The sequence below is a fragment of the Acetobacter cerevisiae genome (assembly GCF_001580535.1).
Lineage (GTDB): Bacteria > Pseudomonadota > Alphaproteobacteria > Acetobacterales > Acetobacteraceae > Acetobacter > Acetobacter cerevisiae.
Genome location: NZ_LHZA01000149.1, coordinates 1 through 57,671, shown reverse-complemented (window position 1 = coordinate 57,671; position 57,671 = coordinate 1). Strand labels below are relative to the sequence as shown.

General features: G+C 55.5%; 40 protein-coding genes, 1 tRNA gene and 1 pseudogene (1 of these 42 running past the window's edge). 17 read left to right on the top strand and 25 right to left on the bottom strand.

What is annotated here, in order from left to right:
* The 5 genes from cydD to AD928_RS09365 all read right to left on the bottom strand — a co-directional run.
* A protein-coding gene (gene cydD / locus AD928_RS09385; RefSeq protein ID WP_062140376.1) for a thiol reductant ABC exporter subunit CydD crosses the window boundary here: on the bottom strand, nt 1–583 show its start. The gene continues 1,139 nt to the left of window position 1, outside the view; the window shows 583 of its 1,722 coding nt (coding positions 1–583); the start codon lies at nt 581–583; its stop codon lies beyond the left edge, outside the window.
* Between the two features lie 132 nt (nt 584–715).
* Nucleotides 716–2,386 (bottom strand): sensor histidine kinase, encoded by a 1,671-nt coding sequence (locus AD928_RS09380; protein ID WP_062250086.1) that lies wholly within the window; start codon nt 2,384–2,386, stop codon nt 716–718.
* A 106-nt stretch (nt 2,387–2,492) separates the two neighbouring features.
* Nucleotides 2,493–2,648, bottom strand: a complete 156-nt coding sequence (locus tag AD928_RS09375; protein ID WP_233420032.1) for a NepR family anti-sigma factor — start codon at nt 2,646–2,648, stop codon at nt 2,493–2,495.
* Between the two features lie 143 nt (nt 2,649–2,791).
* Nucleotides 2,792–3,364: a sigma-70 family RNA polymerase sigma factor gene (locus AD928_RS09370; RefSeq protein WP_062140479.1), complete on the bottom strand. Its 573-nt coding sequence runs from the start codon at nt 3,362–3,364 to the stop codon at nt 2,792–2,794.
* A gap of 99 nt (nt 3,365–3,463) precedes the next feature.
* Nucleotides 3,464–3,955, bottom strand: a complete 492-nt coding sequence (locus tag AD928_RS09365) for a sigma-70 family RNA polymerase sigma factor (RefSeq protein ID WP_373320592.1) — start codon at nt 3,953–3,955, stop codon at nt 3,464–3,466.
* A gap of 149 nt (nt 3,956–4,104) precedes the next feature.
* Between AD928_RS09365 and AD928_RS09360 the strand changes: the two genes are divergently transcribed.
* The 4 genes from AD928_RS09360 (at nt 4,105) to AD928_RS09345 (ending at nt 8,079) form a co-directional block, all read left to right on the top strand.
* On the top strand, nt 4,105–4,866 hold the full coding sequence (locus tag AD928_RS09360; protein ID WP_062250044.1) for a response regulator: 762 nt from the start codon (nt 4,105–4,107) through the stop codon (nt 4,864–4,866).
* Between the two features lie 44 nt (nt 4,867–4,910).
* Nucleotides 4,911–6,734, top strand: coding sequence for an ABC-F family ATP-binding cassette domain-containing protein (locus tag AD928_RS09355; protein ID WP_062250041.1), 1,824 nt, complete (start codon nt 4,911–4,913; stop codon nt 6,732–6,734).
* 57 nt (nt 6,735–6,791) lie between these two features.
* Nucleotides 6,792–6,866 (top strand) — tRNA-Val (locus AD928_RS09350).
* 604 nt (nt 6,867–7,470) lie between these two features.
* Nucleotides 7,471–8,079 carry a glutathione S-transferase N-terminal domain-containing protein gene (locus AD928_RS09345; protein WP_062250039.1) on the top strand — a complete coding sequence of 203 codons (609 nt, stop codon included), beginning with the start codon at nt 7,471–7,473 and terminating at the stop codon, nt 8,077–8,079.
* An 82-nt stretch (nt 8,080–8,161) separates the two neighbouring features.
* On the opposite strand, the gene AD928_RS09340 is transcribed toward AD928_RS09345, so the two are convergent.
* Nucleotides 8,162–8,881, bottom strand: coding sequence for a response regulator transcription factor (locus AD928_RS09340; protein WP_062140383.1), 720 nt, complete (start codon nt 8,879–8,881; stop codon nt 8,162–8,164).
* 149 nt (nt 8,882–9,030) lie between these two features.
* On the opposite strand from AD928_RS09340, the gene AD928_RS09335 reads away from it, so the two are divergent.
* Nucleotides 9,031–9,546, top strand: a complete 516-nt coding sequence (locus tag AD928_RS09335; RefSeq protein WP_156470169.1) for a L,D-transpeptidase family protein — start codon at nt 9,031–9,033, stop codon at nt 9,544–9,546.
* Nucleotides 9,547–9,552: 6 nt separating this feature from the next.
* On the opposite strand, the gene AD928_RS09330 is transcribed toward AD928_RS09335, so the two are convergent.
* The 4 genes from AD928_RS09330 to mntR all read right to left on the bottom strand — a co-directional run bounded on the left by AD928_RS09330 (nt 9,553) and on the right by mntR (nt 14,914).
* Nucleotides 9,553–11,379 carry a cation:proton antiporter gene (locus AD928_RS09330; protein ID WP_062250037.1) on the bottom strand — a complete coding sequence of 609 codons (1,827 nt, stop codon included), beginning with the start codon at nt 11,377–11,379 and terminating at the stop codon, nt 9,553–9,555.
* Nucleotides 11,380–11,491: 112 nt separating this feature from the next.
* Entirely contained in the window at nt 11,492–12,808 is a 1,317-nt protein-coding gene (locus AD928_RS09325) for an RsmB/NOP family class I SAM-dependent RNA methyltransferase (RefSeq protein WP_062250035.1), read from the bottom strand.
* Between the two features lie 9 nt (nt 12,809–12,817).
* Complete coding sequence (guaB, locus tag AD928_RS09320) at nt 12,818–14,296, bottom strand: IMP dehydrogenase (RefSeq protein ID WP_062140389.1); 1,479 nt, start codon at nt 14,294–14,296, stop codon at nt 12,818–12,820.
* A 138-nt stretch (nt 14,297–14,434) separates the two neighbouring features.
* Entirely contained in the window at nt 14,435–14,914 is a 480-nt protein-coding gene (mntR, locus tag AD928_RS09315; protein WP_062250033.1) for a manganese-binding transcriptional regulator MntR, read from the bottom strand.
* A gap of 171 nt (nt 14,915–15,085) precedes the next feature.
* Here mntR and AD928_RS09310 point away from each other — a divergent pair, with 171 nt between their 5' ends.
* From AD928_RS09310 to AD928_RS09285, 6 genes are all read left to right on the top strand, one after another.
* Nucleotides 15,086–16,441 (top strand): Nramp family divalent metal transporter, encoded by a 1,356-nt coding sequence (locus AD928_RS09310; protein WP_082779843.1) that lies wholly within the window; start codon nt 15,086–15,088, stop codon nt 16,439–16,441.
* A 105-nt stretch (nt 16,442–16,546) separates the two neighbouring features.
* Nucleotides 16,547–18,835 (top strand): TonB-dependent receptor, encoded by a 2,289-nt coding sequence (locus AD928_RS09305; RefSeq protein ID WP_156470168.1) that lies wholly within the window; start codon nt 16,547–16,549, stop codon nt 18,833–18,835.
* Nucleotides 18,836–19,012: 177 nt separating this feature from the next.
* Nucleotides 19,013–25,078, top strand: a complete 6,066-nt coding sequence (locus AD928_RS09300; RefSeq protein ID WP_062250029.1) for a DUF3320 domain-containing protein — start codon at nt 19,013–19,015, stop codon at nt 25,076–25,078.
* A gap of 101 nt (nt 25,079–25,179) precedes the next feature.
* Entirely contained in the window at nt 25,180–26,976 is a 1,797-nt protein-coding gene (locus AD928_RS09295; protein ID WP_062250027.1) for a glycoside hydrolase family 15 protein, read from the top strand.
* Nucleotides 26,977–27,198: 222 nt separating this feature from the next.
* A complete protein-coding gene (locus AD928_RS09290) occupies nt 27,199–27,768 on the top strand; it encodes a biliverdin-producing heme oxygenase (RefSeq protein ID WP_062250025.1) in 570 nt (189 codons plus the stop codon).
* Entirely contained in the window at nt 27,761–30,307 is a 2,547-nt protein-coding gene (locus tag AD928_RS09285; RefSeq protein ID WP_082779842.1) for an HWE histidine kinase domain-containing protein, read from the top strand. The genes AD928_RS09290 and AD928_RS09285 overlap by 8 nt, the downstream gene beginning before the upstream one ends.
* A gap of 11 nt (nt 30,308–30,318) precedes the next feature.
* Here AD928_RS09285 and AD928_RS09280 read toward each other — a convergent pair whose 3' ends face one another.
* From AD928_RS09280 to AD928_RS09235, 10 genes are all read right to left on the bottom strand, one after another.
* The gene (locus tag AD928_RS09280; protein ID WP_062250024.1) at nt 30,319–31,080 is read right to left on the bottom strand and encodes an ABC transporter ATP-binding protein; all 762 of its coding nucleotides are present in this window, start codon (nt 31,078–31,080) and stop codon (nt 30,319–30,321) included.
* Nucleotides 31,077–32,084 (bottom strand): FecCD family ABC transporter permease, encoded by a 1,008-nt coding sequence (locus AD928_RS09275; RefSeq protein WP_062250022.1) that lies wholly within the window; start codon nt 32,082–32,084, stop codon nt 31,077–31,079. The genes AD928_RS09280 and AD928_RS09275 overlap by 4 nt, the downstream gene beginning before the upstream one ends.
* Nucleotides 32,081–32,911, bottom strand: coding sequence for an ABC transporter substrate-binding protein (locus tag AD928_RS09270; protein WP_062250020.1), 831 nt, complete (start codon nt 32,909–32,911; stop codon nt 32,081–32,083). Before AD928_RS09270 ends, AD928_RS09275 begins: the two co-directional genes overlap by 4 nt.
* Nucleotides 32,912–33,123: 212 nt before the next feature.
* Nucleotides 33,124–33,504, bottom strand: coding sequence for an alpha/beta hydrolase family protein (locus AD928_RS09265; RefSeq protein ID WP_062250018.1), 381 nt, complete (start codon nt 33,502–33,504; stop codon nt 33,124–33,126).
* A 203-nt stretch (nt 33,505–33,707) separates the two neighbouring features.
* The gene (locus AD928_RS09260; protein WP_062250016.1) at nt 33,708–34,769 is read right to left on the bottom strand and encodes a glycosyltransferase family 4 protein; all 1,062 of its coding nucleotides are present in this window, start codon (nt 34,767–34,769) and stop codon (nt 33,708–33,710) included.
* A gap of 48 nt (nt 34,770–34,817) precedes the next feature.
* Nucleotides 34,818–35,945, bottom strand: coding sequence for a glycosyltransferase (locus AD928_RS09255; RefSeq protein WP_062250015.1), 1,128 nt, complete (start codon nt 35,943–35,945; stop codon nt 34,818–34,820).
* Nucleotides 35,939–36,847, bottom strand: a complete 909-nt coding sequence (locus AD928_RS09250; RefSeq protein WP_082779841.1) for a glucosamine inositolphosphorylceramide transferase family protein — start codon at nt 36,845–36,847, stop codon at nt 35,939–35,941. Before AD928_RS09250 ends, AD928_RS09255 begins: the two co-directional genes overlap by 7 nt.
* 124 nt (nt 36,848–36,971) lie before the next feature.
* Nucleotides 36,972–38,357 (bottom strand): cytochrome-c peroxidase, encoded by a 1,386-nt coding sequence (locus AD928_RS09245; RefSeq protein ID WP_306308886.1) that lies wholly within the window; start codon nt 38,355–38,357, stop codon nt 36,972–36,974.
* Between the two features lie 94 nt (nt 38,358–38,451).
* Nucleotides 38,452–40,950, bottom strand: a complete 2,499-nt coding sequence (locus AD928_RS09240; RefSeq protein ID WP_062250070.1) for a phosphocholine-specific phospholipase C — start codon at nt 40,948–40,950, stop codon at nt 38,452–38,454.
* A 74-nt stretch (nt 40,951–41,024) separates the two neighbouring features.
* The gene (locus AD928_RS09235) at nt 41,025–43,580 is read right to left on the bottom strand and encodes a TonB-dependent receptor (protein ID WP_233420026.1); all 2,556 of its coding nucleotides are present in this window, start codon (nt 43,578–43,580) and stop codon (nt 41,025–41,027) included.
* Nucleotides 43,581–43,848: 268 nt separating this feature from the next.
* Between AD928_RS09235 and AD928_RS09230 the strand changes: the two genes are divergently transcribed.
* Both AD928_RS09230 and AD928_RS09225 read left to right on the top strand, forming a co-directional pair.
* On the top strand, nt 43,849–44,442 hold the full coding sequence (locus AD928_RS09230; RefSeq protein ID WP_167347359.1) for an RNA polymerase sigma factor: 594 nt from the start codon (nt 43,849–43,851) through the stop codon (nt 44,440–44,442).
* 46 nt (nt 44,443–44,488) lie between these two features.
* Nucleotides 44,489–45,442 (top strand): FecR/PupR family sigma factor regulator, encoded by a 954-nt coding sequence (locus AD928_RS09225; RefSeq protein ID WP_082779840.1) that lies wholly within the window; start codon nt 44,489–44,491, stop codon nt 45,440–45,442.
* A gap of 85 nt (nt 45,443–45,527) precedes the next feature.
* Here the strand turns inward: AD928_RS09225 and AD928_RS09220 are convergent, their stop codons facing one another.
* A complete protein-coding gene (locus AD928_RS09220; protein ID WP_062250011.1) occupies nt 45,528–46,991 on the bottom strand; it encodes an NAD(P)-binding domain-containing protein in 1,464 nt (487 codons plus the stop codon).
* The gene (locus AD928_RS09215; protein WP_062250009.1) at nt 46,988–47,995 is read right to left on the bottom strand and encodes a LysR family transcriptional regulator; all 1,008 of its coding nucleotides are present in this window, start codon (nt 47,993–47,995) and stop codon (nt 46,988–46,990) included. Before AD928_RS09215 ends, AD928_RS09220 begins: the two co-directional genes overlap by 4 nt.
* A gap of 130 nt (nt 47,996–48,125) precedes the next feature.
* Here AD928_RS09215 and AD928_RS15220 point away from each other — a divergent pair, with 130 nt between their 5' ends.
* The 3 genes from AD928_RS15220 (at nt 48,126) to AD928_RS09200 (ending at nt 53,190) form a co-directional block, all read left to right on the top strand.
* Complete coding sequence (locus AD928_RS15220) at nt 48,126–49,247, top strand: CMD domain-containing protein (protein WP_233420025.1); 1,122 nt, start codon at nt 48,126–48,128, stop codon at nt 49,245–49,247.
* 41 nt (nt 49,248–49,288) lie between these two features.
* Complete coding sequence (locus AD928_RS09205) at nt 49,289–50,581, top strand: MFS transporter (protein ID WP_062250065.1); 1,293 nt, start codon at nt 49,289–49,291, stop codon at nt 50,579–50,581.
* A gap of 149 nt (nt 50,582–50,730) precedes the next feature.
* Nucleotides 50,731–53,190: a TonB-dependent receptor plug domain-containing protein gene (locus tag AD928_RS09200; RefSeq protein ID WP_062250007.1), complete on the top strand. Its 2,460-nt coding sequence runs from the start codon at nt 50,731–50,733 to the stop codon at nt 53,188–53,190.
* Nucleotides 53,191–53,296: 106 nt separating this feature from the next.
* Here AD928_RS09200 and AD928_RS09195 read toward each other — a convergent pair whose 3' ends face one another.
* Both AD928_RS09195 and AD928_RS14805 read right to left on the bottom strand, forming a co-directional pair.
* The gene (locus AD928_RS09195; protein ID WP_233420024.1) at nt 53,297–54,712 is read right to left on the bottom strand and encodes an efflux transporter outer membrane subunit; all 1,416 of its coding nucleotides are present in this window, start codon (nt 54,710–54,712) and stop codon (nt 53,297–53,299) included.
* 28 nt (nt 54,713–54,740) lie between these two features.
* A pseudogene (locus tag AD928_RS14805) lies at nt 54,741–54,953 on the bottom strand (efflux RND transporter permease subunit); the annotation flags it as partial.
* Nucleotides 54,954–54,991: 38 nt separating this feature from the next.
* Between AD928_RS14805 and AD928_RS14490 the strand changes: the two are divergent.
* Nucleotides 54,992–55,789, top strand: a complete 798-nt coding sequence (locus AD928_RS14490) for an IS5 family transposase (protein ID WP_082779839.1) — start codon at nt 54,992–54,994, stop codon at nt 55,787–55,789.
* Here AD928_RS14490 and AD928_RS09180 read toward each other — a convergent pair.
* The coding region (locus AD928_RS09180; protein ID WP_233420023.1) for an efflux RND transporter permease subunit at nt 55,779–57,671 on the bottom strand (1,893 nt) is incomplete at its 5' end. The two genes, AD928_RS14490 and AD928_RS09180, sit on opposite strands and share 11 nt — an antisense overlap.

Sequence of the window (57,671 nt, the reverse complement as noted above, 5' to 3'; positions counted from 1 at the left end):
GGGATGCTACGGCGGCGCCAATGCCAAACAGAGCCTGCCCAAATGGCACAGCTGCGCCGCACAGGCCAAGCACCAAAGCAGCATGTGGCTGAATGAAGGCTACGGGCAGTAAAATCAGCAGGGGTGCAGCAATCCACAGAACTGAAGCAGGCACCCAGCGGCCAAAAAAGCCGTCCAGAGCTTCCACCCGATCGACCGCAATTGTTGCCAGCTCGCCACTATGGGTTTTGCGGAGCAATGCCGGACCGCCGGTCAGGATGGAGGCCAGCACCTCCCCGCGCAGCCTGCGTCGGGCATCAATCCCAGCCTTGGCAGATGCTGTATCGCTCAATGCCATAATAAGGGCACGAAGGAGCGCTAACCCCGCAAAAGCCAAAATGGGCCACAAGACAAGGGTTTGTGCGCCACCACCCGAGACAAGGCCGACGAGGGCATGCCCGAGAACAGTTGCTACACACCACGCCTGCCCAACACCCAGTAGACTGGACAGTAGCCCGAAAACTACAACCGGTCGCGCTGCCTGACGCCCCAGACGCGACTGTGTCCGCGTCCAGCCACGTATCGCTGCTTTGTCACCACTCATAAACTAGGCATTTATACCGGACAGCGAAGGACGCAAACACCTAAGGACGCCGCTCCCTACTGCGGGCAGAGCATAACGCCTATGCCCCGGCGTATGAGTGGCAGGTCTTTTATGCATCAAAAGACACTTTTTTCACTCGCTGATCAGCGGAAATACAAATTTATAGACAGTCCCATTTTCCCCGTTTCGGAAAAGTTGGGCATTGAGCTGCCGGGCAAAGCCGCGGATCAGTTTTCGGCCAATACCGTGTCGTTCGCCAGGTGTGTCGTCATCAAAGCTGCACCCGATTCCATCATCTGCAATCGTCAGGGTGACAATCTGATCTACCAGACGCAGTGCGACGGAGATGGTGCCGTGTCGCCCATCAGGGAAAGCGTATTTGATAGAGTTGGTGACAATTTCGGTCATAATCAGCGCCAGAGGCACGGCCTGATCGGGGTTCATCCGGAAGTCATCAGATTCAACCTTGAGCGTAATCCGCCCGGTCTCCCCCTCCCCCGCAACATGCAAAGTCTGCTCGCACAACTCGCGCAGGAAGCTGGCCATATCCAGACTATCCAGTCGGTCTTCCGCATAAAGCGTTTTGTGCAGAGTGGCCAAAGCCCGCACCCGGTCTCGCGCAAGCGCAAACTCTGCCCGGACCTCAGGGTGAGAGATCCGGCTGGCCTGCAAATTCAGCAGCGAGGCCACAATCTGAAGATTATTTTTCACCCGATGGTGAATTTCACGCATCAGAAGCTCCTGATGCGCCATCGCCTTGTTCAGCCGCGCCTCGTGCCGACTCAGTCTGCGCGTGGCACGGGTAAAGGCTTGCCCGAGACGTTGAAGTTCCAACGGCATAGCGCGGGTAATGCGAGCATCAAAAACCCCTTCCATTTGCCATTTTTGCACAGAATAAGTCAGGCGGCGCAGCGGCCAGACAAGAACAATGTTGGCAGCCAGAGTCACGCCAATCAGGCCCGCCACCAGAAGAATCATTAGCGCCGAGATTTCCAGCACCATCGTGCGCAGCGCATCGGCTTCTCGCGGAGTTCTCTGGGTGGCCACCAGAATATCGGCCCCACCGGCAATAGCTCCCAGTGCATAGCCTCCTTCAGCCGTTGGCATGGAGACCACCGAGCCCTCGCTCGCCTCCAGCCTTTGCTGTAACTGATGCACCACCGCCTCTGCCGGGGGCACCCAACGACAGTCTGTACAGACGGAAGACAGCGTTCCATCCTGATTGATCAGCCAGGCCTGGAGGGGATTGCTCTCATCAGAAAACGCCTGCCAGCCGGCACTATTGGCCAGATAGGCCGCTTTTCTGGAAAGTTGCAGGATGCCGACCAGATAGCCGCGTGTTTCCGGAATGGAGAGGAAAATCGCCGGAACTGTAATCCGCAGAAAAGTCCCTTTAGAGTCCAGATTTCCATCTTCCTGCACGGCTTCCAGCAAGGTTCCCTGGAAGGAAGGCGCGGGGTCTGTAACACCGATATTCTGACACTCGCTCCCCGGCGGTGAGATCGTCTGGATAACCTGTCCATCACTATCCAGAATACCAAGGAAACAGTAGCGCTGCCCGCTCATGGTCTCAGCCAAGCGCAGGGCATGGCCAATCTGCTCCGGGGTCAGCCCCATCCCGCCAATAGTTTCCAGCGCACTCCGCAGGCGATCTGTATCGTGCCGGAACTGCAGGTCCAGCCGGGCAATGGCTGTGGCAGCACGTTGAGCGCTGCCAACCATCAGTTCATTATAATTATGGAGGGCCAGAACGGTGCTGATTGCCAGAACGGGAATACCCGAAAGGCAGATCAGCAACCGCATCCGCGCGCTGGTGGTTGCGAAAATATGGCCCAATCCGGATAGCAGGGAGAGAAGGACATAGCGCACCGAGCGCCATTGCCGCTTCCCCTTCCTCTGCTGATCAGGATTATTCTCCGCGATCTTCTTCAATGAGCTTCAGCAATTTTTCAGGGATAGGCTCGTTCGCCACGTCGTCAAAAAGCTGATGCAGTCCTCGTTTTAACCAGAGATCAAAAGCCTGATCAGACGTTGTCTCTGGTTTTTTTCGTGGCTTTTTATCCATCGTCTTGCCCATCTGGCGGCATTGCTGCACCCGGCCTGATGGAAAGGTCACATCGTCCGCGTAAATCGTCATCTGACATGCCCAAGCCGGCTCAGTCTCTTCCTGCTTCTTCGGTGGGCTTTCAGGCCCACACAGTTCTCTTATCAAACAGCCTTAGAAGCGTTCTGGCTGTCCTGCTGGCTGAGCTTGCGGCGGAGAGCCGCTGCCTGTGCTTTCAGCCGTTCATTCCCAACATGCTCTTCACCCGTCATCCAGGCTTCAAGCTGTCGTCTTGCACGGAATACACGACTTTTGGCGGTACCAACAGCACACCCAGCAATATCAGCAAGTTCCTGATAGCTCATTCCTTCCAGCACACCCAGCACCAAAGCTTCCCGCTGGTCGTCTGGCAGACGTGCAAGGGCTGCATCAAGGTCTTTCAGGACAATCCGGTCTTCATGCGGGGCATTGGTCGCCAGGAAGGAGGCGGGCATATCATCAATGTCAGTCGTGTCGCGCTTCTTACGCAGATCAGAGATAAAGCGGTTACGCAGAATGCGATGCATCCAGGCTGCAAAATTTGTGCCCGGTGCAAAACTGTTCTGGGCAGAAAGCGCATTGCAAACGGCGTCCTGCACCAGATCTTCCGCTGCCGCGCGATTGCGGGTGAGAGCGAGAGCCTGAACGCGCAGTTTAGGGAGAATGCCGATAACCTGATCGTGGAATGAAACTGTCATGATCTTTTTCTCCGCCTTTTGCATTGTCTTGCTAGATGAATGAATGGCGGCGAGGAAAGGTTACACGGTTTTTCAAAAAAAATTTCTGAGAGCTCCCTCTCATGCAGACGGCTCATTCTCTCCGTCCGGATTTTCCAGCAAGGTTTGCAGCTGTGTCCGGGCGCGTGAGACCCGGGTTTTCATGGTGCCAACCGTTACACCGCAGACCATGGCGGCATCCTCATACGTCATTTCCTGCGCGCCAATCAGCACCAGTGCTTCCCTCAGGAGGGGGGAAAGCTGCCACAGAAAATGGTCCAGCTCCCGGATGGTTTCCCGCTCCTGCAAGGAGGAACGGCTTTGCGTCACTCTGTCAGGGCTGGCGGCGTAATCGCTCAGGACTTCTCTCTCCCGGTTGCGATGCCGGGTCTGCTCCAGAAAAAAATTTCGCAAGATGGAAAAAAGCCACGCTTTAAGGTTGGTGCCCGGCGCAAACTGTTCGGACTTGCTGAGAGCCCGCAAAACAGTTTCCTGTACCAGATCATCCGCCAAAGCGGCGTCTCTTGCCAGAAAACGGGAAAATGCGCGCAGCGACGGAACTAACGCTAACAGCTCTGTGCGAGAGAACGATGTAGTGGCAACATTGTCAGAATGTTGTCGATCCCGAATCAGAACACTTCCCCTTTTCTGCAAACGATGACACATGTCGTCGTTACGGTCGTGCTTAATCTAAGCCCTACTCCACGCGAAGGAGCCTTGTCATGCCAGAGTCGCTGCGCAGCGCTTTAATTCAGGCGTTACCCTACGGCAGGCGCTATGCCCGCGCACTGACAGGGAGCCAGCCCCGAGGAGATCTTCTTGTGGCGGAAAGTCTGCGGACACTCACTACGAGCCGCCCAACAGATGATCTGCCCTCTCTTTGCAGGCTTTATCAGGCCATTTCCAGACATTTTGCGACGCAGCCAGAGAATGATGGTCCGGAGCATGGTCTGTCCATCGTGCAGCGCCAGCTGCTTCTGCTGACGACGCTGGAAGAAGTCTCGCTGGACATGGCCGCCCGAATTCTGGGGCTTTCCACCCAGGAAGCGTCTGAAGATCTTGAAACAGCCCACGCCTACCTCAAGACCGGTATTCAGACATCCGTCCTGATTATTGAGGACGAACCGATTATCGCCATGGATATTGAAGATCTTGTGCTGCAATGCGGGCATAAAATCGCAGGGGTTGCCCACACACAGACCGACGCCATTCGTCTGGCGCAGGAAACCCGGCCCGGCCTGATTTTGGCAGATATTAATCTCGGCGCTGGAGGTGATGGCATGCGCGCCGTGGCGGAAATTACCAAAAGCCATTCCGCTCCGGTCATTTACGTTACCGCCTATCCTGAGCGCCTGCTAACAGGCGAAACGTCCGAGCCCAGCTTTGTTATCACCAAGCCATTTGAACCGCTGACACTGGCTGTCGCCACGTATCAGGCTGTTAGTAATTGGGCTGTGGCTCATTCAACAGGGACCGTTTCATAAGATAGCCTCTTGCGTCCGCAGGCGCTCTGCCACAGAAACAGGGAATGGCTCCCCCTCTCCTTCTCCTTCAGGACATTACTCTCACGCTTGGCGGAAATCCTCTGCTTGATAAGGCAGGTTTTTCTGTTTCAGCGGGTGAGAGGCTTTGTCTGGTCGGCCGCAATGGTTCCGGCAAATCCACACTCCTGAAAATTGCGGCAGGCGTCATTCAACCTGACTCCGGCACGCTGTTCCTGCAGCCCGGCGCAACCCTGCGCTATCTGCCGCAGGAACCTGACCTGTCCGGTTACGCCACAACAGCCGATTACGTGCTGGCACAAATTACTGACCCAGCCTCGGAATGGCGGGCTGCGGCCATGCTGGACGCACTGGGTCTGACCGGAAAGGAAAACCCGGCCAACGTATCCGGCGGTGAAGCCCGGCGCTGTGCGATTGCCGGCGCGCTGGCCTCTGCCCCCGATATTCTGCTGCTGGATGAGCCCACCAACCATCTGGACATGCCCACCATTGAATGGCTGGAGCGCGAACTTCTCAGCCTGAACTGCGCCATGGTCATCATCAGCCATGATAGGCGGTTGCTCTCCACCCTCTCCCGTTCGGTTGTCTGGCTGGATCGCGGTATGACCCGACGCCTGGATCAGGGGTTCAGCCGATTTGAAGCCTGGCGCGAAGAAGTGCTGGAGCAGGAAGAGCGCGACGCGCACAAGCTGGACCGGCAGATTGCGCGGGAAGAAGACTGGATGCGGTATGGCGTAACAGCCCGCCGCAAACGGAATGTGCGCCGGGTGGGTGAACTGGCGGCTCTTCGGGCGGCCCGCTGTGATGCTGTTCGCGCACAAGGCACAGTGACCCTAAACGTTCAAAGTGCGTCCACATCCAGCCGTCTGGTTGCTATAGCGGAAAATATTAGCAAATCGTGGGGCGAGCGCTGCGTTGTTCGCAATCTGGATTTGCGCGTGCTGCGTGGAGACCGACTGGCGATTGTCGGGGCTAATGGTGCCGGTAAAACAACCTTGCTGCGGCTTCTTGTCGGGCAGGATCAGCCTGATAGCGGCACGATTACTCTGGGTCCATCACTTTCCATGGTCACGCTGGACCAGCAGCGCCGCACGCTGGACCCGGATAAAACCCTTACCGATACGCTGACGGGCGGCGGCGGTGACATGGTGCAGGTTGGCACCGAAAAGCGCCACGTTATTGGCTATATGAAGGACTTTCTCTTCAAACCCGAGCAGGCACGCACACCTGTGGGCGTTCTTTCTGGTGGGGAAAGAGGTCGCCTGATGCTGGCCTGCGCGCTGGCCCAGTCCTCCAACCTGCTGGTGCTGGACGAACCGACGAACGATCTGGATCTGGAAACTCTCGACCTGCTGCAAGACATGCTGGCCGCTTATGATGGCACTGTCCTGCTGGTAAGCCATGATCGTGATTTTCTGGACCGTGTTGCAACCTCTGTTCTGACCACAGAGAGCGATGGTATCTGGACGGATTACGCCGGTGGATACAGTGACATGCTGGTTCAGAAAAAAGGCGGAGTAGAAGAAGAGATTGCGTCCGAAAAACCTGTTGTTCGCTCAGTTCCGTCTTCCAAAGAGACATCCGGCGTATCCCGCGCTCCAGCTAAAAAGCTGAGCTACAAGGACCAGTTTGCGCTGGATAATCTACCAAAGGAAATGGAAAAGCTGGAGCGGGATGCAGAAGCCCTGCGCACCAAGCTGGCAGATGCGGGCCTGTATAGCCGCGACCCGAAACTCTTCCAGAAATACAGTGCCGACCTTGAGAAGATTGAAGCGAAACTCGCTGAATCTGAAGAAAAATGGCTTGATCTGGAGATGAAGCGGGAAAGTCTGGCTGCCGGGGAAAATTAATTACGTTTCCCCGCTTGCCAAGCCTCTGCTGCTCGGCTAATAGGATCTCCACAAACCGGGTGCGTAGCTCAGCGGTAGAGCATCGCCTTCACACGGCGGGGGTCACAGGTTCAATCCCTGTCGCACCCACCACGATAAACTGCAGTTTTTTGCAGGTCTTGCGTGGTTTCCGGTTGCTTCCGAAAAATACATTGGTCCGATTTGGTACAGAGTGTTGGCCTTTGGCACGAGTAAATCCGTGCCAGGCGCCCACGGCTTTTTAGCTATACTAGTATCTAGAGCGCCCACAAATCGAAGGACCAAGCTTCCATTTATTTTCCACGCCGGACCGTTTGCGAAGGTGCTTATAATCCTTGGCGGTGTGGCGGCTGCTACGCTGTCTTTGCGGCCTGCTTTCGGGTCTGTGGCGCTATAGAGTTCCGCAGTCAGCTCTGTATATTCTGTAATGGTTTCGGCCCGGTGCAACGCATACAGCGCCTCAGCCTAACGATACCTCTTCGGCTGCGGATGTCTCTTCTGCTTTTCAATGTTAAATTTCCATTATCTCGTCTTGGGTATTCCATTTTTTTCTAGTCGCAAGTTTTGTCTGCCCACCCTATAAACTAGCAGCCAAGAATATAGTGCAACGCTCATATTCTTCTCACTCTTGCCAATTCATGCGACGCTTTTTGTAAGCAGGGTGAATTTTCCTGTGCAATCTGCTTTCTTCACAAACGTGAAAACAAAAGGTGTCATAATGAAGCTGTATTACGCGCCAGGCGCATGTTCGCTTGCGGCCCATATCATGCTGAACGAGACGGGCTTGCCGCATGAACTTGTGCAGGTGAACCTAAAAGAGAAGAAAACGGCCGATGGTCGGGACTACACAGCCATCAACCCTCGTGGAGCAGTTCCGGCTCTCGAAGTTTCACCGGGCGTTATTCTGACGCAAAATGTTGCCGTCCTGACCTATATTGGTCAGCAATCTGACAACAAGGCTTTCCACCCCACTCCAGACACCATCGAATTTTACCGTCTGCTTGAGGCAGTGGGCTTCTGTGAGGATGTGCATAGCGCTATTGGTGCGCTCTTCGCGCCGGATGTGCCTGACGTCACGCGGGAGAAGCTGCTGCTCCTCATCAAACGGCGTCTAACGCAGGTCGAAGCGCAACTGGCAAGCGGCACAAATAGCTATCTGCTCCCTGTCGGGTTCACGCAGGCTGATGCCCTTATGGCCGTTATCCTGAACTGGACCGGACCGCTTAAAATAGACATTTCCGCTTACCCCAAAGCCGTGGCGTTGCGAGATAGCGTTTTTGGCCGGCCAGCAGCCCAGAAAGCCCTGAAAGAAGAAGGGTTGATCTGAAAAATTTCAGATCATTTAGACAAAAAAATACGGATCAGACAGAACAGTCTGATCCGTATTAGCGTTCTTATGCCTTAGCTTTTCAGTGCGCAGGAACTGCCGCCACTTCCGGGTTCAGGCGGTAGCCACCCCCTTCTGTAATCAGCAGCGTTGCATTGGCCGGATCGGGTTCGATTTTCTGGCGCAGGCGATAGATGTGCGTTTCCAGCGTATGCGTGGTGACTGCAGCATTGTAGCCCCAGACCTCATTCAGCAGCACCTGGCGCGGCACCGGGCGTGTGCCGGCGCGGTAGAGGAACTTCAGAATGGCCGTTTCTTTTTCCGTCAGACGGATACGGCGGTTCTTCAGCGGTTCCTGAAGCAGCTTGGCAGACGGGCGGAATGTGTATGGCCCGATGCTGAACACTGCGTCTTCACTGTTTTCAAACAGACGCATCTGAGCGCGCAGGCGGGCGAGCAGTTCTGCAATCCGGAAAGGCTTGGCTACGTAATCATTGGCGCCAGCATCCAGTCCGCGCACAATATCCGCTTCATCGTCTGAACCCGTCAGCATGATGATAGGCATGCGCAGACCGTCTTTCCGCAGCTCAGCACAGAAGTCACGTCCATCGCCATCGGGCAGACTGACATCCAGCAGAAGTGCATCAAACCGGCTATCCGGCGCCTTCAGTTTTTCGCGCGCCTCAGCCAGAGACGCTGCTTCCTGAACGGTGAATTCTCCCTCAAGCTGCAGTTGCTCAACAAGGGTCTGGCGAAGTATCCGGTCGTCATCAACAACCAATATTGGACGTGCACCCGTCATTGGGTTTTCATCTCCTCAGTGTCAGCCTTCTGGTCGGGCTGTCTCGTCTGTTCGTCTTCTCATAAACTTGTCACGATTCCGCTCAGACCTCTAGTGTGAGCGTGCTATGCGACCTTCATGAAAAATCTGCGAACGGGCAATCTTTGACTATGATGATACACCTCTTGTCCGCTTCATACAGCGGTTCTGACGCACAACTGCATTGCGGACACAAAGTCATGAGCGCCGTAATTGGAAAGAATGGTCTGACAGAGCAAAAGCAGGAGGGCGATCACGCCACCCCCATTGGTATTTTCGCTCTCAGAAAAGTGTATTACCGGGAAGATCGGCTGTTAAAGCCGAAAACAATACTTCCGGTTGAACCCCTTAGCCCCCAAGATGGGTGGTGTGATGACCCACAAAGTCCTGATTACAATCGCTTTGTCAGGCTCCCTCACCCGGCCCGGCATGAGCAGTTATGGCGTGAAGATCGCGTTTATGATCTCATAGTCGTGATGGGATACAACGATAATCCCGCCGTCTCAGGGCGCGGTTCGGCCATTTTTATGCATTTGCAACGTCCAGATCGCACCCCGACTGAAGGCTGTCTTGCCCTCAGCGAATCAGATTTACGCACCGTTCTGGCTGCCGGAGCGGATGCCGTGCAGGTCCACGCTCCGGGCTAAAGAAGGCTAACCGGCCTTCTCTTCCGGCTCCTCGTGTATGGGCGGAACCAGAGCGATGACGCATTGACCAACTTCAGGCGGAGACAGGGCTTCATCTTCTTCCGAGACAATCGTCATCGAAACCCCCTTCTGCAACACGAGGACCACCAGAAGGTTGCTGCTTTCCTGCAGGAGAGTTTCCTGATTGTCCGCTGTGACCTCAACGCTTCTAAACTGCCAGCCTTCCCGAATGAGTGTGTCCAGAAGCGTGAAATTCCACGAAGGTTCCCCCAGCACCTTGCCACGAGCATCCCGGCTCAAGCCCCGATACAAGTCCAGACGCGCAATACCCGGACTGACCTGATAGACGCGCTGACGGCCAAAATGGGGGGCAAGATGGGCGCAGACCAGTCCATTATAAATAGCGTCAGGTGTTGCCGCGATCAGATAATCACCGGGACGCTCTTCCAGACTTTCCGCCCCTTCTTCTGATAGCACTTCTGCTCTCAGCACAGGAACGCCAGCCTTTTCAGCCCTCTGCAGATCCTGCCGGGAATTATCGACCAGCAGAACAGGAGCCCCTGCCCGATGGACGGCGATGGCGAGACCGGTTGACCAGTCATTCGCCCCCACAATCGCCAGAGCCTGTTCATCCGACAAGGTCAGCTTCAGTTTACGACCAAGCGGACGCAGGGAGAAACCATGCAGGATCATGGTGGAGGCAATCACGGCGAACACGGCGGGCATGACCAGATCGGCCCCCGGATACCCGGCATCCTGCAACCGCAGCCCGGCAATCCCGGCTACAGCAGCCGCAACAATTCCGCGTGGAGCAATCCAGCCTACAAAAATACGTTCTGCCCAGCTCAGGCTGGACCCCATGGTGGCAAGGAAAATACCCAGCGGCCGCACCAGAAACAGAACGGCTAGTGTCAGCGCACCAATGGACCATGAGAGGTTGGAGAGCTGTGTCCGCTGGAGGTCTGCCGTCAGCAGTACAAACAGCACCGAGACAATCAGAACAACCAGAGATTCTTTCATCCGCTGGATTTCGGCCATGCCCGGAATACGTAGATTAACCAGCGCCATGCCGAAGACTGTGGAGGCAATCAGCCCGGCCCCATCCATTGTAAGGGTGCCGAGGGCAAAAAGGACAAGTGCAATGGTGATCAGGATAGAGCTTTTCAGCACTTCCGGCATCAGGTCCCGCACCAGAAGCCAGCGCACGCCCATTGCCGCCCCAATACCCAGTGCGATGGTCAGCCCGGCACTGGCCAGCATATGCGGCAGAATGAAGCCGAAGAAGGTGCCGGACCCCTCACCCGGGCGCATCAGCAGCACTTCCAGCACCAGCGTTGCCAGAATAGCCCCGACCGGATCATTCACAATGGCTTCCCATCGTAGAAAAGCCGCTATTTTAGGCTGGAGCTTGGCACTGCGCAGCAAGGGCAGAACAACTGTTGGCCCGGTGACGACAATTATGGAGCCAAACAGAAACGCCGGGCCCCAGCCCATCCCGCCAATATAATGGGCCGCCAAACTGCCCAGAATGAGATTGAGCGGGAGAGCTACGAGGGTGAGGCGCAGAACCCCTTCCCCGGCTTCTTTCAGTTGCCTGAAGTCCAGTATCAGGCCGCCCTCAAACACGATCAGAGCAACGGCAAGCGAGACCAGGGGATGAAAGGCCGCCCCCATCATCTCAGACGGATGCAGAATTTCCAGTACAGGCCCATAAAGCAGGCCAAGACTAAACAGCAGCACAATGGCTGGCAGGCGGAAGCGCCATGCCGTCCACTGCGCAAGCATGCTGCCGCCCAGAACACAAAAGAGGAAGATCAGTACACTTTCACTCATGGGTATCCATCTTAATAAACCCTGCTTCACGCCTGTGCGTGACACAACGGCAATGAATTATGCACAGGCCTAATAAGTTAGATACTCAATTTTTTGTCGAGCAGATCTACTCTTAAAGCTCTGTTGTCTCAGCGCCCTGTTCCGACTTGCGCTCTAACACGGCAGCAAAAAAACCATCGGTTTCATTCTGATACGGCGTCAGTGAAAACATGGACGTGCCGCGCAAGGATTCAGGCAGCGCCGTGCTATCTGACGGCACAAGCTGGAAATCCGGATGGCGTTTCAGGAAGGCTTCCACCTGACTGGCATTTTCTGCCCGCAACACGGAACAGGTCGCATAAACCATCCGACCGCCCGGTTTGACGAGAGATGAGGCTCTGTCCAGAATTTCGGCCTGCTTGACCAGCAATTCTTCCAGATCCTGTTCCGTCATCCGCAACCGGGCATCAGGATTGCGCCGCCATGTGCCTGTGCCACTGCATGGTGCATCGACCAGCACGCGGTCAAACGACTTCGCGCGACGCTTGGCCCATTTGTCCCCGGTTTTCAGCAGGTGACGTTCTACATTATGCACACCGGCGCGACGCAGGCGGCGCACCGCGCCATCCAGACGGACTTCAGACACATCGCACGCAGCAATATGTCCTTTGTTTTCCATCATCATGGCCATAGCCAGCGTCTTGCCACCGGCCCCGGCGCAATAATCCAGAACGCGCATTTCCGGGGTCACCCCCATGATGGCGGCAACCAGCTGGCTGCCTTCGTCCTGAATTTCGATCCGACCATCCTTGAAGGGCGTGGTGGACGTAACAGGCAGACGCCCGTTCAATCGCAGGCCCCAGGGAGAAAGCGGTGTTAAGATAGCATGTAGCCCTTCACGCCCCAGCGCATTTTGCGCATCTCGCCGGTTTGTGCGGAGGATGTTAACGCGCAGATCCAGCGTTGCAGGCTCAGAAAGGGCTGCCAGTTCGGCATCCAGCTTATCGCCAAACGTTTCTTCCAGACGCGGCAAAAGCCAGTCTGGCAATTCCAGCCGAACCGCACGCGGCATATCCGCGTTATCCAGCGTGCCGCCAGCCAGAGCGGATACAACATCCTGCTCTGCATAGGTCAGCGCACCCGGAGCAAAGCGGCCCTCAGCAAAGAGGTCTGCAATTTCCCGCGCAGGCCAGCCCTTGAGCACAAGGTTGGCGGCGGCAAGAGTGCGCGGGGTAATATCGGCCCCGCACTTGGTCAGCCACCAGCCGAGCCGACGCCAGGCCCGCATGATTTCCCAGACCATGCCGGAAACTGCCCGACGGTCTCCCCCACCGATATAACGCCGTTCACGAAAAAAGCTGTTGGCAACGGCGTCAGCCGGTTTTCTGGGAGCAGCCTCCATAGCTGTCAGAAGATCAATAGAGGCACCCAGCCGAGCAGAAGGAGTCATAGGTAAGGTTCAGTCCCGACGATAGTTAGGGGCTTCACGCGTGATGGACACGTCATGAACATGGCTTTCACGCAGACCCGCACCAGTAATGCGACGGAAACGCGCATTCTGCTGAAGGTCTTTGAGTTCCGGAGACCCGGTATAGCCCATACCGGCTTTCAGGCCACCCACCAGCTGGTGGATAACGGCAGCCATCCCGCCTTTATAAGCAACGCGGCCTTCAATCCCCTCCGGCACCAGCTTCAGAGAGTCCCGCACTTCCTGCTGGAAGTAACGGTCTGCCGAGCCACGCGCCATGGCGCCAAGGCTGCCCATGCCGCGGTAGGATTTGTAGGAACGGCCCTGATACAGGAACACTTCACCCGGAGCTTCTTCCGTGCCTGCCAGCAGAGAGCCCACCATCACGACATTAGCGCCAGCGCCAATCGCCTTTACAATGTCACCCGATGTGCGGATGCCACCATCTGCAATGCAGGGAATGTTCAGCTCACGGCAGGCAACAGACGTTTCCAGCACAGCGGAGAACTGCGGCACGCCCACACCGGCCACGATACGTGTGGTGCAGATGGACCCCGGACCAATGCCGATTTTCACGCAGTCAGCGCCGGATGCAACCAGTGCCTGTGCGGCTTCCGGCGTGGCCACGTTACCGGCAACAATCTGAATGTTGCTATCAAGCGCTTTCAGGCGTTCGACAGCCCGCAGCACGCCAGAGGAATGCCCGTGGGCGGTATCCACCACCAGCACGTCCACCCCGGCTTCCACCAGCAGTTTTGCACGGTTAAACCCGTCATCACCCACACCGGTCGCCGCGGCGCAGCGCAGGCGGCCAAGACTGTCCTTGATAGCCAGCGGGTAAGCAACGGCTTTATCCATGTCCTTGACGGTGATGATCCCGACGCAACGGTCGGCCTCATCCACCACCAGCAGCTTTTCAATGCGGTGTTTGTGCAGGAGCTGGCGGGCTGTATCCGGGTCTGCCCCGTCACGCACCGTTACCAGTCCGTCATGCGTCATCAGCTCGGAAACGCGCTGGTTGGGGTCAACCGCAAAGCGCACGTCACGGTTGGTGATGATGCCGATCAGCTTTTGCGTGCCCGGCTCAACCACCGGCAGACCGCTGATGCCGTTGCGCTGCATGATTTCGCGCACCTCAGCCAGCGTCTGATCCGGGCCGACGGTTACAGGATTAACCACCATGCCCGATTCGAAGCGCTTGACGCGGCGAACATGCTCAGCCTGTTCTTCCGGCGTCAGGTTCTTGTGAATTACGCCAAGGCCGCCCTGCTGCGCCATGGCGATGGCCATCTGATCTTCCGTCACCGTGTCCATGGCGGCAGAAACCAGCGGAATATTGAGCTCAATGGAGCGTGTCAGACGTGTGCGAACGGACGTCTGGTTGGGGACAACCTCAGAAGCAGCGGGAACGACGAGAACGTCATCAAACGCCAAGGCTTCGGTAACACGGCTGTAGGGAGAAGAAGTCATACAACGGGAACCCTTGACCAGATTGCGATTGGGGGCACCCGACAGCAGAGTATCGCCGCAGGTCACCGACCATTGGCGCTTCCTCTTATGGTCTTGCCCGCTTAAAGGCAAGAGAAGAGACACAAAATTGACAGCTTTTTAAAATTGCTTCGGCTTCAGCGTTCCGGTTTTTAACGCCCTGCGGAACGCTTCCAGCGTGGCATCACTCACAAAATGCTCCATGCCCTCGGCATCCAGACGGGCTGTGACGGCATCCACCCCAAGGGCAAGCAGAAACTCTTCCACCAGCTGATGCCGCGCCCGGACAGTTTCCGCCAGCGCAACGCCAGTCTCAGTCAAAAATACGCCGCGATAGGGTTTGCGGGTGACAAACCCCTCCGCTTCCAGACGGACCAGCATTTTGGCGACTGTCGGCTGAGAGACCCCGAGCCGGTCAGCAATATCGACCTGCCGGGCCTCCTGCCCTTCTGTCAGCAGGTCATCAATCAGTTCGACATAGTCCTCAATCAGAACATTGCGTCGTGCCTCCCGTGCATGCCGAAAGCCCTCACTCTGGCTTTCAACATCCGGCATGACGGGCTGGCGTTCTTTCACCTGAGGATCTCCGCGTAACAGCATGGTGAGGGAGCTATAGCGAATTCGGTCCCTCAGCAAAAGCATCTTCACGCCGAGGTGGTTTGGGTTCTGGCGCGCCACAAAAACGCAAAGACTTTACCTTATAACCTATTGCATATTTCTGGAATCCGTTTGTAATGTTCGAAATCACTTTTCGATAAAGCCCTTCATCGCATGCCCGTATCTCCCGCCTCACACCTCCGTACAGCCCTGAGTTCTGTTTTTTCTGCACAGGAGAGCAGGCTAAGTCTGCCCGAAGCACACGCCTCCATTGCGGTGCCGGAAGGTGCGTCCAGACTGCGGCGCTTTCTGGCGTTTGTGGGGCCGGGTTACATGGTGTCCGTCGGCTATATGGATCCTGGCAACTGGGCGACCGACCTGGCCGGTGGGGCGCAGTTTGGCTTTACGCTGCTGTCCGTCATCATGCTGTCCAACCTGATGGCCATTTTGCTGCAATCCCTCGCCGCCCGATTGGGGATTGCGACAGGGCATGATCTTGCGCAGGCTTGCCGGGCTTATTTTCCGCGGAATGTGAACATTCTGCTCTGGCTGGCTTGTGAGGTTGCGATTATCGCATGCGATCTGGCCGAAGTGATTGGGACCGCCATAGCGCTTCAACTGCTCTTCGGCATGCCGCTCCTGCTGGGAGCTTGTCTTTCTGCGCTCGATGCCATTGTGCTGTTGCTGTTGATGCGTCTGGGTTTCCGGTGGCTGGAGGCATTTGTCATGGCGTTGCTCAGCCTGATTGCCGTGTGTTTTGCGTTCCAGATTGCTGCCGCCGCTCCGCCAGTTGCGGCCATTATGAAGGGCTTCATCCCCTCCCCGGTTATTCTGACCAACCCACAAATGCTCTATGTCGCCATCGGCATCGTCGGCGCTACGGTCATGCCGCACAATCTCTATCTGCACTCCGCACTGGTGCAGACCCGTACCTATGCTCGGACATCTGCTGGCAGGCGGGAAGCTATTCGCTGGGCCACGCTGGACAGCACCATCGCCCTGATGCTCGCTCTGTTTGTGAACGCAGGCATCCTGATTGTTGCGGCTGCGGCCTTCCATACTACCGGACATCAGGATGTTGCGGAGATTGATCAGGCTTACAAGCTGATCTCCCCCCTTCTCGGACTTGGTATTGCATCTACGCTATTTGCCGTAGCCCTTCTGGCGGCGGGCACCAATTCGACCGTGACCGGCACGCTGGCCGGGCAGATTGTCATGGAAGGGTTTCTGCACCTCCGCATGGCGCCGTGGGCACGACGGTTGCTGACGCGTGGACTGGCTATTCTGCCGGTTATTCTGGTCACGCTGTTATGGGGCTCTAAAGGGACCGGAGATCTGCTGGTATTCAGTCAGATCGTCCTCTCCATGCAGCTTCCCTTTGCGGTAATCCCGCTCGTCTGGTTTGTGTCGGATCGCCAGAAAATGGGGGAGTTTGCGCTCTCTCGCCCTGCCTCGTTTCTTTCATGGGGTGTGGCAGGTCTGATCCTGATCCTGAATTTCAAACTACTTTATGACACGGTGTGCGGGTAACGCGCTCCCTCTTCTTTCTGTCTGCTTCCTTCTGACTTTTTGCCTGCGAAAGAGACGCACAAGGTGCTTCAGTTTAGCTCTCAATATAGCAAATGCTATGATAAAATGGATCTTGTTAGTTATAACGCAAACGGTAAATCATGTCCGATTTTGCCGCGTGCCGTAAAATCAGTCCCCTATGCTGCGCTGGCGTTATGGTGCGCACTTCCGGTTGCGCAGAGCTATGCGGAAACCCTGCCCGCTCTCCACGTCGGGCATAGTAAAACATCGGAGCATCTGAAAGCTGGCACCCCTCCTCCCGGCGTTCTGCCTGTGTCAGAGCAGCATAAAACGGCACAGGCCAAGCATACGCAGCAGCAAAGGATGGATGTCGCGACAGGTAAAACAGAAGCTGTCACAGTCCATGCAGCGTTCAATTCTGCACGCGCGCGCATTGCGCCGAATCTGGGGGCCGTCGCCTATCGTATGGGGCAGGCGCAGATTAATACGACACCGGGGGGAGAGAACGCAGCCTTTAATCAGGTGCTGCTCCGCATGCCCGGCGTGGTGATGGATTCATTTGGGGAAGAGCATGTTCGGGGCGAGCATGGCGGTCTGACCTACCGGATTAACGGCGTTCTGTTGCCGGAGGGTCTGAACGGGTTTGGGCAGGAGCTGGATACCCGGATTATTGACTCTGTCACACTAATGACCGGCACCCTGCCCGCTCAGTTCGGCTTTCGGACTGCGGGAATTGTGGATGTTACGGCCAAATCAGGCAGTTCTCTGAAGAACCGGGAAATCTCTCTGTATGGCGGTAGCTATAACAGCTTCAACCCGTCTTTTCAGGTTGGCGGCAGCAAGGGGCAATGGGAGTATTTCGTCTCAGGGTCATTCAACCGGAATAACATTGGGATTGAAAACCCTACCCCGGCTTTTCGCGCCACACATGATGTGACTGAGCAGGGAAAAGCCTTTGGCTACGCGTCCTACCATTTTGATGACACAAGCCGCCTCAGTCTGCTAACCAGCGTTTCCGATGCAAATTTTGAAATCCCCAATGCAGCCGGCCTTCCCAAGCTATACGCCATTCAGAATGTAGCCGATGTGCACTCTCAGGACGTGAATGACCGGCAGAATGAACAGAATTACTATGTCGTTCTCTCTTACCAGAAAACCGGGAACAGGCTGAATTACCAGATCTCTCCCTATTTCCGTTACGGCGGCATTCATTACACGCCGGACCCGGTGCGGGATATGGTGTTTCAGGGCGTGGCGGAAAAGGAAAACAATACCTTCACCACAGGCGGCCTTCAGTTTGATGCCTCTTATGAAGCCCTCAAGACGCACACCATCCGTTTTGGCGTGCTGGGCCAATATACGTCTGAAAAATTGTGGACGCGCACGGATGTCCTGCCGGTTGATGAGGCTGGCTTCCAGACCTCCTCGCATCCCACATCCATTCAGGATAATAGCGGCAACTGGGCCGCAGAGGCTGGCGCTTATCTTCAGGATGAATGGAAACTTCTGAAAGGCGTGACACTTAATTATGGCGTGCGTTATGACCGGTTTGAAGCCTCTTTCGACCATGAAGGACAAGCCAGTCCCCGCGCTAATCTGGTCTGGGAGGTTGACCGGTCCACCACCGTGCATTTTGGCTATTCACGCTACTTCGCGCCACCCACAGCCCAGTATATTGGCCAGTCCACTCTGCTGAAATTTGCGGGCACCACCAATTCCCCGGAAAATTTCAACGCGACAGCCACGAAGGTCGAGCGGTCAAATTATTTCGATATTGGTCTGTCTCATCGTTTTGCGCAGGGGCTCTCCATCACAGTAGACGGCTTTTACAAACAGGCCAGAAATCTTGGAGACCTCGGGCAGTTTGGGCGTGCGGTTATTCTCACCCCCTTCAGCTACAGAACAGGCAAGGTTTACGGCGCGGAATTTGGGGGAAATTACCATTACAAAGGCTTGACGGTTTTCGGAAATTTTTCCTTTGTGAATACTGCGGCCAAAGACGTGAACTCCGCGCAGTATCAGTTTCCGGCTGATGAGCTGGCCTATATCAGGACCCACGCCATCAAGCTGGACCATGAAGGCGAATTTACATCCAGCGCAGGCGCCTCTTATGGCTGGACAGGCAACAAAGCCTATGTGGACTTCCTGTATGGCTATGGTCTGCGCTCAGGCTTTGCCAATACTGAAAAGCAGCCCAGCTATCACATCATCAATATCGGGTATGAGCACACCTTCAAAAACATCCGCCCCCTCAAAGGGCTGAAACTGCGCGTGGATGTCATGAACCTGTTTGATGAACGCTACCAGATCCGGAATGGCAGTGGTCTGGGGGTTTTTATGTCGCAATACGGGCAAAGACGGGCTGGATACCTGACTGCTGTGATCCAGTTCTGATCCCACTCAGCGCCGGGGGATGACGTTCCAAGCGCTTGATAATGAGGCTATTTTATTCACCAGACAAAATTTGTTCTGCAAATGTCCCTTACATTTTGTCCCGTCAGGCCCCATAACAACGCCAGAGATTTTTGCGTGGCTTCCGGCCCTGCAAACTGAGTTCTGGAGAGATGACACATGGATTTAGAGCATACGGAAGAGGTTTCCATCGCAACGGAAACACCGCAGCCAGAACCTGTTCCGGCTCCTCCCCCGTCGCCTGTCCTCAAAGTCTCCCTGCAGGATGCCCTGAACGCCTCGTTTTGGGAAAATAGCGTGCCCGTTCTGCTGGAACTGGCTTTGCGGAACGAAACGGACCGTAGCTTTTCCCAGATTGACGTGACAGTCAGCAGTGAACCGCCGGTTATTCGCCCTCGTGTCTGGCATCTTCAACAGGTCGAGCCGGGGCAGTTTCGTACCCTGAAAGACCTTGATCTAAAGCTGGACGGGGCGTTTCTCAGCAGCCAGACCGAAGCCTCTCGCGCCTCTGTCACCTTTGTGGCGACGAATAAGGAAACCGGAGAGGAGCTGACCCGCCACACAGCCGATGTGCGTGTTCTGGCCCGCAATGAATGGGGTGGTCTGTCCGGTATTCCAGATATTCTGGCCGCATTCGTACTGCCGAATGACCCGGCTATTGCCCGTATCCTGCGCAGCGCGACAGATATCCTGAAAAAGGAAGGCCTCTCCCCCTCTCTGGAAGGATATCAGGGCACCAAGGAACGGGTCTGGCAGCAGGCACAGGCGATCTGGTGCGCCGTCTGCCAGCTTGATCTGGCCTATATCAACCCGCCCGCGTCCTTTATCGACCACGGGCAGCGCGTTCGGCTGCCCAGCCAGATTGGGGAAGAACGTCTGGCGACTTGTCTGGATACCACAGTGCTGTTCGCGGCCTGTCTGGAAGCTGTCGGTATTCGCCCGGTTATTGTGCTGACGCAAGGCCACGCTTTTACCGGCTTCTGGCTGGCAAAACTGGATGCCGGGGTTTCCGTCATGCAGGATCTGCCTGCCGTGCGGAACCGCCTGAAATTGCAGGATCTGGCGGTGTTTGAAACAACGCTGGTCACGGCAGGTCGCAAGCCAAGCTTCTCTGTCGCATGTGAAAAAGGAGAAGCCAACCTGCGCCACGCGGGCGAGGACGAGGACAATACCTTCCGCGAGATTATTGACATCCACCGCGCCAGATTGCGCCGCATCCATCCGCTGTCCTGCACTCTGCCCACAGCGCCGACGGAAGACCAGCCCGACGCAGAAGAGCCGGAAGCCGCCCTGCCCGTGTTTGAAGCGGCCCCCGCTCTGCGGGAAGACCCACTGGACGCGGAAGAAGACAAGCCCGCCACGCCAGCGGACCGGCTACAGCGCTGGTGTAACCGCCTGCTGGATATGTCGGGCCGCAATCGCCTGCTTAATCTGCCCCGCTCAGACAAGCAGCTGATTGTTATTGATTGCCCGAACGCGTCCGAGCTTGAAAATCATCTGGCCGCCATGCGGGCGGGCCGGCTGACAAAGCCTCTGCGGTTCTGCCCCCGGCCGGACATGATGGACGAGGACGACCCGCGTCAGGCCAGCCTGCATCATGAACGCTACCATGAAGATGCGGCCCGCGCTTACGCTGAGGAGGCTCTGGAGCGGAATGAACTGCTGGTCTCTCGTAAGGAAAACCAGCTTCAGGCAGCCCTGACAGAGCTTTACCGTCGTGCCCGTGCGGCCGAGCATGAGGGCGGGTCTAACGTGCTGTTCCTGACCATCGGCGCTCTGGCGTGGACGGCAGAAGGACGGGACAAGCCTTTCCTCGCCCCATTGATCCTGATTCCGGTTATTCTGGAACGGCCCAGCATCAAATCCGGCTTTGTTCTGCGTGCGCATCCGGATGAAAGCCGGATTAACGCAACATTGCTGGAAATGCTTCAGGCTGATTACGATCTGCGTTTCCCGGCTTTGGAAGGCCAAACGCTTCCGGAAGATGAGTCCGGTCTGGATGTTGAGCGTATTCTGGAACTCTTCCGTGTTGGCCTGCGCGCCGTGCCCGGCTGGGAAGTGCGGGATTACGTCACACTTACCACGCTCTCCTTCGCCAAGTTCCTGATGTGGAAAGACCTGCAGGAACGCAGTGACAAACTACGGACCAGCGAAGTCGCCACACGCCTGCTGGATGGCATTACCGCAGAAGATACCGAGGCAGCGCCCCTGTCCCGTTTTTTTGAAGTTGATGGCTCTCTTGACGAGGCACTCATCAAGGCGGACCTTATCTGCCCGATGGAAGCAGATTCCTCACAGCTTAAAGCAGTTGCCCGTGCGGCATCCGGGGAAAGCTTTGTGCTGATCGGGCCGCCGGGCACCGGGAAAAGCCAGACCATTGCCAATATTATTGCCAACACACTGGCGCAAAACCGCACCATTCTGTTTGTCGCGGAAAAACGGACGGCGCTGGAAGTGGTGCGCAACCGCCTGAAGCAGATCGGGCTGGCGGAATTCTGTCTGGACCTGTTCTCGCCCAAAGCCAGCAAACTCGCTGTGCTTGGCCAGTTGGAAGCGGCTCAGACCGTGCTGGAAAATTTCAGCCCGGATGAGTGGGCTCACAATCGCCAGCAACTTGACCAGATCCGTGCCGAACTGAACAACTACGTTGTTGTGCTGCATCAGAAATGGCGCAACGGCTGGACGGCCTATCGCGCCATTGGCGTGACGCTCCGCGCGGATGATGCGCAAACGCTCGTCATTCCCCTGTCATGGCCTGATTGTAATGCCCATACCGCGCAGGATTATCAGACGCTGGCCGATACGGCGGAAAATATCGCCAGCCTCTATGAGCGCATTGGCGATGTTGTGCAGTCGCCCAAACTGGCCGGGCTTGAGCATGTTGAATGGTCGCCTATCTGGGAAGGCCGTTTGCTGGATGCCGTCACCGCAGCACTTGCCAGCCTGAGCCGCCTGCGCACCACCGCAGAGGAGGCCGCGCACGCTCTGGGACTGGAGGCGTCAGACTTGTCTCTGCGCCGCCTCCGACAGATGAGCATTCTGTGCACCCGGCTCCTGAAACCGGAAGCCTGTGCATGGGCTTTTCCGGATACCTCTCAACAAACTCTGAATACTCTTCTGGCCGAAAAAACGCCCATTGCACGGCACGCCCAGCTCAAAGGCGAACTCCGTACAGACTGGAAGCCGGAAGTGCTCACCCTGCCGCTGGAAAGCATGGTGCAGGAATGGCAGGAGTCCAAGGAGAAGTGGATTTTTGCCCGGTCTAAAATTCAGAAGACCCTGCGCAAAAAGCTGGAAAACCATACAAGCACCCTGCCAGACGAGTGTGAGGATGATCTGGTCCGTCTGGCGGAAATACAGGCTCTGGAAAAGCGGCTAAAGGACGCGCCGCATCACGCTGTTGTTGGCCCGGTCTGGCAAGGTCTGGATACAGACTTCAGCACCATTGAGGCCATGCATGCATGGGGCGCGGAAACACGCTCGGCACTGGCCGCCTGCGCGGGCGATACGGCTGCCTTGCTCAGCGCCCGGACGCATCTGAACGCTCTTCTGCGCGATGGAATGGATCTGTTGCGCACTGGTGGGCCGGTCAATCATACCCTGAAGGCATTTCAGGACGCTCTGACCGAGTGCCTGACGAGCCTTGAAGCCCTCGGCACCCTGAGTGGGTCAGACGGACTGGCGCTGGTCGAAAGCAGCCAGAAAACTTGGCCGGACGCCATGACAGAAACCCTGCAGGCCTGGAAACAGTCAGCGCGGGATCTGCGCGACTGGTGTTCCTGGAAACATGCCTGTCAGGATGCGGTCCGGCTTGGCCTGACCCCGCTGATTGCCGCCATTGAGCATGGGCTGGTGGCATCACATGATGTCACACGGGTGTTTGAAGCCAATTACGCTCGCTGGTGGGTCCGCTTTGCGATTGATCAGTCGCCCCTGCTACGTGGCTTTGTGGCGGCAACGCACGAAAAGCAGATTGAACGGTTCCGCACACTGGACCGCAACTTGATGGAAATGTCTGTCAAACTAATCCGCTCACAACTGGCCGGGCAGATCCCGGATGCCAGAAGCCGCCAGACAGACCCGGAATATAAGGTTCTGACACGGGAACTGGCCAAGAAAATGCAGCACCTCCCCATCAGGCAGCTGGCAGAAAAAATGCCCACGGCCCTGCGCCGTCTGACACCCTGCCTGATGATGAGCCCGCTCTCCGTCGCGCAATATCTGCCTGCCGATGCCACCGCGTTTGATCTGGTGATTTTCGATGAGGCCTCGCAGATCCCCACATGGGATGCCATCGGGGCGATTGGCCGCGGCAAGCAGGTTATTGTGGTGGGTGACCCCAAACAGCTGCCACCCACAGATTTCTTCAACCGGACAGCCTCCGATACGGATGAGGTGATGGAAACCCAGACCTGTGATCTGGAATCCATTCTGGATGAATGTCTTGGCGCAGGTGTGCCGCCCGTTAATCTCTCGTGGCATTATCGCAGCCGGCATGAGAGCCTGATTGCGTTCTCTAATCAGGCCTATTATGGCGGCCAGCTCATTACTTTCCCGTCGCCCGTCACCAAAGATCAGGCGGTATCCTTTCGCTTTGTACCGGGCGGCGTCTATATGCGCGGCGCTGGCCGCACTAACCCGGTAGAAGCCCGCGCTGTTGTGGCGGAAGCCCTGCGCCTGTTGCAGGATGGCTCCGAGCGTTCTTTGGGCATTGTCACCTTCAATAGTGATCAGCAAACTCTGATTACGGATCTGATGGACAAGGCCCGGAGTGAAGACCCGGCTCTTGAACGGTTCTTCAGTGATGAAGCCGCGGAACCCGTGCTGATCCGCAATCTGGAAAATGTACAGGGTGAGGAGCGTGATATCATGCTGTTTTCCCTGACCTACGGGCCGGATCAGGCTGGCAAGATTACTCTGAATTTTGGTCCGCTGAACCGCGATGGGGGTGAGCGCCGCCTGAACGTCGCCATCACCCGTGCCCGTGAGCGTCTGATCGTGTTCGGCTCCCTACATGGGGATCAGATTGATATTGCCCGCACGCAGGCCGTCGGGGTGCATGATCTGCGCAAATTCCTCACTTTTGCCGAACATGGTGCCACTGCTCTGGCCGGATTGCATGAAGGCTCTGTGGGCGACTTTGATAGTGATTTTGAAAAGGAAGTCGCGGCCCTGCTCCGCCTGAAAGGCTGGCAGGTCGTGCCGCAGATTGGCGTTTCCGGCTTCCGGGTTGATCTGGGTGTTGTGGACCCGGATCGGCCGACCACTTTCCTTGCCGGCGTGGAATGTGATGGCGCAACCTATCATCGCAGCGCCACGGCGCGCGACCGTGACCGGCTGCGGCAGGCTGTTCTGGAAAATCTGGGCTGGACCATCCTCAGAATCTGGTCAACCGACTGGTGGACCAACGCACAGCGTGAATGTGACAGGCTGGACAAAGCCCTGCAGGCCTTGCTGACCCAAACACGGGAAAAGCGTACCGCGCAGGAGGAAGAGGAGCGCGCCCGTGCTGCCCTTCTCCCTGCGGCAACTGATCCTGCTGAGGCACAAGAGGCTGCCTTGTCACAGGATGATGCCGGGAACACGGAGAGAGCCTCAACTCACCCCGACAGTTCTGCAGGCGGTGGAACTCCATCAGACGAGCCGGGTCTTTACGCACGGGCACCGGAGCATGTGTCGTCGCAGACCGCCCCAGTGTTACCCATCATAGAACCTGAGGTCTCTGAACCTCTGCCAGATGCAGTCCCCGATCAGGCTCTGTTCTTCAAGGAAACCTACACACCAACACTGATCCGCCTCATCCAGCAGGAGGCAAACAGGCATGGTCCGGTGCGGGAGGATCTGCTCGTCCAGTCCGTCTCTCGTCAGCATGGCTTTGCGCGGGCTGGGCGAGAAATCCGCGAGCGTGTTCAGGGACTGATCCCCGCCTCTCTCCCGCGCACGCGGGAAGATGTGGGCACCTTCATCTGGCCGGAAAACCTCTCGCCGGATGCACCGCTACCTTTCAAAGCCCCCGCCCCGCAGGAAACGCTGGACCCGGCAACCGTGCCGCTTGCCATGCTCGTCAGTCTGGCAAAAACACTGTTGGTTACCGGGCTGCCCGATGAGGAGCTTATTGCCACTATGCGTAAAGCCTGTGGCATGGGGCGTATGGGAGCCGCCACGCGCGCCCGGTTTGAAGCAGCTTTAGCGCGCAGCCGTGGTGCGGAAGACGGTATCGCCTGACAAAGCCACCTCCATCAGCTTCGTTCAACCCGGCTGCGGAACGCTTGCCCCCTGCATACCGTTCAGACTGAAGAGTTCCTTCTTCTGCACAGGATGCCGGTATGTCCTCTCACGATCCGTTTCCGCTCCGCATTCTTCCCCTCCCTATTGAAGACTATGCCTTGCTGGGGGACTGCCATACTGCGGCACTGACCGGGCGGGATGGCACTATCGACTGGCTCTGTCTGCCGCGTTTTGACAGCCCAGCCTGTCTGGCGGCGTTGCTGGGAACGGCAGAACACGGGCACTGGGCTTTACACCCGGCAGAACCCGTTCTCAGCGTGCAGCGCCGTTATCGTGATGACACCCTGATTTTGGAAACCACATTTACCACCCAAAATGGTGAAGTGATGTTGACGGAGTGCATGCCGGTTGAGCAGGAGCACCGCACGCTCATCCGCCGCGTTATGGCTGTCCGTGGGCAGGTGCATATGCGTTGCAGCCTGCGTCTGCGGTTTGATTACGGGCAAACCATCCCCTGGGTTACCAAACTGCCTGATGGAAGCGGCCTTTGCGCCATCGCAGGGCCGGATCAGGTAATTTTACGATCCACAGTGCCGCTCCAGGGACGACATCTGACGACAGAAGCCTTTTTCAAGCTGAAAGAAGGTCAGACAGAAACCTTTGTCCTGCAACATGCCCTCTCGCACGAGCCTCTTCCTTCCGCATTGGATACGGAGGCAGCGTTGGCCTACACCGAGCAATGGTGGCGGAACTGGTGCGCACACTGCACTTATAAAGGGCCATGGCGAGAGGCCGTTCTCCGCTCTCTGATTGTCCTCAAGGCCCTCACCTACGCGCCAACCGGCGGGATTATTGCCGCCCCCACAACGTCTTTGCCAGAAGATCCCGGCGGTATCCGGAACTGGGACTATCGCTATTGCTGGTTGCGGGATGCAGCCCTGACCCTCTCCGCATTTATTTCCTGCGGGTATCACACGGAGGCTCAGGCCTGGCGCAACTGGCTCCATCGCAGCATTGCGGGAGAAGCCAGCCAGATTCAGATCATGTATGGCCTGTGCGGAGAGTGGAGTTTGCGGGAATGGACTGTTGAAAGCCTGCCCGGCTACCACAAGGCTTATCCTGTTCGTATTGGCAATGCAGCAGCGGATCAGGTGCAGCTGGATATTTACGGCATCATGGCGCATGTCGCCCAGCTTGGACGGGCTGCAAGGCTGCACAACCGCCACTCTGCCTGGGCTCTGCAAACAAAGGTCGTCAACTGGCTACAGCATATCTGGAGGCAGCCTGATCAGGGCATCTGGGAAGTGCGAGGAGGCCCGAGGCAGTTCGTGCATTCCAAAGTAATGGCCTGGTTCACGTTTCAGGTCTCTTTACAGGACATGGAACGCTACGGCCTCCCCGGCCCCAAGGAAAGCTGGACCCGGACCCGCGATGCGCTGCACGCCGATATTTGTAAAAATGGTTTTAACAAAAATCTTGGCAGCTTTGTGCAGTTTTACGGGGGCGATACTCTGGATGCCGCTTTACTACTCCTCCCCCGCGTGGGTTTTCTGCCGTATGATGACCCCCGTATTCAGAAAACCATTGCGATGATTGAAAAAAATCTTCTCAGGAATGGTTTTTTGCAAAGATACAAAACTTACAACAATGTTGATGGCCTGAATTCCACGGAAGGAGCCTTTCTGGCCTGCACCTTCTGGCTGGCCGATGCCTATGCGCTGACAGGCCGGCGAGAGGAGGCTGTGGCCTTATTTGAAAAACTGCTAAGCCTGCGAAACGATGTCGGCCTGCTGGCCGAGGAGTATGATCCGCAAAACAACACGCAACTTGGTAATTTTCCGCAAGGCTTTTCCCATCTGGCGCTTATTCATACAGCATTAACGCTTTCCGCTTAGCGTAATGGGGCCTCTGTCCTTTCAGGCGGTCTACTTTAACTGAAAATTAACACGGATTAGTGATAATAAACAGATCGTATCCTTCTCTCTTCAAATGTTGCCTATCCGGCACATGAATGCGATGATACGTTTACGTTAACCGATACGCAGATCCTGTTGCCTGTTTTTAAAACCATGCGGGACCCTCTGGCGTAGTCTTTTCCAGATGGTGCGAGGTCCGGCATGACACAAAGCTCACGTCGTTTTTTTCTGCGGGACAGAACACATCACGAACATACAGAGCTGGATCAGCTCATTGGCCCTCTGACATCTGAGACGGCGTATCGCCGCTATCTGAAAAGCCTTGCCGCGTTCCGGATCGGTGCAGAGCAAGCCATGAGCAGGGTCAGATGGCCAGAGAGCCTGTCTGGATGGGCCCCGGTATCCCTGAGTGTCATGATGCAGGCGGACCTGCAAGACCTGCAGGAACCCCATAGTCCTATACCTGCTTTTCCCCCTCCGGCGTCCATCCCAGCGCTGCTGGGGGTGCTGTATGTTCTGGAAGGCTCGTCCCTCGGCGCACGCTTTCTGGCCAGACAGGTTTCCGCTCTGGGTTACACGCAGGATTTTGGGGCACGGCATCTGGCAATCCAGACAGCGTCTCCCGATAACTGGCAGCATTTTCTTCGCCTTCTGGAGAGCGCTTCTGAGTGGGATGCAGACGTCGCTGCAGGTGCTGCCCACAGTCTTTTTCGCTATGCCATTGATGCCGTAAGGCACACAGATCGTCTTACGGAAACATCTCATGGTTGAATTCGGTCAGGCAGACCTTACCAGCTGCGATAAAGAACCGATCCATATCCCCGGCAGTATTCAGCCGCATGGCTGTTTACTGGCCTGTGAGGGTGATACATTCCGGGTGCGACGTGTTTCTGCCAATGCTGCCACCATGCTGGGGTTCGCCGGGCTGGCTCCGGGTGTCTTGCTCTCGGATTATCTGAGCGCCGCTACACTGCACGCCCTGCGCAATGGTCTGGCGCATAGCCTCTCCCTTGGGCGGCCGGCCTATATGTTTGGCGTGCATCTTGCCGGGGCGACTGCGTTCGATCTCTCCATTCATGTCTCTGGCGAAGATATTGTCATTGAGTGTGAGCCGGAAGGCGCGCCGGAAGATAACAGCCAGTCCGTCGCCGGTCTGCGGATGATGCTGGACCGCCTGCGGAACATGTCGGACATGGAAACCCTCTTCAGGGCCGTCGTGCGGCTGATGCGGGGGATGCTGCATTATGACCGCGTGATGATCTATCGCTTTGACCCCGACTGGTCCGGCAAGATCGTGGCGGAAGCGCGTTCTTCGGTTCTTGAGAGCTTTCTGGGCCAGCATTTCCCCAGCGCTGACATTCCAGCTCAGGCCAGAGATCTGTATCAGCGCGCCCTGATCCGCATGATCGGGGATGTCAGCTACACCCCGATCCCTGTGCAGGGAATGCCGGGGCTTGGGCCGCTGGATATGTCTCTCTCCCAGTTGCGCAGCGTCTCACCCATTCATTGTGAATATCTGACCAATATGGGCGTGGGCGCGTCCATGTCCATTTCCCTGATCGTGGATGGGAAGTTGTGGGGCATGATTGCCTGCCACAACTATTCTCCCAAAATCCTGACATTGGGCGAGCGTACAATCGTCAAGATTTTTGGTGAGTTTGTGGCGCTGCGGATTGTGGTGCTGCTTAGAACCAGCCGCCTGCAGGTGACTCAGCAGACCCATACCCTGATTGAAAATTTTTTGAGAGAGGCTGTCCCGATGTCGGACATGCCTTCTTACCTGCGCCAGCATATTGCGGATCTGGCCCCCCTCATCCCCTGCGATGGGATCGGGTTATGGATCAATGGTCAGTGGACCACACACGGAGCGGCTCCCTCCGCGCCGGATGTTGTGCTGGAGCTGGTTTCCATCGCGCATGAACGCGCCGGGCACCATATCTGGCATACGGATCATCTGACGGGCCTCACCCCGGATGCGGCAGCCTTCCTGCCTGATGTCGCTGGCGTGATGATTATCCCCATCTCAGCCCAACCAAAGGATTACGTCTTCCTCTTCCGGCGAGAAATTCTCCAAACCCTGAACTGGGGCGGTGACCCGAACAAAACCTATACAAGCGGCCCGCTCGGCCCCCGTCTTACCCCGCGCACCAGCTTTTCCATCTGGAAGGAAGAGGTGCAGGAAAAATGCCTTCCCTGGACGGATAATAATATGGAAGCCGCCGGACTGGTCCGCTCCGGCCTGATTGAGGTCATGGGGGCCTACCATCAGCAGCAATTAAAGGAACGCTCTCAGGCCGACACGCGCCAGCGTATGCTGAATGAAGAACTCAGTCACCGGGTGAAGAATATTCTCGCTGTAGTGCAATCCCTCATGGCGCGGCCCGTGCCAGAAGGCCGCACGATGCAGGAACATTTCGTTATTCTGCAAGGTCGCGTGAAGGCTCTGGCGACAGCGCATGATCAGGTGGTCCGCACCGATGGCGGCGGCCTGCTTTACCAGCTTCTGGAAGCCGAACTGGCCCCGTATCGGCTCCTGCCCGATACCATTACGCTTTCTGGCCCGCAGATCTGGCTGACAGGGCGCGCCTTGTCCGTCATGGCATTGATTGTGCATGAACTCGCAACCAATGCCGCCAAATATGGGGCGTTTTCCAACCGTGAAGGCCGTTTGCATGTCTCATGGTGGCAAGATCAGACAACGCAGGACTGGGTGATCACCTGGCAGGAAGTCGGTGGCCCACCCATCAACGAGCCTGAGAGCAAAGGCTTTGGTTCCATTTTGCTGGATCGGGCTGTTCCGCATGAGTTGCATGGCAAAACAATAAAAGAATTTCGAACGGAAGGGCTTTTCATCCGTTTTACTCTTCCCAGCCACCATGCTGAGGTGATCACACAGGAGAACAGCATCATGCAGGAACCCCTGAAAGCAGAAGTCATGCAGGCAGACCGCATGCGGCTGCAGGACAAGAGTATCCTGATTGTGGAAGATCAGCTGCTGATTGCGATGGATGTTGAGCAGGCTCTGGCGGACCACGGGCTTTCTGATGTGCGTACAGTGTCTTCTGTTTATGAAGCCCTGCAGGCCATACGGACCCACCACCCTGATCTTGCTCTGCTGGACTTTAATCTGGGCGATGAAACCTCGACCGATGTGGCCCGCACGCTGCGGGAGCGAGGCATCCCCTTCCTGTTTGCTACGGGCTATGCTGACCGCTCCATGATCCCCACAGAATTTCATGACGTACCGGTCGTGCGTAAGCCCTACTCACCCGCGACCCTCATCCGGGAAATGGAAAAACTCATCGGCTGAGAGGTTTTTTTTCAGGGACAGAGATCCCACGGCACGGGGATTGTTCCAATCCGCCGCGTCGTGACCTGATACACATCCCGCACCAACGTTTCCGCCAGTACGTCCTCCGGCAGGCCGTGAGCACGGATTGCCCCATCCTGCATCAGCACGAGCTGGTCGCAAAAGCGGGCTGCCAGCGCCAGATCATGCAGCACGACCACCACGGCCTTGCCGTCCTGATGCGCGGCTTTCTGAAAAAGTGACATCACCATCAGCGCATGCGCCGGGTCCAGTGCCGCAACAGGCTCATCAGCCAGCAGAACTGGCGCGTCCACACAGAGCATCCGGCAAAGTGACAACCGCGCCAGTTCACCGCCGGAAAGACGATGGGCGGGACGGTCTGCACTCTGCAACAACCCCGTTTGCTCAAGAGCTTCCGTCACTTTGGGATGATGAAACGCCACGGAACCGCTTTCTCCATGCGCCAGCCTGCCCAGGGCCGCGACATGGCGCACGCTCATGGGCGGTGGACGCACAACCTCTTGTGGCATGAACGCAATCTGGCGGGCACGCCAGTGTGCCGGGGCTGAGGCAAGGTTGTGGTCATCAAGTAGAAGACACCCCGTATCCGGAGCCTTTAACCCGGCGAGCAGACGCAACAGGCTGCTTTTCCCTGCTCCGTTCGGGCCAATCAGCCCTACCACAGCGCCGCTCTGCACAGACATGGTGACAGACCGCAGGATATGCCGGCCACCGAGGGAAAGAGAAACATCTGATGCGAGCAGGCAGGTCATACGCCATCCTTCCGCAGCTTCAACACCCGATGGAAGAAGACCGGAGAACCGACCAAAGCAGTCAGAACACCAAGCTGAAGTTCCGGCCCGGATGCCGTCATCCGGACAACATTATCAGCCACCAGCAACAAAGCAGCTCCGCCCCAGAATGACGGCCAGAGCAGGCGAGAGGGCTGATAGCCCGTCAAACCGCGCAAGACATGCGGTACCACCAGCCCCACAAACCCGATCGCGCCGGATACTGCCACACAGGACCCAACCGCCAGAGCCGTTCCCAGTACAACCCGCATCTGCACGCCCCGCCAGCCGGTGAGGACAAAACCCATACTGGTGGCGACCTCTTCCCCCAATGTCAGGGCATCCAGCGCCCGACCTGTTGTCAGCATCAGAGCACTTCCCAGAACGGCTCCGGGCAGGCAAATGGCGACATCCGTAAAGGTCCGGTCTGTCAGGGACCCCATCAGCCAGTGCATGATTTCAAAAGAGGCATAAGGGCTTGGGACCAGATTCAACGTCAGCGCTGTCAGGGCTGCCGTAAAGCCGCTTAAGGCTGCACCAGCCAGCAGGAGCACCAGCACACCTCCGTCCCCGACCAGCAGCATCAGCAGCGCGACTGCTGCAAAAGCACCAATCAACCCACCAAGCGGAAGGGCCACAAGCGAGATCTGCATCAACCCGGTATAAAAGACGCATACGGCCCCCAGTGCCGCGCCCCCTGATACGCCCAGAATACCCGGATCTGCCAGCGGGTTGCGCATGTAGCCCTGCAAGGTTGCGCCGGAAAGACCGAGCACACCGCCCACCAGAATACCCAGAAGCGTGCGCGGCAGGCGTAGCTGCTCAAGAATAATAGTTCCGGGCGTAGAATGGCCTGCCAGAACATCCTGCACAGCCTGCACGCCAGCAATGGAGCTTTCCCCGTGCCAGAGGGACACAACAAACAGCACACCTACGCAGGCGGCCAGATAAAAAGAGAGGCCTCGTCCCTGTTGACCTGTGATCATCGGAGAGCCTCCAGTGCGGCACGATTAACTTGAAGGCGACTGATAACGTCCAGTGTTTGCGGCAAGCCACATAGCCATAATCTGGCAGGAATATCGGCCTTATGCGCTTCGGGAAAAGCGTTCTGCAGAACCGGATTATCGAGCATGGCCTGAGCGATGGAGTAGCCTTGCCCGGAGCGATCAAGAATAAGCAGATCAGGCGGATGAGCGATCAGGGTTTCCAGAGGGAGCTTGCGCATATGACTCATCCCCTTCTGGCCCGTATAGTTCTGAAAACCGGCATGGCGCAGGACATCGTCCGGTAGACTTCCCGGCTGCGTTACAAAGCCATTGGCAGCATAGATGGCCCCGACGGGCCCCTTTGGGTCTGTCACGCTCAGTTCAGCCAGACGCGCGCGAAATGCCGCTACAAGCTGCCTGCCACGCTCAGGCTCGCCAATAGCGTTCGCAACCATCATGATCTGTAGGGGAATATCGTCCAGCTTATCCGCTGGTCTGAGCGCCACCACGGGCAACCCTAACGATCTGGCGACCTGCATGGCAACGCGTGCCGTATACGTGCCACCCAGCACAATATCCGGTTGATGCGCCACAACGGCTTCGGCTGAAACGCGCACAGTGGGCACTGCACGGGCCTGTTCGCACAGCACCGCGTTCTGGCAATCCCGCACCATAGGACTGAGCCCCACAATGTTTTCAGGGTTTGCCAGCATCAGTACCAGCTGATCGGTACACAGATTGAGCGAGGCTATCCGGTGCTTTGGCTCGGCCAGAGCCACATGCGCCCCAGAACACAGAACCAGCCCCAGCAGGAACCGTCGCCACATCAGCACGTCAGATGGCTAAAGGAACATTGGAAACAGAGGGGCATAGCGGCCTTCATCCCGTGACACATCACTCTTGTCACCAGACCATATCCCTACAAAGCCGCATAGACCGCACCAGATGGCGGCCCCTGCCCTGTAAACATACCCGCCAGATCCCCCGTCCGACAGTATCCAGTCACGCCTGCCTCAAAAACCCGCAAAAATGAGGTCTGTCAAGCAGGCGGCGGAAACGGCTCATGCAAGGCACGCCGTCGGACGCAACGAGGCAGCAGCGTTTGCAGCATGCTCAGGGTTGCGGTGTCAGAAAGCCCGGTTTCATTGGAAAACTGGGTCAGTTCCTCAGGCGTGAAGAATTGCTTGATTTCAGCTTCCGTCGCAGGCGGCGCGTTATCCTGTGCCTGCCAGTCACGAATGACGTCAATCATCCCGGCAGCACTGGCGCGCTGCTCCAGTTTGCTGGGCGCATCGGGCTGGGGGACCGGGCCAAGCAGATCATTCAGGACAGAAAGCATGCCGGAGACATCCTTGCTGGCCAGAGTCATGAAATCCCCAACCTGGGTGACGGCAGATGTGAGTTGTTCTGTAATTTTCATAGGAACCACCTTGCCTAGGGCCCAGAGAACGTCCGCTGTGACTGTCTTCCCGCCTTATCGGATCATCCTGCTCAACCGGATAAGCTCTCTTCGTGGAAAGGGAGCTATCCATCCAACGCCGGCCAGGCTGGACACGTTGCGGCCTCGTCCGCATCCTCACTGAAATGTGTTGGCAACCGTTTAAAGTCAGGCAGCCAGACGGCTTACAGCCCTAGCGTCCTGCACCATAGGGAAATGACATGATCTCGGCTGAATAGAGCCATCCGGTCTTTCCCCTCTCTGGAAAAAGCCAGACGTTTTTCCGGGTTTGCCATCAGGTTTAAAAGCCCTTCAGCCAGCCCCGCCACATCATTCTGCGGCACCAGAATTCCTGTCTGATCGGGGATAATAATTTCAGCAGGCCCGGTTTCACAATCAAACGCCACAATCGGTACACCAAAAGCAACTGCCTCTAGCAGCACCATGGGCAGCCCCTCAAACCGCGAGGACGACACCATGAGGCCTGCCTGAGCAAATAGCGCGGCAACATCCTTTTGCGCCGGCCCAACACTGGCACGTTCAAGGGTGGCAGCCTGTTCTGTCAGCCGGGTCTTTTGAGGTCCCTCACCCACAATCGTCAGCTTCCAGCCCGCAGAGCGAGGATCCTCTTCAACCAGCTTCCAGGCCTGCAGGAGCCGGTCGAACCCTTTTTGCGGGCTTAACCGCCCCAATGCCAGCACCGTGCGGGCCGCGATATCATAGGGCTTTTCAGAAACGGAGGGAGCCATATTGGGAATACAGTGCACCTGCGCTTTGGGGCGTGCCTTTTGTTGCCAGATGCTCTGGTCCCGATGAGTCAGCGTGACAATATCATTCGCCCATTTTGCAGCGATAAGACGCCCCCAGCGTCTCTTCTTTTTCCCCAGATCGACGTTGTAATTGAAATGTTCCCACACAATACACCGCACGCCGGCCAGTCTGGCCGCCGCAACCGCGTAGAGTGCATGCGTTGCTTCCACAACAACCAGTGCTTCCAGCTTTTTACGTTTGATAAGATGATAGAGGCGCATGATCAGCTTAGGCGCGAACCACAAAAGCGAGACATGCTGTGCTGATAAAACAGCCCGCTTGATGCGCTCATCCACAGGATAGGCAGGCGGCCCTTCTGAGAGAACTTCTATCAGCGTGATGTCCGCATAGTCAGCCAGACCATTCATCACAGCGCAGCACGTACGCTCTGTACCGCCCATCAGGCCTATTGTGTGGATAACAAACCCGACGCGCATCTCTGCTCCTCTTTAACCAATGCACCAAAGCGCATCTCAAACACTGACCTAATGTTTTTTTGCCGTTTCAAGCAAAGTGGACATCAGGTGAAGGTAGGCCAGCCCACCATAATCAATTGAAAAAGGCCTTACAGCCTCAGCCAGCCTTTGACTATCCGGGGCAGGTTTTTCCAACACTGCAATCATGGCCCGCGCAAGAGCGCCACTGTCTCCCACTGGCACAACATGCACAGCTTCAGAACACCCCACAAAATCACGGGCAGCAGGAGTGCAATCGGTTGTGATGACCTGACGGCCGGCCGCAAGCGCTTCTAAAACAACGGCGCCATATCCTTCCCGTCGGGATGAAAGGACAAACAGACGAGCGTCATCCAGATAGGGCCGGATATCTGTGACATAGCCTGTGAGCCGAACCTTGTCCTGCACGCCCTTGCAGGCAGCGAGATCAAGGAGAGCCTTCTGATCAGGCCCTGCCCCGCAAATCGTCAAAGTTGCGGCGGGATAGTGTGTGGCGACGGATGCGAAGGCCTCAATTAGCAAATCAAACCCTTTTGCGTGCGTCAGTCTGCCTGCTGCCAGAATATTAAAATTGCCTGCGTCTGGCATCCGGGCCGCCGGAAGACTTCCGCAGAGCGCGGGTAACGGAATAACATCCGCGACAGGCCGCCTGAATAAGCAGTTGGCTTCCTCTGCCGTAGTGTGGTCAAGCGCCACCAGTTTGTCAGATTTCCTCAACAGAAAACGCATTCGTATGTTGAAGATTTTTTGCGCCCAGACAGAACGCCCCGGTTTATAAATTGGAGAACTGATTTGCGTCAGAATAACAGGGCGTACCTTCGGGGGCAGTTTCCCCAGTGTATAAGCCACAGGCCAATGATAATTCCCTGGCACAAAGCATGCTTTTACCGGGTTTTTCTGGAAATACTTCGCCGCCTTTTTGGCGAGCTCTGCCATGGATGACCGGGAACGGCAAATCGGTTTAGGGGCAATAACCAGCCTGACTACCGGGGCCAGCAGATCCCGCATCTCGCCCGCTTCTGCCCCGGCGAACACAACAACAGGATAGCCCTGCAAAGACCAGTAATTGGCAAGCCGAATAGCAATCCGCTCGGACCCACCAAACACAAAGTCATGGATAACAATGCCGATTGAAAAAAGGTCTTTGTTTTTCAGCATTTTTTTTGCAGAAACTTCTTAGACTCTCGAATAAGTTCAATAGACAATCCATGGGCAGATAGTTCTGTCCGTTTGACATCAAACACCGTGACAGGCCCTGCGGCTGAAAGCGTATGCATGCCTTCTGTATACGGTGCAAACTGTGCCGGGATCCTGATCCTGGCACCAGCATGTGTCACGACCCGATCAGGGGTCAGCACTTCAAACCATAACGGCCGAATAGCCCCGCCATAGGTCCATGAACAATCCTGCACCGGCAACATGACCCGTCCATTCAGAACACGCGGCGTTCCGCCGGGCCGTGTACTGGCTGAGTCAAACCGGACAGGGTTCCGGGGGTGGCGTGTCCACGGCCCCTTTAACTGCTCGGCAAAAGCCAGATGCAGTTCCCCCACAGGCTTGGGCGGCTTGCTGGCCGGTATATAAAAAAGCCACCATAGACCGTCATGGAAAAAGGGAGTGGCATCCACAGCCACATCGGGCCCGAGATCAATCACGCAGGCAGGCTCCCATACGTCGGGGAATGATGCCGCGCGATACAGGGTCAGCTTTCCTGAGTGATACGCTTCCGGCAGCATCCAGATCTCACCGTCTGCTTCAAACACATACGGATAGGATAAATGCCAGGGCTCAGAAAGTGCAACACGCCGCCCCAAAAACTTGAAGTGCGCGTCATAAATAAAGACTTCTATAATTCCATGACGGGTTCGATAGTCAAAAGTTTCAACAAAGATATAGAGCGTGTTGTCTTTCCAGAACCCGAAGGGATCGGCCATAAACTGGAAAGACTTCATCTCAGGAAGCCAGGTGACAGGTTCTGCCTTTACACCGGCTTCTTCAATAATGGCATCCAGAGGCGTAGAAGAAATACCGACACGCCATATATCTTTACGGAGACCCAATTAAGAAACCTTTTACATTCATAAAAATTAACACAAGAACGTTTCTGTTCTTGGAAAGTCATAATGAGCACTTAAATTTTTATCAAGGTCAACAACCCGGAAAGCAGAGCAGATCCGCATCTTATTAAAGCCTGTTGGCCTGCCCCGTTTCCCCCGCCCAGCCATCTGTCAGTGTTTGCAGGAATGCAATAATGGCCTGCCGTTCTGCCCTGGTCAAAGCGGGAGCCTGCCCAGCCTTGCGGTCAAACGGCGCATCGGTTGTATCGATGTTGCCCCGATAAGCCGCCGGAATATCATTATAGGTCTGAACCTTGCCATCCGGCCCTTTAGGGTAAAAGCGCTCCGGATCAAGATCCCGCAACACATAAAAATCCATGACATCTTCTAAGAAATGAAAAACACCATTGTGGAAAAAACTATGCCGGGTTGCGGCATTCCGCAAAGTTGGTGTCGCAAACATCCCGCAATAAGGTGCAAGGTCTTTCCGGCCTCCCGGCTTCTGATCACATACCCCAAGATCATAATATGCCGGATCATGCGTATGCTGGAGGGCAAAATTACGAGGCGCAGCAAGCGCTTCGTATTGATGGTCCGTAAAAAGAGGCGGTAAACCGTCGCTCCGCACCGTATCGACATGACACGCCGCACAGTTTCCCTTCTTAGGGTCATTGAACAAAAGATACCCTTCCCGCTCCATAGGAGAGAAGCGGGCTTTGCCTTGCAGCCAGGCATCAAACTTGCTGCTATACGGATGAAAATTCTGGTCCTCAATCTGATAGCGCGCCAACGCAAACAGGCCTTCGGAAAGCAGAAAATCAGAAGATACCTTACCGCGAACACCAGCCAGATCCCGCAAAGGTGCAGCATAATCCACGGTTTGCAGGCGCGCGCTGACTTTCTCCGGTGTAGCCGCCATTTCATCCGGGTCAAACATGGGGCCGCTGGCCTGCTGGTGCAGGGTATCGGCCCGACCATCCAGAAAAAGACCGCCCTGCGGCACCAGATTGGCTGCTGAGCTTGCCGTGTTCACGGCACTTTTTGCAGCATGGACACCTCCTGTCACGGGTACCGCGATTGTGGGGGCAATATCATCAGCAACAGCATCATCAGGCCCAATGCTGAACGGCGGTTGACGCTCCAGATAGGTCAGGCTGGGGATTGCGCGTCGCCCCTCACGGTTGCCCGTAGCGCCCCCTTTGAAAACCGGAGCGTTCCCAGATGGACCATAATGCAGGCTGGGCACATGGCAGGAGGCGCAGGATAACTTGCCGGAACCAGACAAGGCCAGATCAAAAAACATCGCCTTGCCCACTGTCGCCATCATGGACAAAGGTTGCTGCTTTTCCAGACGCAGGCTCCGGGGACACGGGTTGCCCCCATCTGCAGCAGGGTTACAGGCTGCACCAGTCGCAGGTTCAGCTTTAGCAGCCTGCCCGCTCAGGCCCAGTGCCAGCAGGACAGCACATCCTGTCACCAGAAATGTTGATTGCAGCAGCCTGAAAGAGCGCACGAATGAGAACCTTCTTTTAAACTGGCCGCCCCCAAGCAAGGCCACCGCTTCCCCTTGTCTACAAAAGCCAGGAAAGCGGTTCAATGCGAGGTTTTTAGCCGGTCTGCAAGCCTCCCATTGCGATATCCGTCTTCCCAGGCAGCTTCGTTTCGACCCGACCGGCAAAATGATACAGGAATTCAGGCTCCTCTGCAGCCGACACCATAATATCATACCACATGGCACTTGCGGCCAGATCAAACGGAACAGCCAGCGTCTGCCCGGCAAGCAGACGCACGGTGCGGTTTATCTGTCCGGCTTTGGAAATGCAGGTGAGTTCAACCTTTTTCTTTCCATGATTGCTCAGACTCAGCACCAGATCTTTTTTCTTACCGGCCAGATAACGGCAAGACGCTTCTATCCGTAGGCCATCCTGCTGGCCCTTGTAGCGCCGGTAAAAACCATTGGGAGCATGAACACCAACGTCATAATGCCCCTGAGAAAACGAGGCCATCTCGAATGACGCATCCAGCGTATCGCCTGCTGCCACAGCATAGGTAGCCGCCTGCATGCTGTTGCTTTCCGGGCTGGTGTAGCAATGCACGTTAAACGGCAAACCTGCGGCCTGCCGACCATACAAAGCCTTACCTGCTTTCATATGCAGTTGAATGCTCCGGCCATCCGCGCTTACACCGCCGTCACAATAGGGTTCATAAGGCAGCGCACAGGCTGGCCGGACACCCGGCTCCTGCCTTACGGTCTGCTGTATTTTTTCCGGATTGTTCCGCAACTCCGTAATTTCGGCCGCTTCAAGCGCCTTGAAACCGCTGGGCATTGGGCGATCTTTAGCATCTTCAATCATATGCAGATGGGCGTCACGATTCAGATAAGGCAATCCTGGCACAGACCCATCATAGGGCCGGAAGCAGGATGTCAGATCACCGCTGATCGCACGACGCCATGGAGAAATATTAGCCTCAGAAATCTTTTTCCCAAACTTTTCCTGAACAAACCTCTCCAGAAAACGCAGTGTGGAGGTGTGTTCAAACAGCTGTGAATTCACCCACCCCCCTCGGCTCCAGGGAGACGCAATAATCATCGGCACGCGAAACCCCAGCCCAATCGGGCCGCTGCGCGCCTGATGTTCTGGCACGCCACGGGCAATTTCATCTTGCGCCGTTGTATATTCCAGCCCCTCCCCGCCAATGCTGCGAGAAAAGCGTCCTGTTTCAGGGCGTTTGGGGTCTGGTGCGACGTAGGAACAGCAGTGGTCGAAATAACCGTCATTTTCATCATAGGTGATGATGAAAATCGTCTTTTTCCACACATCCGGATTTTCTGTCAGAATATCCATCACTTCCGAGACGTACCACGCCCCATACCAGGGGGACGTCGGGTGATCGGAAAAATGCCCGGGCGCTGAAAGCCAGGAGACGGCAGGCAGCTTACCCTCTTTCACATCCTGTCGGAACTGATACAGGATGTCGCCCTTCGGAGCCTTCATGCTGATGGATTTTTCTCCATCATGGAACGTCAGCTTTTCAAGCTCCCGATAATGTTTGTCGCCCTTGTTGGTCACAAAGGCTTTTTCAAACAAGCTACGCTCTTCAGCCGTCAGTTTCTCCAATGGCCGGCCGGACTGTGCCTTGCGACGTGTCAGAACAGCCATCAACTCCCGCGCTTCAGCCACCTTTTCTGCCTGTGTTTCTGACACCAGCATTTCCCGGCTATTGAGCCGGTCCAGATGGTTCTGGCAATCACTGATGCGGGCATCAAGCCAGTCATCATAGCCCGGATTGGCAGACACCACGTACTGATCAAAGCATTCCAGCACATTGGTGCTGAAATTGCTCAGCCAGCCCCGTTCTGCATCACTCATGCCACCGGTTTGAGACAGCTCGTTCTGATAATATTTCCAGGAGACACCGACACTCTCAAGTCGTTCAGGAAACGTATCCCACGTCATCCCACCTTCAAGAATTTCGCCATTACGCATGTAAACATTGGATGACGGGTCCTGACGATCCCGCACAGTTCCCGTCATGAACAACAGACGGTTAGGCGTCGTGCTGGTCATCGCGCCACAGTAATTCTGGTCACAGACCGTAAACGCGTCAGCCAGTGCATAATAGAACGGCAGATCTTCTCGCGTGTAATATCCCATTGTCAGGGGATAGCGGTCATACCCTTTATGGTGGGACTTTTTTGCATCAATCCAACGATCATGGCCGCCATCATGCCAGGCATCAACCTGACTATCACGAGAATGCGGGATAGACCCCATCCACGTTACCCGCGTATCCCGAATATTCAGCCGCCAGGGCAGATAGGTCTCCCCTGACTGGCTCGACTGCAGAAAGACTGAATTACCGTTTGGCTGACGCATGGCACGCGGGTCATTAAACCCCCGCACGCCCTGCAACGTGCCAAAAACATGATCAAAAGAACGGTTCTCCTGCATCAGGATTACCACATGCTCCGCATCTTTCCACGTAGAGCCGGCATCTGGCGCAATGGCAAAGGCGCGACGGACGGATTCAGGTAAGACTGCGCTGGAACCGGCAGCCGCCCCGGACATAAGCGCGTATTTCAGGAAGTCTCTGCGTGTTGCCATGATCTGTGTATCGTCCAACTCAGTTACAAGAATACCATCGATCCTGCTCAGCACAGGGTCGTTTTTTTATGTCATCAAAAATCGGCTGAAATGGTCGCCATCACCACAAAGGGAGACGCAATGACATAGGTTGGCTGCGAGCCCGAAAACGCCTTCCCTGTCACAATACCATGCTGGGTCTGTGCATTGGTTGTATAGCCATACATTGAAGACAAATAGTGATTATTCCCAAGATTAACCAGATTGAGCCTGATTTTCGGGCGTACCCGACCAATCTTGGGTAATTGTCTGCCAACGGCCAGATTTGCACTGACATAACTTGGAATACTCTGGTCATTCATCAGTGTGGAATACTGAGAGTCTGTATATTGCAGCGTGAAATTCCCAAACCATAGACCGTCATTATAGGTCAGACCGAGTGAACCGGAGAATTTGGGTGCCCCGACTTCCTGCTTGCCCTTTGTCGCCAGGTAATCCCCTTCATAAGCAATATTGTTGCCGTTTTTAGTGTGCATATACTGGCCAGAAGCATAGAAACTCAGATGATGCCAGGGATGTGTCGCCAGCTCTGCCTGAATCCCATAAGCCTCCATTCCGCCCGCATTGATCAGCTGAGAAATGGTGGAGGTTGAGCCCGGCTCATAGCTTTCAGCCGAAACCTGATGGTTGGTCACGTTGTAATGGAAACCGGCCACGTTGGCTGTCAGAAGCCCGCTGTAGCGATACCCCACTTCCTCGGTAATCATATATTCCGGTTTATAATCCGACATGGGGAGCGAGGTCGCCTTGCCAGTTGAATAGCTGTAAGACGAAAGCTGCGAGCTTAATGATGCAGGCAGATGGTAACCCGTTGTTCCGTTAACATAAATCTGATGCTGCGGGTTAAACCGATAGCTGATAAGGACCTGAGGGGCCGGAACAAAAACGTTCTTGATGGATTTGTAATTGCTTCCCGTCACGCCCGGCAAATCCTGCGTATATTGACGGTTGGCCATCGCCATTCTGATGCCGCCATCAATCGTCAGGCGGCCATTCAGGAAGACCATCTTGTCATCCACAGCAAAGCTATTGAGCTGCTGCAAACCGTTTTCGTTATCTTCACTAATAAGCTGACCACCGTTCGCCGTTAACGGCGCACCATGAGCACTCCATTCCCCCTTACCGTTCACAGGATAGAAATTCTGGCTCGCCGCTTCCTGCGCGTAGGAATACCAGTAGGTCAGGCTCAGGGTATTGAATTTATGCTTCCAGCGCCCTGTCAGCGTCAGGCCGGAAGACAGCGTATACCAATCCGACACCTCAACAGATGTCAGCTTGCTGACAGCCGGGTCATAGCCCGGAAGATCCTTATAATTATCAAGATGTTTATATTTTTCCGCCCCGGCATAGCCATTTGAAACAGGCACCGTTTCGCCATACGTGTAGGGACCATGAAATTCTACGGAATAAGCTTCTGCATCAAGACTGAGGCCATGACCAAACGTGAAATGATTTTTCAATGCCCCATAAATGGCACCGGTATTTTTGGCATTTAAACCGGAATAATGGGTATCCCCATTGTAATACTGCTTATTCAAACCATAATCGACGCCATATTTGTTCCAGTTCGCAAGAGAGGGATAGAGCCACTCCCCCTGCTGCGCCTTGGTAAATCCAAAAATAACTTCAGAGTCACTGTGGTCTGCCCAGCTCTTTGTAACGGCTGCATCGACATGCCACTTTCTGATATTCCCATCCCCACGCCACATATCACTCCGTGCGTAGGAGCCAGAGGCAAAAGCTCTGACACCGGAATTTCCAATCTCCCCTGTATCGTAGCGGATGAAATCCTTATTGGTCCCATAAGAACCGCCGGAGCCTGCCACATGAATATTCTGCCGATCCGTCGGGCGGCGTATTGTCGCGGATATTTCAGCGCCGGTCGCATTGTAGGTAGGAGAATTGATATCAACCGCCCCCTGCATCACATTCACCTGCCCCATATTCTCACTGTCCACCAGCGAGGGCGTGTAGGTGCTATAGGTAAACGGGTTGGCGGCTGGCATCCCCTCAAACGTGACGCCAATTTCAGGCTGCGACATACCTCGAATATGGATAGTTGAAAAAGACGTTGTCAGCGGGCCTTCGCTGGCCGACACCACACCCGGCAGCGTCTGGATAAGAGATTCAATGGTTGAGGTCGGAGATTGCATTTCGATATAGGCGTGAGACAGAGAACTCACCGTCCTCGGCGTGGTATGCCTTACCATCATACCGCCACCATCTGACTTGCGACGTTCTACGACATCCACATTTTCACCGCTTGCCCTGGCTTCCCGCGGCAGTTTTCTTTCGACAATAACAAAGTGAGAGCCCTGATTCTGCCGGCTGACCTGCAGGGTTGTGCCAGACAGCAGCTTTTGCAGCGCAACCTGATCATCCATCATGCCATGCACAGAGGACACTCTGACATTCCGGAAGTCTTTGGCTTTGGCAATTACCCCGGACCCGGACTGCTTCTGGAAAACAGAAAGGGCTTCCGGGACTGTGCCCGCAGGAATGTTGAACATGTGCGTCGCACCAAACGCCATGTTGCACGTGACGGTAGAGGACAGCAGTGTAAGTGTGCTGATTGTCTTAACTGAACGCATGAGAGGACCATTACCTTCGGACACGGTGCAAAATTCACTCTCTAAGATGAACCACCGCCCGCATTTCCCCCCTCATGGAGGCCAGAAATTCTGTTAAGGTTTTATGACGAAAGGAAACTTTCCTTTCCGGCGAAACCAAAATTCGTTTTGGAACAGCGTGTTACAACACGTTCTCCGGAACCCCCGGTCAACTTGCTTTAGCCCCTGAGCGCGGTGTAAGTCACTCCCACACCCGCCCCTCCCCTGATGGTAAGACGGCCTCATGCTCATGGATGCATCCCTAGATTGTGATACAGGTGAGCACAGCACGCACGATCTCTCATCACCACAGTGTGATGCACTGCCCCTCCTCCCGGATGCAGACCGCATGACATGGATCACGCAGAACGTCATGCCGTATGAACCCGCAATACGGGGCTGGCTCAACCGGACAACTCTGCCCGGCATGACGGCAGATGACATTATTCAGGAGTGTTACGCCCGCTTCTGTTCAGCGCCCTATCAGGAGATCCAGAACGGTCGGGCTTACTTTTTCTCCTGCGCCCGAAATCTGGTTTTTGAACACGCCAGACGCGCAAAAATTGTTTATATTGATACAAGTTTAGGTCTGGAAGCGCATAACGTGGCGGATAGCCAGCCGAACCCGGAGCAGAATTTCTCCTCTCGTCAGCGGCTTGACTGGCTTAAAGAGCAGATGATGACACTCCCCAGTCCCTGCAAGGATGTTTTTATTCTTCGGAAAATCTACAATTACAGTCATGCCACGATCGCCCAGAAACTCGGCCTTTCACTACGGGCGGTTGAGCGACACGTTAGCCGCGGCCTGCAGAGGCTGATAGAAGCCGGGCAAAGCCTCGAGTAACGTATTTTGCTTTGCATGATCCTCTTGATAATAGAATGAGAGTGCCTTGCTGTATTCTTCTCCCGTAGCAGACGGCAAGACGCGCCAGACAGACGCAACGCACTGGGTTGCTCTCGCTGATGCTCGAGACCTCTCTCCAAGCGAACAGCAGGACCTTGCAGCATGGCTCAACGCCGATGCCCGCAACCTTGGCGCTTACGTACAGGCAAAAAGTGTTTATCAGGCTCTAAACTATAGAACTACTGCACAGAACGAACGATCGACCGCTCATCGTTCGACTCCAGCCACCACCCGCCGACTGTTTATGGGGTCGGCAGTTGCTGCAGGATTGGTCGGCCTATGCATGCCGGAAAAAATGCATGACCATTTTGTTATGCGCCATAGGGGGCGACAGGCACCTCAACAGTATGTCTGGAACGGCAATCGCGTCACCGTAGACGCGCGCTCAGGCGCCTATTTCTCGTCATCAAAAACAAAAAATATCATGCAGGTTGCCGATGGGCGTATTGGGATGGAGATCCGGCGCAATCAAACGTGGATTTCCGCAGGCGCGTTAAAGCTTGCTGGAAAAAACGCTAATTTTGATATTAAATTACAGGGGCAGACCATTATTCTGTCTCTCTATGCCGGAACGATGAACTGGCTTAGGGAGGCACAACACCACGCCATCACATCTCCGCAGGTTTTCCATTTTTCCAAGACAAAAAGTGATAGTTCAGAGCTTATTAAAAGCCATCCACTCACCCGAGATGCATCACTCGTGCAGCAAGCATGGCGCAACGGGCAGATTATTTTAAATAATTCCACACTTCAGGTCGCTGTCGAGGAATTCAATCAGTATTCCGACACACAATGTCTGATTTCCAGCAACAGTCTGAACCAACGCAAAATTTCAGGCAGCTTTGATTTATTGAAAATAAAGGATTTTGCGCAGGCAGTCTCATTTTTGCTTGGATGCAAAACAAAATACGAAAAAGGGAAAATAGTGTTTTATGTTTGATTGCCTTTTCCTAGTGGATAAGGAGCAGACACTCCCCGACCACCTGCCGATAAGCAGATGGTCATAGTCAAAAAGCTAAGCTCGCTCAGCACCCAACATCCTGCCATTCATCTCCCTGCAACTCTGGCGTGTTGAACTGCTCCAGGTTGCTATAATGAATAGCCCGATCTTCAACAAACAAGCTGCTGACAATCCCCTTAGCCAGTCTGTCTGCGCCGTCACTAATAGCCGGAATATCCCCACTCACCTTTCCATGGGAAAGCGTTGCCGGGAAACAGAAGCAGTGAATTTTTTCTAGCGCCGGACACACAACGCCGTCTTTCGGCTGAAACTCAAACGCTGGCCCCAGATCGGGGGAAAATTCCAGTTCAGGATTCAGACAGCCCGAAGGATTATCTTCCGGTGCAGGCGTAAAGCGATCTTTCCAGAAGCGAATGCTCGGTGCGATTGATTTTAGTTCCGGTCTCTGGCCAATATCAACCGCAAAGCCCGTCGCCGCGATAAGGAAATCTGTTTCAAACACGCCGCGAGGCGTTGTCACACGCAGATGATCGCCCTCCACCGCAACAGCCTCCACCGGGCAACCAAGATGGAAAAACGCATTAGGGTGTTTTGAAACACGCAAGGTGCTGGGCCGTGGCGGCGGTGTTTGTGCCGCAAGGGTATAATCCAGAAAACGCCATTTCCACGCATCAGGCAACGCCTGAAAACCGTGAACAACGCCCTGACTCCCAATGCCCGTAAACTTGTTAATCCGCGGAATATCCTTCCGGCGTATCAGCATATCCACACGGGCTGCTCCGGCCTCAAGTGCGGCGGCTGCATTATCCATTGCAGAGGCGCCAGCCCCAATAACAGTCACTCTGCGGCCCCGGAGTGCTTCAAAATCAATCGCATCTTCCGAGTGCGCACGGAACGCCGGCGGCAAGGCTTTGAAAATTTCCGGCATATAGCCGCCACCCAGACCATCGCGGCCGGTGGCCAGCACAAGGTGCCGCGCCAGAACACTTTCTTCCCGCCCCTGCTGGCGCAGGAGAAGATCCAGAAGACCATCGTCCCGATAGCGGATATCCAGAAGCTCTGTCTCGTTTTCAACAGGAAGATCGAGAACCTTTCTAAACCAGCGAAGATATTCCATCCACATTTCGCGCGGGATAAAGCCTAACTCTGCCCAGGCATCCACACCAAAGCGGGACTCATACCATGCACGGAAGGTTAGCGCAGGCAGACCAAGGCAGGGGCCAGTCAGCGTTTTGGGGGAACGTAAGGTTTCCATGCGGGCATATGTCACCCATGGCCCTTCACGCCCTGCGGGAGCGCGATCATACACAACATGATTTCGCACCCCATAGCGCGTCAGCATGCCGGACGCTGTCAGCCCTGCCATCCCCCCACCGATAATAACCACATCGCGCACAGTGCGATTGTCGACACACCGTTCCGGCACCCAGCTTTTCGCCGGCAGTTCCAGCCAGGACAGATCCTGCTTCAGCCGTTCCTCAAGCTTTTCAAGGCCGCCGGGTAATTCAGAGGGGGAGGAAAGCGTCATACCTGCCAGTCTCCGGGCAATGGGGATGAGGAAGGGCCACCCAGACCATGCAGGGCCTCTTCCGTAATTTCAGCGCTGACACGTTCATGCAGCACAAAGTCTGGTAATTGTGCCGCGGATGCTGTGCGCAAAGCATCCACGACGGCCTCCAGACCCGGCGTAAGCGGACGACCGGAGGCCTTCACAATGCCAAAAAAGAAAGGAATAGCCGTATCCAGCGGCCTGACCACCGTATCCTGCAACAGCAGGCCGCACGCTGTGGCTGGCTCTACAATAGCAACCCCCAGCTGGGCCCGCACCATGGCCAGAGCCGTGACACTGGTGTTCGTGTCAATAATGGACGCAGGGAAAGCGCCTATTTTCAAAAACGCTTTTTCCACGCGGTTGCGAAGGCGATACGGGTTAGCAATTGTCACCAGTCTGCGGGAAACCAGATCCGCCAGCCTTACAACCGGACAGGACACCAGCGGATCTGCACGATCCAGCACAGCCACGCAACGGGACTGCCCCACCCACAACACATCGAGTTCCGGATGACTGACCGGAAAGCTCGCCGCGCCCAGATCTGCCCGGCGCTCCATAACAGACTGCACAACCTGTTCAGCACTGACTGACTGAACATGGATCGCGTCCGGCAGAAGATTGGCAGGCAGTTGCGCCAGCGCATAGGGGATTAACCCAGTAGCCAGCGCGGGAATTGCGGCAATCTCAAAGGACGCGGTCTGATTTTGCGCAATGGCTTCCACGCGTTCATGCAGACGGCGGACATTCGCCAGAAGCCTCTCGGCATCCACATGAAACTGCATCCCCTGCTCTGTGGGCACAATGCGCGGCCCATTACGATGAAACAGCGCAAAGCCGAGGGATGCTTCCAGATCCTGAATAAGCCGCGTCATGGCCGGTTGCGAGCGCTCCAGAAGACGCGCAGCCCCCGTCAGACTGCCTACGGCGACCACTGCACAGAAGGCTTCTAGCTGTTTGAGATCCGGAAGATCAGTTTTCATGACTCAGGACTGTATGCGCGCAGCGAACGGCCAGCAAGAAAGAATTTGGAAAATGAATGATAATCTTCTTGCTATGCGCAATCAGGATCAATATCGTGCGGAATAGAAACGATTATGGACCCGCTTCTGCATGCATATCTCGTCATTCCTGTCTGCCATTGCGGCATCTGCGCGCACCGGGGCTCAAAGAAATGAGCTGGCCGACGTCGTAAGGATGCGCTCTGATATTCTGAGCATGAGCGCACAGGCGAACGCTACTGTCGTTTCTCCGCAGAAGCCGGGTCGCCTCACACACAGCATCCGCACGGCTCTGGCCGCCCGTATGGCACGCCAGTCTTGCGCACCCACACTGGCCTCTGTTTACCTAGAAGCGTTGGAAACGCTTGCGCCGCCCCCTGCCCTGACTGCGCTGGCGCATGAAGAAGCCGCTTCAGAGCAGGATGTATTTCTGGCAGCCCTTACCCAGTATGCAGACCTCGTCACGCTGCGCCCAAAAGACGCAACCCGCGCCGATATTCTGAGCCTCCGAAATGCCGGACTGACGGATGCGGAAATAGTACATCTGGCTGAATTGATTGCTTGCGTTTGCTATCTGGCTCGCATCACGCTTGGTATGCAGGCCATGGCAGGCACATTGCCCCCTGCACAGACGGCTGAACCTGAAGCAGTTATCGGTTCGGAGAGCGTCGGCTTTACAGCCGAACCACTGGAATGGGTCCCCTACCTTCAGCCCGTGCGACTGGAAGACGCAACCGAAGAACAGCGGGCCGCAATGAAAATCACGCCCTCTAATACAAAAATTTCGGATTATGTACTGACTTTGGCACATGACCCGGAAAGCCTTGCCGTGCGCTCTCCCTTGTTCAACGCCATTATGTACGGGCGGGATGGCCTTTCTCGCGCAGGCCGTGAAATGGGTGCGCTGGGCTGCTCTCTCATCAATCACTGCCTGTATTGCGCCTCTGTTCATGCCCGGCGCTTTATCCAGCTGACAAAAAGACCGGAACTGGTGGAAATCATTTTTGCAGAAGGCCCGGAGGCCTGCCTAAATGATGAATACTGGCAGCCGATTTTTGATTTTTCTGTCAAACTGACCCGATCCCCCGGAACATTTGCGTGCTCTGATGTCGCCTTTCTAAGAGACCACGGTCTATCTGATCTGGAAATTTTTGATCTGATTTGCGCCGTCGGCATTTTTGGCTGGGCCAATCGCCTGATGCATACGCTGGGCCACTCCATCTTAGCCCCCTGAGAATGGCATTTGCCTCAACGGCGTTTTTGAAAGACACCGACATGACGGACAGACCGCATACAGCCCGAACACGCTGGGGTGCCATTATCGGATCAATCGGCGGCAATGCGCTGGAATGGTACGATTTTACCATTTTTTCGTACATGATCCCTATTATCAGCACACTGTTCTTTCCAAAGTCTGCCGGAAGCGTCTCAGCTATTCTTATGTCTACGGCCCTGTTTGGCGTGGGCTTTTTCACCCGTCCGCTAGGCGGCATTTGCCTTGGGTTATATGCAGACCGCCGCAGCAGGCAGGAAGCCATGACACTCGGCATGGGCTTAATGGCCGTTGCCGTAGCCCTTATCACCTGCGCCCCCACTTATGAACAGGCCGGGATAACAGGCGCGATCATGATTGCCGTCGCCAGACTGTTGCAGGGATTTTCCGTTGGCGGAGAGTTTGCAACGTCCACGACCTTTCTGGTGGAAATGGCGCCTGCTGGCCGTAAAGGTTTTTTCGGATCCTGGCAGATTACGGGCCAGATTATTGCGCAGGTTCTCGGCGGCAGCGTTGGTTATCTGATGACAACATGGTGCACGCCGGAACAGGTGCATGCCTGGGCCTGGCGGCTTCCATTTGCTTTTGGCCTCTTCATCATTCCCCTCATCCTGACAGTTCGCCTTAAAATGTCAGGCACCGCTGCGGGCAAACATAAATCTGCACAATCCCCAGGCATGATGAAAAGCCTGACAACGCAATGGCGTGAAATTCTGACAGGGATGGGACTGGTTACTGCCAGCACGGTCTCTTTCTACATTATTTACGGATATGTCGTGACATACGCGACAAAAATTCTGCATCTCTCCCTCACCGGCTCTTACCTTGTGCAGATGTCAGCTGCTGCGTCCATGCTCCTTGTGGTTCCTTTCAGCGGATATCTTTCTGATTTTCTAAACAAGAAGCTCATTATTTTCGTAAGCCTTGCGACCTACCTTGCTATCCTCTGGCCTCTTTACGCATGGCTCGTGGCCGCCCCTTCCATTACCCGCCTGATTATCATGCAGGTCAGTCTTTCTTTTGTCAGCGGGATGTTTCTCGGATCTTACTGCACACTCATCACGCAGATTCTCTCTCCTGCGTCCCGCACCACCATGCTTGCCATTGTGAATAACATGGTGGTTTTGGTAGTCGGCGGTTTTTCTCAGCTGATCGTAACATGGCTTATCAGTATCAGCGGAAAAGCCATGGCTCCTGCTATCTTTGTCATGTGTGGCGTTGCCATCGGTCTGATTGCTGCAACCTACCTGCTTTTTAGCTCAATTTCCGAGAAATTTCCTGAAAGAGTAAGTTGATAGAAAGAGATTTCCTATCCTTTTATATTTCACTGTATATTTTAGTTGTATAATTATTTTACTAAATTTAATGAGTTTTTGTTTGTCGTTTTGAAATCATTCCATATAATCAGAAATTATTCGATTCACCCCTTTTTCTGGTATGGCACATGATGAAGAAAAACCTTGCTCTTGGTGTTATTGCCAGTCTGGATCTGGCGGGATCAGCTTACGCAGCGACCAGCACCACAACAAAAACACAGGTTGCTGAGCCGGAATCCGTTCTGGTCTCCGGCGCTGTAACAACCGGTATTGGCGCACTTTCCAACAACACGCGGCGACATAGCACCACGCATGTGGACGTTGTGACTGCCAAGGAACTCATGGCTACCGGGCAGACCAATGTTATTGCCGCGCTGGCGCAGATGGCCCCTGCCATTAACTCCCCCCCGGCAGGCGGCATTGGTTCAAACAACGTGGCCCGACTGATGATCCTGCGAAATCTGGGGCCGGATGAAACCCTTGTGCTGGTGAATGGTAAACGGCGGCATCTGGGAGCAAATTTCAATTTCAATACTGGACCTGCCACGGGCTCTCAGCCCACAGATATCAGCCTGATTCCCATCAGTGCGATCGACCATGTTGAAATTATCATGGATGGCGCAACAGCCCTGTATGGGCAGGAAGCCATTGGTGGAGCGGTCAATATCGTTTTGAAATCCACGCCGGGTAAAGGTTCTATCAACCTGCAGGATAGTGGGTACTATGCTGGCGATGGCGTCGGCATTGACGGCTACGGGGATTATAATTTTGCGCTTGGCCACCACGGGGGCTTTCTAGACCTTGCGACGCAAATAACCCATCAGCAGCCCACTAATCGTTCCGGGTTAAATACGACTCAGAAGTATTTCAGCCTGCCCGATGGCTCTCTGGATCCGCGAGAACAGAAAATCGGGAATGACGTTAACCGTATTCAGGGTATCAGCCGTTCGCTGTCCGAACTTTTCAGCGCAAACGGCTCTCTGCCGCTGACAGATAAAATTTCGCTCTACACCACCACCACCTATAGTCACCGGGATGTTGATGCTCCCGGCTTTTTCCGCACAGCCAATAATGATGCAAATGTCCGGGCAATTTTTCCCAACGGATTTTCCCCGCATCTGACAACGGAAGAAAACGACTTTCAAGTCAACGGTGGTATTCGTGGCCGGGATTTCTATGGCTGGAACTGGGATGCTTATGTGCTGTATGGGCGCGACCAGCTTCGCTATGGCGCGTATGATACCATCAGCCCCACTTACGGCCTGAACAGTCAGACGAAATTCTATAATGGCACCAATATTGCGTCTGACCTGACCGCAGGTTTCAAAATGTCCCGCGATATCCCCTCCGCCCTTCTGGCAAAACCGCTGGGTGTGGAACTGGGGGGAGAATACCGGCACGATACCTTCCAGATGACGCAGGGCGATACACAATCCTGGGGTGATGGCGGCGTTGCCATTCTCGACGGCCCTGATGCAGGACAGGCTGCGGCTCCCGGTGCGTCAGCCTATTCTGGCACTCCGCCTTCCGCTGCCGGCAACCATTACCGTGATATTTTTGATGGTCACATCAATCTTGATTTATGGGCCACCAAAAAATGGGAATGGACGCTCGGTGGCCATGCCACAAACTATTCGGATACGATCACGGCGTTTACCGGGTCTATCGGCACACGCTACAATTTTAACAAACGCTGGGCCATCCGCGCCAACATCAATACCGGATATCGACCACCGACCCTCGCGGGACTGTATTACAGCACTATTTTCTCCACGCCGGGGTATCAGTCTGCCTACGCCTCTTCTACCAGTCAGATTGCCCGCCTATTGGGTGCAGAAGGCCGCAAGGGCGAATATTCACGCAGTTACAGTGTAGGGATAGACGCAACCCCGGTTGATAACTTCCATATTACAGCCAATCTTTACCGCATTGGTATTAATGACCGCCTGGAAAGCACGTCCAACTTTGGTGGTGCGTCTATTGAAGGACTGCTGGAAAGCGCTGGCATCTCTGGCGTTCGGTATGTGCAATATTACACCAATCCCGTTGACACCGTGACCAATGGCGGGGATGTCAACGCAACTTATCTGCTGAATTTGCCGCAGGGCCACAGCTTGCAGTTCGGTGTTAATGTTAATATCGCTGATACGCAGATTTCCCGTTATCGCAAGACGCCGGAAATTCTGGCTGCTTACGGACAGGATTATTACAATAAATTCTCCCAGAACGATCTTCTGCATACCTCTCCCAAGAACCGGGAAACACTGTCTCTGGTCTGGCACAAGGGCCGTTATACGCTGAGCATTCAGGAGCAGCGTTATGGCAGTGTGACATTTATTGTCAGCCCGTCTCAGCCCTCATCCACCTGGACCAAGGTTCGCCCGCAATGGAATACGGATATCAATCTGGATGTCGGCATTACAGAGCGTGCGCATGTTTCTGTCGGCGCCAACAACCTGTTTAACAAATACCCTACACAGGTAAGCCGCTCGGCTGCTGCCCCAACAGGCTCTTACCGATACGCTACATATTCTCCGTCCGGATTTATGGGCGGTTACTACTATGTGCGTGGGTCCTTTAATTTCTAACGTGCGAAGCAACACCAGCGCGATAACGAATACCGGCTGACCGCCAGAGAAGGGTGGGCAGCCGGTGCCGGTGCCCCTCCCCCTACAGCGCCTTTGTTAACGGCCCTTAATTCCCCACTGCTGTTTTGAGATCAACCAGATTGGTCAAAAGCTCGGCATGTGTCCGAGCCAGATTTTCTGCACTATCACTTTCAGGAAAAGAGGCCGTCAGCAGATCTTCTTGTGAAATATCACCATGCTGATAGCGTTTCTGAAGAACGGCAATACGTGTTTTTTCACTATCAAGTAGGGAACGCTGTCTCTTATACTGTGATCTAAACACGTTCTCGCGGGATAAGAGATTTTCAATTTCGACCCACGCATTCAGAACAACGCTCTGATAAAATATACCCGCACTCCGCTGCTCGGAATGGCGGAGTTCAAGCTGGCGAGACAGCCGCCCGCCATTAAAAATCGGGAGTGAAAGCGTGGGACCAAAAGATGTATTGCGTGCATTCCACCCCAGTTCGGCAACAGTCAGGGCATCAAGGCTGATCTGCCCCGTCAGGGTAATCTGCGGGTAGAAATCGGCCTGTGCCATGCCAATCGTTGCCGTGGCGGCATGAAGGCGGGCCTCTGCCGCCCGAATATCCGGACGTTTTCTGGCCATATCGGAAGGAATTCCAGCAGAAACTTCTGGAATTTTCATATCAAGAAGGCTTGCGGACTTTGCCAGTTCGGGTATTTCCGCATCCGGCCGCCCTGCGGCAAGCACGGCCAGAGCCCGATGGAGGGAAGCCTGTTGCGCGGCAAGAGCCTCTTTTTCACCGAGAGCCGTCTGGTAGAAATTTTGCTGTTTTTCCAGATCGACACTCGCAAGAAGTCCCCGTGCGCGAACCGCCTCCGCTATAGTGAGGAGCTGCTTCGCACGGTCCACCGCTTTGTCTGCTCTGTTCAGACGATCAGAAACCCATAGCCATTGGAAATAGGTCCTTGCCAGTTCTGCCTGTGTCGAGAGATGCATGGCGTCCATATCGGCCTGCACAGCAGAGTATTCCGCCTTTGCTGCTTCCCGCAAGCGGCGCTGCCGCCCCCAAAGGTCAAGTTCCCATGACGCAACCGCGCCAATACTATAATTCGTATAGGAAACGCCCTCCGGTTCGTGTAACCCTGCTTCCGGAGAAAGCCCCAAAAGAGGCTGCAAAACCTGCCCTACCCCCGCTGTTCCAAGGCGCTCATGTGTATAGGATGCCTGCCCATTTAGTGACGGCAGGCTTTCAGCCGAGGCAGCGCGGCGTTGTATTCTGGCAGTCCTGATCCGCTCACGCGCCAGCGCCATATCAAGATTGCCGTTTTCCGCACGACGCATGAGGCTATCCAGCACGGGATCGTTAAAAATCCCCCACCACGGCGCAGAGGAAGGTTGAGAAGCCGCATTGTTCACTGCATTTTGCCAGTGGTCCGGTAGCACCGGTTTAGGCTGCACGAAATCTGGCCCCATGGCGCACCCTGCCACCGCGAACAACGCTGGAAACAGGAACATGCCTATTCTGCAAGAAGGAAAGCGCTTTTCAGACATGAGCGGATACGTCCTGAGCCGACACGTTACGGTCAAACAACACAGCATAAAATGCCGGCACAGCAATCAATGTCAGCACCGTTCCGCCAACAAGACCGCCAATCATGACAATGGCCATTGGCCCCCAAAACACATTGAAGCTGAGGGGAATAAAAGCCAGAACAGCAGCTACAGCCGTCAGGCAGACTGGGCGTGCACGCGTTAGGGCCTGTTAGATCTTGAATTTCTTCCCATATTGTAGGGATGGAAGAAGGAGACAGAACAGGCACCTTTACGGACGAGACATGGGCGATCTGGGAACCTCTGATTGAGGAGGTTCGCCCGAGGGGCAAGACGCCGCCACATGATCTGCGGCGGACGATAGCAGCGATTTTCTGGCGTCATGAGAATGGCGCGAAATGGCGGAGTATCCCCGCTGAACTGGGTCCGTGGTGGCGGGCTGCGCAGCTTTTCATCCGCTGGGCGAAGCTCGGCGTATGGGAGCGGCTGCTCGCACTGGTTCAGGAACAACAGGGAGTGGCATTCGGAATGACTTTTCTGGATGGCACGAACATCAGGGCTCACCACAAGGCGGCGGGAGCCCCAAAAAAAGGGGCCTCTTTTGAAGAGCGAGACCATCGTGAAGCACTTGGCCGCTCTCGCGGCGGCTATGGCACAAAAGTCTGCGTGATCGCTGATGGACATGGAAAAGCCTTCGGTTTTGCGCTGGCCCCTGGACAGGCTCATGAACTGCCTCTGGCACCAGCCATGCTCGACAGCCTTCCCGCCACTCCCCTGTGGGTAGTAGCGGACAAGGGCTACGCGTCGAACGCCATGCGTGAACGGATATGGGACATGGGAGCACGGCCAGCCATTCCCGCGAAACGACGCGATGGCCCGGTCGCCTGCCCCAAATGGGCCTATCGGTGTCGGCATCTCGTTGAGAACCTCTGGGCTCGCCTCAAGGAGTGGCGCGCTGTCGCAACCAGATATGAAAAAACAGCAACGTCGTTCCTCGCGGTCATCCACATCGCTGCCGCAGCAGACTGGATCAAGCCCTAACAGGCCCTAAAGTCGCATCAATAATGGCATCGTGGAGTGACACGCTGTTGCTGTGATTGAACTGGATCTGGTCAACCAGCAGGATCGTATTACGCATGATCATGCCAGCCAGCGCAATCAGACCCAGCAACGCCACAAAGCCAAATGGAGCACCGGTCATCAGCAACCCAGACACCATCCCAATCAGGCCAAGGGGCGCCGAAAACAGCACAAGCAGAGAACGGCTGAAGCTTTGCAACTGGATCATCAAAACCAGCAGCATCAGCCCTCCAGTCAGCGGAAGAAACGCGAAAATCGCATTATCGGCCGTAGAGGAAAGCTCGACGTCTCCCCCCGTTTCAAGTCTGTAGCCTGCCGGCAGTCTCTTCCGCAGAGCTTCTATCGCTGGGGTTGCACGTTCCACCACTGTCGCGGGCTGGATGCCGGTGGCGACACCTGACTGCACGGTCATGCAGAGTTCGCCCTTTCTCTGCCAGAGAATGGGAAAATCGTTCGTCACCCTTAGAGTTCCAAGCTGACTGAGCGGCACGACGGCGGCTCCCGTTACGATGGGAAGGTTCCTCCACACTCCCGGATCAGCGCGCACAGCACGGGAGGCGCGCACAAGGACCGGAATATGATGGTGACCATCGGGAATATCGCCGGCAACTTCTCCGGAAATAGCAGCCTGTAGCTGTGCGGCGACGCTGACGCGATCTGTTTCAAAATATGCCAGTTTCTCAGCATCAGCATCCAAAGTCAGGCTAGGTGTCCGGTTTCCCCAGTCTGCCTGCACGGAAACGGCCCCCTCGGTATCCCGCAAAATGGCATCAACCTCCTGAGCAAGTGAACGCAACGTCTCCGGGTCCGGTCCTACAATGCGATATTGCACCGGGAAGTCCGCCGTTGGCCCCAGCGACAAACGCTGGACATGCAGATGCACGCCGACGGGAAGAGACAGCCCTTCAATCTGGTGAATAAGGTCTTCTCGCGCTGTCAGGTCCTGTGCGACCAGAAGAAGTGTGGCGTGCGCAGCGCTCGGCGTGGCAGGGGCATAGGGAAGATAAAAGCGCGGGGCGCCATCACCAATATGCGCTTCCATATGCCGCAGCGCAGGGCTCCCCATAAGACGCTTTTCCAGAATGCGCACCGCCTTGTTGGTTTCCCCCAGACCCGTCCCCGGTGGCATGGCAACGTCCACAATCACTTCCGGGCGATCTGACTGAGGGAAAAACTGCTGGTCAACAAACAGGAAACCACCACATGACAAGACCAGTAAAAGCACAGTCCCGCCTGCCACGGTTTTCTTGTAACGCAGGCTCGTTCCCAGAATAAGGCGCAGGAGTGTCGTCACCCCATGCTCATAAGAGACCGACCTATGCTTTTTGGACTCAGGGAGAAGATGAACACCCAGAAAAGGGATGAAAACCACCGCGACAATCCAGCTGAAGAGCAGCGCCGCGCCACTCACCCAGAAAATCTCCCCGGCATATTCACCTGTTGTCGACTGAGCCAGGCCCACCGGCAGAAAGCTGATGACCGTCAGCACTGTGCCTGTCAGCATCGGAAAGGCCGTATGGCTCCATGCGAAGGATGCCGCTTCTTCCCGGCTACGCCCCAGTTCCAGCTGCACAACCATGGCTTCGATACTGATAATGGCATCGTCCACCAGTAGCCCGAGCGAGAGGATGAGTGCGCCAAGCGAGATACGGTCCAGCCCGATGTGCTCCATACCCATGTAGAGGCTGACGCCGGACAAGGTCAGCGGCACGGAGCAGGCCACAATAATCCCGGCTTTCCAACCCAGACTGACAAAGGCCACCAGAAGAACAACACTCAGAGCCACGACAAACTTGATCAGGAACGTATTCACCGCCTTGGACTTGTAACGGTTTTGTGCCGG

Excerpts from the sequence above, each read along its gene's own strand:
- AD928_RS09380 (WP_062250086.1), bottom strand. The coding sequence starts at position 2,386 with ATGCGGTTGCTGATCTGCCTTTCGGGTATTCCCGTTCTGGCAATCAGC.
- AD928_RS09375 (WP_233420032.1), bottom strand. The coding sequence starts at position 2,648 with ATGGATAAAAAGCCACGAAAAAAACCAGAGACAACGTCTGATCAGGCT.
- AD928_RS09370 (WP_062140479.1), bottom strand. The coding sequence starts at position 3,364 with ATGACAGTTTCATTCCACGATCAGGTTATCGGCATTCTCCCTAAACTG.
- AD928_RS09360 (WP_062250044.1), top strand. The coding sequence starts at position 4,105 with ATGCCAGAGTCGCTGCGCAGCGCTTTAATTCAGGCGTTACCCTACGGC.
- AD928_RS09355 (WP_062250041.1), top strand. The coding sequence starts at position 4,911 with ATGGCTCCCCCTCTCCTTCTCCTTCAGGACATTACTCTCACGCTTGGC.
- AD928_RS09345 (WP_062250039.1), top strand. The coding sequence starts at position 7,471 with ATGAAGCTGTATTACGCGCCAGGCGCATGTTCGCTTGCGGCCCATATC.
- AD928_RS09340 (WP_062140383.1), bottom strand. The coding sequence starts at position 8,881 with ATGACGGGTGCACGTCCAATATTGGTTGTTGATGACGACCGGATACTT.
- AD928_RS09335 (WP_156470169.1), top strand. The coding sequence starts at position 9,031 with ATGATGATACACCTCTTGTCCGCTTCATACAGCGGTTCTGACGCACAA.
- AD928_RS09330 (WP_062250037.1), bottom strand. The coding sequence starts at position 11,379 with ATGAGTGAAAGTGTACTGATCTTCCTCTTTTGTGTTCTGGGCGGCAGC.
- AD928_RS09325 (WP_062250035.1), bottom strand. The coding sequence starts at position 12,808 with ATGACTCCTTCTGCTCGGCTGGGTGCCTCTATTGATCTTCTGACAGCT.
- guaB (WP_062140389.1), bottom strand. The coding sequence starts at position 14,296 with ATGACTTCTTCTCCCTACAGCCGTGTTACCGAAGCCTTGGCGTTTGAT.
- mntR (WP_062250033.1), bottom strand. The coding sequence starts at position 14,914 with ATGCTGTTACGCGGAGATCCTCAGGTGAAAGAACGCCAGCCCGTCATG.
- AD928_RS09310 (WP_082779843.1), top strand. The coding sequence starts at position 15,086 with ATGCCCGTATCTCCCGCCTCACACCTCCGTACAGCCCTGAGTTCTGTT.
- AD928_RS09305 (WP_156470168.1), top strand. The coding sequence starts at position 16,547 with ATGGATCTTGTTAGTTATAACGCAAACGGTAAATCATGTCCGATTTTG.
- AD928_RS09300 (WP_062250029.1), top strand. The coding sequence starts at position 19,013 with ATGGATTTAGAGCATACGGAAGAGGTTTCCATCGCAACGGAAACACCG.
- AD928_RS09295 (WP_062250027.1), top strand. The coding sequence starts at position 25,180 with ATGTCCTCTCACGATCCGTTTCCGCTCCGCATTCTTCCCCTCCCTATT.
- AD928_RS09290 (WP_062250025.1), top strand. The coding sequence starts at position 27,199 with ATGACACAAAGCTCACGTCGTTTTTTTCTGCGGGACAGAACACATCAC.
- AD928_RS09285 (WP_082779842.1), top strand. The coding sequence starts at position 27,761 with ATGGTTGAATTCGGTCAGGCAGACCTTACCAGCTGCGATAAAGAACCG.
- AD928_RS09280 (WP_062250024.1), bottom strand. The coding sequence starts at position 31,080 with ATGACCTGCCTGCTCGCATCAGATGTTTCTCTTTCCCTCGGTGGCCGG.
- AD928_RS09275 (WP_062250022.1), bottom strand. The coding sequence starts at position 32,084 with ATGATCACAGGTCAACAGGGACGAGGCCTCTCTTTTTATCTGGCCGCC.
- AD928_RS09270 (WP_062250020.1), bottom strand. The coding sequence starts at position 32,911 with ATGTGGCGACGGTTCCTGCTGGGGCTGGTTCTGTGTTCTGGGGCGCAT.
- AD928_RS09265 (WP_062250018.1), bottom strand. The coding sequence starts at position 33,504 with ATGAAAATTACAGAACAACTCACATCTGCCGTCACCCAGGTTGGGGAT.
- AD928_RS09260 (WP_062250016.1), bottom strand. The coding sequence starts at position 34,769 with ATGCGCGTCGGGTTTGTTATCCACACAATAGGCCTGATGGGCGGTACA.
- AD928_RS09255 (WP_062250015.1), bottom strand. The coding sequence starts at position 35,945 with ATGCTGAAAAACAAAGACCTTTTTTCAATCGGCATTGTTATCCATGAC.
- AD928_RS09240 (WP_062250070.1), bottom strand. The coding sequence starts at position 40,950 with ATGGCAACACGCAGAGACTTCCTGAAATACGCGCTTATGTCCGGGGCG.
- AD928_RS09235 (WP_233420026.1), bottom strand. The coding sequence starts at position 43,580 with ATGCGTTCAGTTAAGACAATCAGCACACTTACACTGCTGTCCTCTACC.
- AD928_RS09230 (WP_167347359.1), top strand. The coding sequence starts at position 43,849 with ATGGATGCATCCCTAGATTGTGATACAGGTGAGCACAGCACGCACGAT.
- AD928_RS09220 (WP_062250011.1), bottom strand. The coding sequence starts at position 46,991 with ATGACGCTTTCCTCCCCCTCTGAATTACCCGGCGGCCTTGAAAAGCTT.
- AD928_RS09215 (WP_062250009.1), bottom strand. The coding sequence starts at position 47,995 with ATGAAAACTGATCTTCCGGATCTCAAACAGCTAGAAGCCTTCTGTGCA.
- AD928_RS15220 (WP_233420025.1), top strand. The coding sequence starts at position 48,126 with ATGCATATCTCGTCATTCCTGTCTGCCATTGCGGCATCTGCGCGCACC.
- AD928_RS09205 (WP_062250065.1), top strand. The coding sequence starts at position 49,289 with ATGACGGACAGACCGCATACAGCCCGAACACGCTGGGGTGCCATTATC.
- AD928_RS09200 (WP_062250007.1), top strand. The coding sequence starts at position 50,731 with ATGATGAAGAAAAACCTTGCTCTTGGTGTTATTGCCAGTCTGGATCTG.
- AD928_RS09195 (WP_233420024.1), bottom strand. The coding sequence starts at position 54,712 with ATGTTCCTGTTTCCAGCGTTGTTCGCGGTGGCAGGGTGCGCCATGGGG.
- AD928_RS14490 (WP_082779839.1), top strand. The coding sequence starts at position 54,992 with ATGGAAGAAGGAGACAGAACAGGCACCTTTACGGACGAGACATGGGCG.